Origin of the sequence: Xenorhabdus cabanillasii (assembly GCF_003386665.1) — a bacterium.
In the GTDB taxonomy this organism is placed as follows: Bacteria; Pseudomonadota; Gammaproteobacteria; order Enterobacterales; family Enterobacteriaceae; genus Xenorhabdus; species Xenorhabdus cabanillasii.
Map to the genome: position 1 here is coordinate 3,688,664 of NZ_QTUB01000001.1, position 57,671 is coordinate 3,746,334.

Annotated in this window: 42 protein-coding genes and 3 pseudogenes (1 of these 45 cut by a window edge); 21 read left to right on the forward strand and 24 right to left on the reverse strand. The window is 41.9% G+C overall.

What is annotated here, in order from left to right:
- Positions 1 to 15: 15 nt before the first annotated feature.
- Positions 16 to 642 (forward strand): beta/gamma crystallin domain-containing protein, encoded by a 627-nt coding sequence (locus BDD26_RS16450; RefSeq protein WP_115827146.1) that lies wholly within the window; start codon positions 16 to 18, stop codon positions 640 to 642.
- A gap of 165 nt (positions 643 to 807) precedes the next feature.
- On the opposite strand, the gene BDD26_RS16455 is transcribed toward BDD26_RS16450, so the two are convergent.
- The 3 genes and pseudogenes from BDD26_RS16455 to BDD26_RS20575 all read right to left on the reverse strand — a co-directional run.
- Positions 808 to 1,374: a HutD/Ves family protein gene (locus tag BDD26_RS16455; RefSeq protein WP_232217387.1), complete on the reverse strand. Its 567-nt coding sequence runs from the start codon at positions 1,372 to 1,374 to the stop codon at positions 808 to 810.
- Positions 1,375 to 1,499: 125 nt separating this feature from the next.
- The gene (locus BDD26_RS16460) at positions 1,500 to 2,921 is read right to left on the reverse strand and encodes an aminotransferase-like domain-containing protein (protein ID WP_115827147.1); all 1,422 of its coding nucleotides are present in this window, start codon (positions 2,919 to 2,921) and stop codon (positions 1,500 to 1,502) included.
- Positions 2,922 to 3,287: 366 nt separating this feature from the next.
- Positions 3,288 to 3,470 (reverse strand): annotated as a pseudogene (locus tag BDD26_RS20575) (Asp/Glu racemase); the annotation flags it as partial.
- Between the two features lie 319 nt (positions 3,471 to 3,789).
- On the opposite strand from BDD26_RS20575, the pseudogene BDD26_RS16470 reads away from it, so the two are divergent.
- Positions 3,790 to 4,883, forward strand: a pseudogene (locus BDD26_RS16470) (IS701 family transposase).
- Positions 4,884 to 4,886: 3 nt separating this feature from the next.
- On the opposite strand, the gene BDD26_RS16475 reads toward BDD26_RS16470, so the two are convergent.
- The 4 genes from BDD26_RS16475 to BDD26_RS16490 form a co-directional block, all read right to left on the reverse strand.
- Positions 4,887 to 5,580, reverse strand: a protein-coding gene (locus tag BDD26_RS16475) for an IS6 family transposase (protein ID WP_115827148.1) whose coding sequence is annotated in 2 segments (ribosomal slippage) — positions 4,887 to 5,427 and positions 5,426 to 5,580 — 696 coding nt in all. Because the reading frame shifts where the segments join, the coding sequence is not laid out codon by codon here.
- 369 nt (positions 5,581 to 5,949) lie between these two features.
- A complete protein-coding gene (gene ccdB, locus BDD26_RS16480; protein ID WP_115827149.1) occupies positions 5,950 to 6,255 on the reverse strand; it encodes a type II toxin-antitoxin system toxin CcdB in 306 nt (101 codons plus the stop codon).
- 1 nt (position 6,256) lies between these two features.
- Complete coding sequence (gene ccdA / locus BDD26_RS16485; protein ID WP_038260209.1) at positions 6,257 to 6,475, reverse strand: type II toxin-antitoxin system antitoxin CcdA; 219 nt, start codon at positions 6,473 to 6,475, stop codon at positions 6,257 to 6,259.
- Between the two features lie 84 nt (positions 6,476 to 6,559).
- Positions 6,560 to 7,240 carry a hypothetical protein gene (locus tag BDD26_RS16490; protein ID WP_115827150.1) on the reverse strand — a complete coding sequence of 227 codons (681 nt, stop codon included), beginning with the start codon at positions 7,238 to 7,240 and terminating at the stop codon, positions 6,560 to 6,562.
- 33 nt (positions 7,241 to 7,273) lie between these two features.
- Here BDD26_RS16490 and BDD26_RS19805 point away from each other — a divergent pair, with 33 nt between their 5' ends.
- Positions 7,274 to 7,534, forward strand: a complete 261-nt coding sequence (locus BDD26_RS19805; protein ID WP_211305522.1) for a hypothetical protein — start codon at positions 7,274 to 7,276, stop codon at positions 7,532 to 7,534.
- Positions 7,447 to 7,758, forward strand: a pseudogene (locus BDD26_RS16495) (transposase); the annotation flags it as partial. The gene BDD26_RS19805 and the pseudogene BDD26_RS16495, both read left to right, overlap by 88 nt.
- A 139-nt stretch (positions 7,759 to 7,897) precedes the next feature.
- Here the strand turns inward: BDD26_RS16495 and BDD26_RS16500 are convergent.
- From BDD26_RS16500 to BDD26_RS16515, 5 genes are all read right to left on the reverse strand, one after another.
- Positions 7,898 to 8,659: a carbon-nitrogen hydrolase family protein gene (locus BDD26_RS16500; protein ID WP_244922757.1), complete on the reverse strand. Its 762-nt coding sequence runs from the start codon at positions 8,657 to 8,659 to the stop codon at positions 7,898 to 7,900.
- 40 nt (positions 8,660 to 8,699) lie between these two features.
- Positions 8,700 to 9,611 (reverse strand): fumarylacetoacetate hydrolase family protein, encoded by a 912-nt coding sequence (locus BDD26_RS16505; protein ID WP_115827151.1) that lies wholly within the window; start codon positions 9,609 to 9,611, stop codon positions 8,700 to 8,702.
- 2 nt (positions 9,612 to 9,613) lie between these two features.
- Positions 9,614 to 10,186, reverse strand: a complete 573-nt coding sequence (locus tag BDD26_RS20885; protein ID WP_425330431.1) for a hypothetical protein — start codon at positions 10,184 to 10,186, stop codon at positions 9,614 to 9,616.
- 101 nt (positions 10,187 to 10,287) lie between these two features.
- A complete protein-coding gene (locus BDD26_RS20890; RefSeq protein WP_038260219.1) occupies positions 10,288 to 10,485 on the reverse strand; it encodes a ferredoxin family protein in 198 nt (65 codons plus the stop codon).
- A gap of 305 nt (positions 10,486 to 10,790) precedes the next feature.
- Positions 10,791 to 11,831, reverse strand: a complete 1,041-nt coding sequence (locus BDD26_RS16515; RefSeq protein WP_115825370.1) for an IS630 family transposase — start codon at positions 11,829 to 11,831, stop codon at positions 10,791 to 10,793.
- Positions 11,832 to 12,616: 785 nt separating this feature from the next.
- On the opposite strand from BDD26_RS16515, the gene BDD26_RS16525 reads away from it, so the two are divergent.
- Positions 12,617 to 27,499, forward strand: coding sequence for a non-ribosomal peptide synthetase (locus BDD26_RS16525; protein ID WP_244922758.1), 14,883 nt, complete (start codon positions 12,617 to 12,619; stop codon positions 27,497 to 27,499).
- A 143-nt stretch (positions 27,500 to 27,642) separates the two neighbouring features.
- Here the strand turns inward: BDD26_RS16525 and BDD26_RS20370 are convergent, their stop codons facing one another.
- The 5 genes from BDD26_RS20370 to BDD26_RS16545 form a co-directional block, all read right to left on the reverse strand.
- The gene (locus BDD26_RS20370) at positions 27,643 to 27,825 is read right to left on the reverse strand and encodes a transporter (protein ID WP_244922759.1); all 183 of its coding nucleotides are present in this window, start codon (positions 27,823 to 27,825) and stop codon (positions 27,643 to 27,645) included.
- A complete protein-coding gene (locus BDD26_RS20375; RefSeq protein WP_244922760.1) occupies positions 27,815 to 27,952 on the reverse strand; it encodes a transporter in 138 nt (45 codons plus the stop codon). The genes BDD26_RS20370 and BDD26_RS20375 overlap by 11 nt, the downstream gene beginning before the upstream one ends.
- A 188-nt stretch (positions 27,953 to 28,140) precedes the next feature.
- Positions 28,141 to 28,392 carry a hypothetical protein gene (locus BDD26_RS16535; protein WP_244922761.1) on the reverse strand — a complete coding sequence of 84 codons (252 nt, stop codon included), beginning with the start codon at positions 28,390 to 28,392 and terminating at the stop codon, positions 28,141 to 28,143.
- Positions 28,393 to 28,428: 36 nt separating this feature from the next.
- The gene (locus BDD26_RS16540) at positions 28,429 to 28,821 is read right to left on the reverse strand and encodes a flavin reductase family protein (protein ID WP_115827154.1); all 393 of its coding nucleotides are present in this window, start codon (positions 28,819 to 28,821) and stop codon (positions 28,429 to 28,431) included.
- A gap of 24 nt (positions 28,822 to 28,845) precedes the next feature.
- Complete coding sequence (locus tag BDD26_RS16545) at positions 28,846 to 29,469, reverse strand: SDR family oxidoreductase (protein WP_115827155.1); 624 nt, start codon at positions 29,467 to 29,469, stop codon at positions 28,846 to 28,848.
- Between the two features lie 123 nt (positions 29,470 to 29,592).
- On the opposite strand from BDD26_RS16545, the gene BDD26_RS16550 reads away from it, so the two are divergent.
- The 4 genes from BDD26_RS16550 to BDD26_RS16565 all read left to right on the forward strand — a co-directional run bounded on the left by BDD26_RS16550 (position 29,593) and on the right by BDD26_RS16565 (position 33,367).
- The gene (locus BDD26_RS16550; RefSeq protein ID WP_115827156.1) at positions 29,593 to 30,930 is read left to right on the forward strand and encodes a cytochrome ubiquinol oxidase subunit I; all 1,338 of its coding nucleotides are present in this window, start codon (positions 29,593 to 29,595) and stop codon (positions 30,928 to 30,930) included.
- Positions 30,920 to 31,927, forward strand: a complete 1,008-nt coding sequence (gene cydB / locus BDD26_RS16555; RefSeq protein WP_115827157.1) for a cytochrome d ubiquinol oxidase subunit II — start codon at positions 30,920 to 30,922, stop codon at positions 31,925 to 31,927. Before BDD26_RS16550 ends, cydB begins: the two co-directional genes overlap by 11 nt.
- The gene (locus BDD26_RS16560; protein ID WP_072022025.1) at positions 31,908 to 32,066 is read left to right on the forward strand and encodes a DUF2474 domain-containing protein; all 159 of its coding nucleotides are present in this window, start codon (positions 31,908 to 31,910) and stop codon (positions 32,064 to 32,066) included. The genes cydB and BDD26_RS16560 overlap by 20 nt, the downstream gene beginning before the upstream one ends.
- A gap of 338 nt (positions 32,067 to 32,404) precedes the next feature.
- The gene (locus tag BDD26_RS16565; RefSeq protein ID WP_051502400.1) at positions 32,405 to 33,367 is read left to right on the forward strand and encodes a hypothetical protein; all 963 of its coding nucleotides are present in this window, start codon (positions 32,405 to 32,407) and stop codon (positions 33,365 to 33,367) included.
- 190 nt (positions 33,368 to 33,557) lie between these two features.
- Here BDD26_RS16565 and phoH read toward each other — a convergent pair whose 3' ends face one another.
- Together phoH and BDD26_RS16575 are read right to left on the reverse strand one after the other, a co-directional pair.
- On the reverse strand, positions 33,558 to 34,355 hold the full coding sequence (gene phoH, locus BDD26_RS16570; RefSeq protein WP_115827158.1) for a phosphate starvation-inducible protein PhoH: 798 nt from the start codon (positions 34,353 to 34,355) through the stop codon (positions 33,558 to 33,560).
- Positions 34,356 to 34,773: 418 nt separating this feature from the next.
- Positions 34,774 to 35,736 carry an endonuclease gene (locus BDD26_RS16575; RefSeq protein ID WP_244922822.1) on the reverse strand — a complete coding sequence of 321 codons (963 nt, stop codon included), beginning with the start codon at positions 35,734 to 35,736 and terminating at the stop codon, positions 34,774 to 34,776.
- Positions 35,737 to 36,977: 1,241 nt separating this feature from the next.
- Here BDD26_RS16575 and BDD26_RS16585 point away from each other — a divergent pair.
- The 7 genes from BDD26_RS16585 to BDD26_RS16615 all read left to right on the forward strand — a co-directional run bounded on the left by BDD26_RS16585 (position 36,978) and on the right by BDD26_RS16615 (position 46,114).
- Positions 36,978 to 37,832 (forward strand): N-acyl homoserine lactonase, encoded by an 855-nt coding sequence (locus BDD26_RS16585; RefSeq protein WP_115827161.1) that lies wholly within the window; start codon positions 36,978 to 36,980, stop codon positions 37,830 to 37,832.
- A gap of 92 nt (positions 37,833 to 37,924) precedes the next feature.
- Positions 37,925 to 40,015 (forward strand): hypothetical protein, encoded by a 2,091-nt coding sequence (locus tag BDD26_RS16590; protein ID WP_115827162.1) that lies wholly within the window; start codon positions 37,925 to 37,927, stop codon positions 40,013 to 40,015.
- A gap of 100 nt (positions 40,016 to 40,115) precedes the next feature.
- Entirely contained in the window at positions 40,116 to 41,852 is a 1,737-nt protein-coding gene (locus BDD26_RS16595; protein WP_115827163.1) for a hypothetical protein, read from the forward strand.
- 107 nt (positions 41,853 to 41,959) lie between these two features.
- Positions 41,960 to 42,532, forward strand: coding sequence for a hypothetical protein (locus BDD26_RS16600; protein ID WP_115827164.1), 573 nt, complete (start codon positions 41,960 to 41,962; stop codon positions 42,530 to 42,532).
- Between the two features lie 99 nt (positions 42,533 to 42,631).
- Positions 42,632 to 43,672 carry an IS630 family transposase gene (locus BDD26_RS16605; RefSeq protein ID WP_115825370.1) on the forward strand — a complete coding sequence of 347 codons (1,041 nt, stop codon included), beginning with the start codon at positions 42,632 to 42,634 and terminating at the stop codon, positions 43,670 to 43,672.
- A 138-nt stretch (positions 43,673 to 43,810) separates the two neighbouring features.
- Entirely contained in the window at positions 43,811 to 44,374 is a 564-nt protein-coding gene (locus BDD26_RS16610; protein WP_115827165.1) for a hypothetical protein, read from the forward strand.
- A 105-nt stretch (positions 44,375 to 44,479) separates the two neighbouring features.
- Positions 44,480 to 46,114 (forward strand): hypothetical protein, encoded by a 1,635-nt coding sequence (locus tag BDD26_RS16615; protein ID WP_115827166.1) that lies wholly within the window; start codon positions 44,480 to 44,482, stop codon positions 46,112 to 46,114.
- 172 nt (positions 46,115 to 46,286) lie between these two features.
- On the opposite strand, the gene BDD26_RS16620 is transcribed toward BDD26_RS16615, so the two are convergent.
- The 5 genes from BDD26_RS16620 to adiA form a co-directional block, all read right to left on the reverse strand.
- Entirely contained in the window at positions 46,287 to 46,676 is a 390-nt protein-coding gene (locus tag BDD26_RS16620; protein WP_115827167.1) for a nuclear transport factor 2 family protein, read from the reverse strand.
- Positions 46,677 to 46,818: 142 nt separating this feature from the next.
- Positions 46,819 to 47,256 (reverse strand): universal stress protein, encoded by a 438-nt coding sequence (locus BDD26_RS16625; RefSeq protein ID WP_038269257.1) that lies wholly within the window; start codon positions 47,254 to 47,256, stop codon positions 46,819 to 46,821.
- Between the two features lie 168 nt (positions 47,257 to 47,424).
- Entirely contained in the window at positions 47,425 to 47,853 is a 429-nt protein-coding gene (locus BDD26_RS16630) for a universal stress protein (protein WP_115827168.1), read from the reverse strand.
- Positions 47,854 to 48,169: 316 nt separating this feature from the next.
- Positions 48,170 to 49,498: an arginine/agmatine antiporter gene (gene adiC / locus BDD26_RS16635; RefSeq protein WP_115827169.1), complete on the reverse strand. Its 1,329-nt coding sequence runs from the start codon at positions 49,496 to 49,498 to the stop codon at positions 48,170 to 48,172.
- A 3-nt stretch (positions 49,499 to 49,501) separates the two neighbouring features.
- Entirely contained in the window at positions 49,502 to 51,784 is a 2,283-nt protein-coding gene (adiA, locus tag BDD26_RS16640) for an arginine decarboxylase (RefSeq protein WP_115827170.1), read from the reverse strand.
- Between the two features lie 684 nt (positions 51,785 to 52,468).
- On the opposite strand from adiA, the gene BDD26_RS16645 reads away from it, so the two are divergent.
- From BDD26_RS16645 to pgsA, 5 genes are all read left to right on the forward strand, one after another.
- The gene (locus tag BDD26_RS16645; RefSeq protein WP_170140421.1) at positions 52,469 to 53,254 is read left to right on the forward strand and encodes a thioesterase II family protein; all 786 of its coding nucleotides are present in this window, start codon (positions 52,469 to 52,471) and stop codon (positions 53,252 to 53,254) included.
- Positions 53,255 to 53,950: 696 nt separating this feature from the next.
- Positions 53,951 to 54,355, forward strand: coding sequence for a GFA family protein (locus BDD26_RS16655; RefSeq protein ID WP_115827172.1), 405 nt, complete (start codon positions 53,951 to 53,953; stop codon positions 54,353 to 54,355).
- A gap of 308 nt (positions 54,356 to 54,663) precedes the next feature.
- Positions 54,664 to 55,323, forward strand: a complete 660-nt coding sequence (gene uvrY / locus BDD26_RS16660; RefSeq protein WP_038269262.1) for a UvrY/SirA/GacA family response regulator transcription factor — start codon at positions 54,664 to 54,666, stop codon at positions 55,321 to 55,323.
- 23 nt (positions 55,324 to 55,346) lie between these two features.
- Positions 55,347 to 57,179: an excinuclease ABC subunit UvrC gene (uvrC, locus tag BDD26_RS16665; protein ID WP_115827173.1), complete on the forward strand. Its 1,833-nt coding sequence runs from the start codon at positions 55,347 to 55,349 to the stop codon at positions 57,177 to 57,179.
- 56 nt (positions 57,180 to 57,235) lie between these two features.
- On the forward strand, positions 57,236 to 57,671 hold the 5' portion of the coding sequence (pgsA, locus tag BDD26_RS16670) for a CDP-diacylglycerol--glycerol-3-phosphate 3-phosphatidyltransferase (RefSeq protein ID WP_115827174.1). It continues 113 nt past the right edge of the window; 436 of the gene's 549 nt are visible here — the first part of the coding sequence; the start codon lies at positions 57,236 to 57,238; the stop codon falls past the right edge of the window.

Genomic DNA, 57,671 nt, shown 5'->3' on the forward strand with positions numbered 1-57,671 from the left:
AGGAGAATATCTATTATGTCTAAATCTCAACTCGCCAATGGTGCTATATTTTATACCCAAAAGGATTACACTGGTAGTTCTTATCAATATCCAGAAAGCAGTACAGAAGTAAATTTAATAGGCACTCCACTGAATGATAAATTTCTTTCTGTCAAAGTTGGCCTGGAGTCAATAGTTTTTGCCTGGCGGCATGGCAGTGATAGTCAAGCCGGACAAATTTATCGCGAATGGGATACAAGCCAGGCTGATATTAGTGATATTCAAGGTTTGTCAAAGTTTATTGTATCTCCGTCAAACCGTGATTTGCTGGCAATAAAATTGCTTAACGAGTCAGGAATAGATCAGGTATTTAGGGCAAATATCCAGACTTATACCATTCCTGATGCGGTGAACTGTTATTCAGATGGCGACTATGAAGTCGTTGGTCTGATACCAAAAGACGGGCAACTATATGTTACCTCCGTAGCCATATTTAATTATCAGAATATCGTGGTAACTCAAGGTGCTGTTTATTTTAAATATAATGGCACTGACCTTGATATTGTTACTTACGATGACACAAAACCATCCTATATGCGGTTTGAAAAAGCCAGCAGTTATCATTTTAATTTCTATTTGGAAGAATTTCCTCGCAATGAGTAAAGGGAAAAAAAATTTGTATATACCCTATGGATTTCAAGAGGCAACTTGAAAGACGACGGGTATAGTGGGTAATTTTAATATAGCCCCTGAAAAGGGGCTTATTGATAATGACTCCGGTTCGAATTAATATCGCCAAACAGGCTATAATAAAAAATTCATTAATACTTACTCATTCGGATGTAAATCCACCCACAACAACTGGCTGTCTGCCACTAATGGTTTAATCGCCCCTTCCCGTATATCTTCCGGCAACCACCATGCGCCTTGCCCAAAAGCAAGCTGGACAGAATTTGTGCCGGACATTTCCCAACGCCCTTTCAGAACATACAGCACTCCGCTGTGAGATGTCGGTAAGCGACGTTCAGCAGTCACCACAGAAATTTCAGAAACCCAGGAGGAACGGCGAGTCAGGATATTGAAGCACTGAACAGATCCATCCAACAGTTCAGCATGCCCCCGAATATCACCGGAAAAATGGAAGGGGATCATTTTTTTCACCAGCTCATGTTCCAGAAAACCCGGACTGGTTAAACGAATGCCTTTTCCCTTCAATAATACGATGGAGCGATCAACATCGGGGAATTGCCCCAGTGCCCCATTTTGATGAATAGATGTGAAGCAGACACGCCAAGCGAAATCATCAGCAACCGGCCAGCAAACAATATCCCTTACTTCCCCGATCCCTCCAGCCCATTGTTCTCTTGATAACGTTGCATAATCGAAACATTTCATTCTCATGCTCCCCTTTCACGACTCTTACTGTTCTACTTACACCTGAAGAGGCAATAAATGTCCAATTATAAACTTCGCAAATAATTTTTCCTGCCGCAACCGAGAAACAATTAAAATGTGATTAATTACCCGTATTCCTTTAATAACGTACGACACAAACTTCCCAATGTTTTCATGGCTGCCACCTGAGTTTCATTCCATGCAAATGAAGTATTCAACCGGAAAGCGTGATCAAACTGAGAACTGGTGGAAAACATGCTACCGGGCGCAATGCTGATACCTTTAGCCAGCGCCAGTTGATATAACCGACTAGCATTGAAAGGCGGTTCGAATTCCAGCCAGATAAAATAACCACCACGGGTGCTGTTAACCTTGACCGACTGAGGGAAATATTCGCTGACCGCCCGCAGCATCTGAATTTGCCTTTGTTCCAATTGACGCCGCAACCGCCGTATATGGTTATCATACCCTCCCTGAGTCAGGTATTCCGCAATCGCCAACTGTGTGGGGATACTGGCTGAAACGGTACTCATCATCTGCAATTGCTGGACCTTTATCGCATGTTTTCCCGCAGCTACCCATCCGACGCGATATCCGGGAGCGAGACATTTTGAAAAGGATGCGCAGTGCATGAAATTATTTTCCTTGTCCCATGCTTTGATTGGCATCGGCGGCTCCTGATCAAAATAGAGTTCACCATAAACATCATCTTCAATCAGGATAATGCCGCTTCGGTTCAGAATTTCAACTAACCGCTGTTTATTTTCTGCCGGCATACTGACACACAACGGATTCTGAAATCGGGACATCAGCCAGCAAGCTTTTATTTGATATTTACTGACAACTTCCTCCAGTACATCCAAATCAATACCTGTTTTCGGATCTGTTTTTATAGCAATAGCTTTCAAGCGTAAACGCTCTATAGCCTGTAATGCACCATAAAAAGCCGGTGACTCAATCACTACCCAATCTCCGGGGCAAGTCGCTGACTGTAAGCTGAAACTCAACGATTCCATTGCGCCTGCTGTGATCACAATTTCATCAGGAGAAACATGGATGCCTTGTGCGGCATAACGGCGGGATATGTTACGCCTCAATCGTTCATTTCCCGGAGGTAAATTTGCCAATGAACTGTGAGGAACAAAGCGACGAGCGACTGACGCCAATGTTTTGGCTAACTTAGGCTCTACCAACAAGGAAGGATCAGGAAATGCGGAACCAAAAGGAACGATTTGTGGATCTTTACACGCTTGTAAGACATCAAAAATTGAGGCACTAATCTCCACATTTTCACTCAGATTCAGTTTCTTTCCTCCTTTTGCCGCTGCAAACGGTTTTATCCGCGGGGCAACATAATAGCCTGATTGCGGACGAGCCACGATCCAGCCCTGACTTTCCAGTAATTGATAGGCTTGCAGCACCGTCATCAAACTTAATCCCGACGATTTCACCGATTCCCGCAGTGATGGCAGCCTGTCCCCCACTTGCCAAATGTCATCCTCTATCTGTTGGCGGATCGTTACTGCCAGTTGTTCGTAGCGCGTCATATGCAGGCCTTTGGTTAAACTGCTATACCCGTCATCTTCCCAATTGCAGTTTTGTTGGCTGCATTCTGAAAACTATAGGGTATATAGCCAGAGTATTAATAATCTTTCACTATTATACCCGAATCCCTACATTTTATTTGCCTGCACCTTCTCACTTTGCTGGCCAGTTTAAGACACTGGTATCCATAACTGCGGTCCAGGCAGGGTTAGTAAGTAGTTATCAACAAACACTTTTGCATCTGGCATATATTGAACAATCTTTTTTCAGGAGATGATTTTTCAGTGAAATGATTTTCAAGATAACAGTGAGCCAAATCCCGGAGCGAATGTACCTAGCCCAAGCTGTTTCAGTATCACATAAGTTGTTGCCACAGATGCAGAGATGACAGGCACTCCCACAATATCCACTGAAGCATCCGACAATTCCAATGCACAGCGATCACTATCTGCATCCATTGCCACCAGTTCATCTTTTCTGACCGTTTTCATTCTCATACGGCTGGAATGAAAGGTAAAACGTTCAGGGGTAATCTTTTCGCGCGTGCGCAGGGTAAACTGGATCGCATTCATGGCACGGCGATTCACTTTCAAATCGAAAATATCAAAACGGCTGTAATACCCTGTTATGTCGTGCATCTGGCGGGGTTGAATACAACGGTTCAGATCAATTTCCGCATAGACAATTCCTTCTTTATCAATCAGAGGATGACCAATCACACGCCCATCTGGCCCGATAATTCCCGTAAACGCACTATTAGTACTACAGTCGTACGTACGCCCCATTGTGGCATGATAGCTCCTGACATTTTTTCCTGAAAATACGGGGAGGTGTTCAATGCACTTACCTATCAACACTTGAGAGCAGGAACTGCTCTCACTGCATACCCGTTTGGCTCCCTTGTTTCACCACCCTGGCCCACAACAACGCAGCCTCGCTTATCTCCGGGGACTGCTCAGTGACGTTGAACGTAAAAATGGCTGGCAACTGGCGGAATGGATAGGCGAACGCTCGCCTGATGGGGTTCAGCATCTGCTGGAGCGTGCTCGCTGGGATGTCGATGTGGCCCGCGATATTTTGCGTGACTACGTGATGGAACATTTGAGCGATGAACATGGGGTGCTCATTGTGGATGAAACCGGCTTTATTAAAAAAGGCCCCCATTCTGCCGGGGTGCAACGTCAATACAGTGGCACTGCCGGACGCGTCGAAAACAGTCAGATAGGCGTCTTTCTCTGTTATGCCGGTCAGGGCGGCCATGCCTTTATTGACCGGGCGTTATACCTGCCCAAACAATGGGCGGATGACCGGCCCCGCTGTGAAACCGCCGGCATTCCTGACTCAGTCCCCTTTGCCACCAAACCGCAACTAGCCCGGCAGATGCCGTTTATGGTCAGGATCGTCGCCTGCGCGGCTGGCTGGAGTCCCGATATCAACCGGTTGTGCTGGCGATCCCCAAAAATGAACCGTTGTGGTGGCAAGGGCCGACCCCTGTCAGAGCGGACAACATTGTGGACAGCCTGACGCCTCAGCAATGGGAATCACATTCTGCGGGGCGGGGAGCGAAAGGCGAACGTCAGTATGATTGGGTTTTAATGCCGCTCTGGCGTTTACAATGCAGTGAGAAAGAACGGGAATATGGCCATTATCTGCTGGTCCGGCGCAGCCGGGATGAAAAACAGGAACGGGCTTACTATGTCGTGTATGCACACCGAGAACAGGCTGATCTGAAAACCCTGGTTCAGGTGGCAGGTTGTCGCTGGGAAATTGAATGTGGTTTTGAGGAAACAAAAGGAGAATGTGGTCTGGATCATTATGAAGTGCGGCAATGGTACAGCTGGTATCGGCATATTACCTTATCGCTACTGGCTCATGCAGTTCTGGCGGTCTTGCGGATACGGGAGAAAAAAAAACGGTTCTGTCGCGTTAAGAATAATAGTTCGAAGGAAAGCCGGATTGATTAACTTTTATGCAGTTAGTTGATAAAAGAAGGCGGCGGGTGATAAGGTTTTCTCTCTAGGGTGAATATATTGTCCTTTACGCAACATGTTAACCAACTCAATCCCTGCCAATACAGTCTGAGCCCGCCTGAAATTTTTGAATCCCAGCATGGGGTGAGTTCGTCGTTTAACACCACGATGATCTTGTTCAATCAGATTGTTGAGGTATTTGTTTTGTCGGATAACCATGGCGTCATCCTTTGATTTTCCCTGATTTAATTTGTCTACTGCTGCTTTATTGGCACCGCTTTTATCTATCGTGACCACGTCAGGCTTTCCATGCTGGCGAATGGCTTTTTTAAAGAAACGCAGAGCCGCGGGTTTATCCCGATAAGCAGTCAGCAAAAAATCAATCGTATTGCCGTCAGAATCGACTGCTCGGTAGAGGTATTTCCACTGACCTTTAACTTTGATATACGTTTCATCCATTCGCCACCGACGCCTAACCGCAGGCTTGTTGTGGCGGTAACGTTTAACAATTAACGGAACTAAACGGTGAACCCAGCGAGAGAGTGGAATGATCTACGGCAATCCCCCGCTCTGCCATTATTTCTTTCAGATTACGCAAACTCAGTGCATAAGCCAGATACCAGCGGACACACTGAGCGATGATATCAACCGGATAATGGAGGCGTTTGAAGGCTTTTCGGATCAAAGACATTATTTGGAACTCGCGTAAAAAACGGGAAGTTTACCTGATGTTCCATTAATGCGACAGAACCGTTTGGAGCGCTACCTCGAAGGTCGCTCTTATGTCAAAAATCACTGATCGCGCTCCTCGTAAAAAGTGGGTATTCCATTCCGACGCCACCTATCCTATTTTTAAAACTCTACTTTTCAAAGAACTTTTAATAAGTAGAATAAGCATTGAAGATTTTATGACCATTTACCGTAATTATGATAATTACGGTAAATAAGATAATTTTACAAGTTCGGATGAATAGGTGTAATGCCGCGCTGGAACGTACTTACGAGGGATAGGCATAACAGCGGGAGTTGGTCGAGTAGCCCACCAAGGGGGATTTCACCCTCATATCCCCCAGAACATGAAGTTAATGGCGTTCTTAATCGCGTCGGCGGCGCTGCTAACGTCGGCAATAGCCTCTCCAGTAACGTTTACAGACACGCTTGATAGTTCGGTCGTCATCACCCGATAATCCTCATCGTTGACCCTAACCAGAGGAAACAGTGAGCTATTCACTTTTTCAGAAAGGTGGCGGGATTCAATCAGGGGGATGACCATACGCCGCCCTAGTGTATCGATGATGTCGCTTTGTACATCGACAAACATTTTATAATGGCTTGCCCGCTTGTATTCATAAACAATGAATTGCATGTCACCAGTTCCTGTTTTCCTCAGCGAACGAACCATGTTGCGCTATAAAATTTGCAACTTCTGTCATTCCTTCGTGGTTATCTGCTTTCCACTTTTCGGCCTTTATCCTGCGGGCTTCTTTTCCTATGACATCATTTACTAGGCCAGAAATATTTATCCCGGAAGAACTAAGCACTTGATAGTGTTCTCTGTCTACAGTTACGCTAATTCTATGCTTCATGGGTACACCTCCTTTATATATATCGAGTATATACTATAAGTAATCAATTGACAATTGGACGCAAAATTCTGTTCGCGAAATGGCTCAATTGTTATGACGTATCTCTTCTGCTGACTCTGCAATTTTGTTCTCCACCGGCGTGGCTTTACCAAACGGCGCTTTCGCTATCTCTTCCAATTCATCACCAAAACTGCTGAGCCAGGAACCCGGCTGGCGTCCAGTCATCATATTGAATAACCAGTCACGGCTACTCACCACTTCCGATCGCAGGTAGTACAGTGGGTGATGTTGGCCAAATTCCGGGTCAGCATGATAATCATCCTGATACGTATAGGATAACATTGGCAAGTTTTCACACTTCGTTTTCAGGAACAGAATAAAACGCTTGAGATTACCCAGCCCACCACTTCTCATACCATTCTTGAGCATGAAACCAGTGCTCTCATACGCAACTGAATAGCAATTTCTAATAGAACGCACAACTATCAATGTGCCGTCACAACTGCCACCGGAAACACGGATAAAGTGAAAACGGGCATCGGAGGAGTCAGCTACTTCATTGGTATCAGGCAGAAAAAAAGACTGGTAATTTCTGCTGCCGAGGCTACGTACATGAAATGGCGAAAACTCGCCAGTGTATAGCCAGCTTGAGTTGCAGTTAAATGTCTCACCGATGCGGTTTGCCATACTGAACGTAAGACTTTCTCTTCCGTCCAGGCAGCCTAGTACTACAGCCGTACGCGCCATTGTGGCATGATAGCCCATGACATTTTTTCCTGAAAATACGGGAGGTGCCCCATGCACTCACCGACCAACGCCTGGGAACAGGAACTTATTTCACTGCATACCCGTCTGGCTCCCCTGTTTCACCATCCCGGCCCACAGCAACGCAGCCTCGCCTACCTCAAAGGATTGCTCAGTGACGTTGAACGTAAAAATGGCTGGCAACTGGCGGAATGGATAGGCGAGCGCACCACCTGCTGGTTCGGCGCAGCCGGGATGAAAAACAGAAGCGGGCTTATTTTGTGGTGTATGCGCGCAGAGAACAGGCGGATCTGAAAACCCTGGCTCAGGTGGCAGGCCGACGCTGGGAAATTGAATGTAGTTTTGAGGAAACGAAGGGAGAATGCGGCCTGGATCATTACGAAGTGCGGCAATGGCACAGTTGGTATCGGCACATCACCTTATCGCTACTGGCTCATGCGGTTCTGGCAGTCTTGCGGATAGGGGAGAAAAAAAACGCCGGCGGGACTGATCGCCCTCAGTGTGGCGGAACTCCGTAATTTGCTGTCAAAATTGATGGAAAAAACGGGAGAGACAATCGAACAGATTTTACATTGGTCATATTGGCGACGACGACACCAATACTGCGCACAACAATGTCATTATCGGAGCCGGGATAACCTTATGATTACAGAGCGATTACGGCTGTAGTATTAGGACATGCCAGCAATTGTTCAGCTTCAGGCTGGCTGTCATAGCCTGTGTGATTTCCGGGGAAATAGTGGAACAGGAAACGAGGGTAAAAACTTTACCTTCAAAGCAATGCGCAGCCGCACGTAAACGGATCGCCTCAGCCATATCATAATCTGCTGGTGCAACAGGCAGGGAGATAAAACTGGCAACATGTATCAGCTCTCCCTGAGATAACAAAGCAAAACGTGCCAACGGGTTGGTATTCTCGCCACAAGCCAGTACGCCCAGCGGGCCAATACTCGTACCATGTACTTTTAATGAAGAAGCATCACCATTCGCCCATGTCAGCTTTTCGGCCCATGTCGGGACCAGTTTACGATGGCGTCCCAAAATACGCCCGTCATCAGAAATAGTCACCAATGTGTTATAAAGCGTTGCAATACCTGTGGGACTGCGTTCATTCACACCAATCAAAACATTGATATGATGACGAGCAGCAGCCTGAGCGATTTTATGGATCTCAGCCCCCGGCACTTCAATAGCAGATTTGCACAGTTTTTCAAACCACGGGCTACCCTGAACGGGCGTCATCACCCAGTTCCAATAGGGATACCCCGCAATAAATACTTCAGGAAAAGCCTCCAGACTGGCGCCATTATTTGCCGCCTCATGGATAAGCTGGCAAACGAGATCCACTGTCGCTTCCGTGTCCAGAAAGATCGGTGCAGCCTGTACCGTAGCTGCCTTGAATTTAGGAAGATTCAGCATATCAGGCTCCTGTTCTCTTTATACCCGCCTATAAGAAGATTTACACCGCAATAACGGGATGGCGCAAATCACCTATTTTCTCAAGATGTGCTTCAATGACATCCCCCGGCCATAGCCATTCCTGCGGATCACGCCCCGCCCCGACACCGGATGGCGTTCCTGTAGCGATGATATCTCCCGGCTCCAGTGTAATACCTTTACTGATATCTGCGATCAAAGCATTAACCTTGAATAACATATGATGAGTATTGGAATCCTGTTTAGTCACTCCATTAACTTTCAGGCTCAACGCAAGATTATGCGGGTCGGGGATGTCATCAGCGGTGACAATGCAAGGGCCGAAAGGTGCATAGGTATCCTGACCTTTAGAGTAGATCCACTGCCCGGCACGGTGACAGTCACGGGCGCTCATGTCGATAATCAAACTATAACCAAAAACATATTTCAGCGCGTCAGACTCCGGTACACTCTTCGCACGCTGCCCGATAATCACGGCTAACTCCACTTCCCAATCCAATTGCCGGGTGATTTCACGATTGTGTTCAATCGCATCCCCCGGACCAATGATTGCGGTTGGTGGCTTAGAAAAAATAACCGGTTCTTTTGGCAGCTCTTTTGCCGTATCGGGAGACAGACTGGATTCCTCAACATGTTCAACATAATTCAGCCCAATGCCGAAAATGTTTTTGCGCGGGCGGGGAATGGGAGCCAGAATTTTTACATTCTCCAGTGGCCGGGCCACACCGATTGGCCATAGACCTTCAAACGAATTTAATAATATGGTTGTACTGTTTACGGCCAATGGTCCCAATTCGATAAAGTCCAGCATGTTATCCGGTAAGACACTTCCGGCATGAGCAGCCAATTTTGCCAAATCCACCACATGATTATTTACAATCGCCCCCAATCGTGCAGCAGCAGTTATTTCGGTACGATAAGTGATTAAACGCATCTTTATCCTCCTACTCGTTGATGTCCGTCGTTATCGGCCAGCACTTCTTCATAATACAACTGTAATGCCCGTATCACCGACAGGTCATTGAAACAGAATAAACAGGCATCTTCCGTTTGTGATGTATTGACATGTTCATGCAGCGCCCATGAAGGAACACAGAAAATATCCCGCTCCTGCCAGTCAAACCGCTGACCATCAATAACAGAATAGCCCTGTCCTTTCGCTACCTGATAAATGAAGTTACGTGCCGCATTCTGGATTTTCAACACTTCCACACTGCGTACTTTCTGGTAATGTGACAAGCCCGCAGACAAATCTCCCTGATGTGTTATCACTGGTGTATGGCTGGCTTTCGACAACTCAAACCCCATTTTTACTGCCTGCACAATTGAAGGCAGGTCGGGACACGGATCAAGCAACCAGATCTGGGATTTCATCGCAAATGCATGGCTGCGCTCCTGCATGATAGAAGAACCTTCACCATAATCTTCGCCGACAATAATCAGCGCACCGCCTAAAACGCCACCGGATGCCAGGTTTGCTAATGCATCTGAGGCAACATTTGTGCCCACAGTCGCCTTAAATGTGACAACACCGCGTAATGGATAATTAACAGAAGCAGCAAGTGTGGCAGCGGCCGTTGCTTCACTGGCGCTGTTTTCAAAACGAATATCTATTCAGAAAGGATCGCCTGCGCATCAGCCAGAACATCCATCAGATGGGCAATGGGCGCTCCCTGATACCCTGCAATATAAGCAACGCCTGATTCCAACAACGCTTTTGTCACAGCGAGTATACCTTCCCCACGGAAAAGTTCTCCCTGACCCAGACGTAATTTTTCCACCTCTTTAACAAATGATCGTTCTGCCATGATCAATCACCTCGCATTTCTGTTTTGCTACAGCTTGTTAAAAGAAGACCTTGAAAGAAAACAGGTATGGGTATTATGTAATGAGAGTATAAATCAACGTCAATACATGCTCTGTCATGTAATTATGATTTATGCAGTGTCTGGATAGAACAGGCAGAGAGCGGATAAAAAACCCGTCAAAACAGATAAGAATGAGAGTGTTTAAAACTTAATACTATATTAATAATATGTAAGGTTTCTCATCAATATATTCACAATCATATATCTTCCATTTAGGCAAAATGTGGATACTGCTAAATAAGTTTTCATAATAGTGATACACCCATTTTTCTCATTCCCGGTTGTTGCCCTGATGAAAATGCGTTAATAAACGCTTCAACGCATTTCAAGAGTTGCCACATATACTGACAACAATGATTCCGTGTGACGGTTTCATGCAATGATTGCCATAGGCGTTCAATCTTATTTATCCATGGCGAATAGACCGGTAAAAACAACAAATTAAATTTAGGATTTTGTTTTAGCCATGCCCTGACTTTCCGGCTTTTATGAATGCCATAGTTATCTAAAATCAACGTGATGTTTTTTGCATGGCGATATTGGCCATTCAGTTCCTTTAACATGTTGATAAATAAATCAGAATTTTTCTTTATACCGCTGACATAAGTCACTTGGCCTGTTTGGGCGTCAAGGCAGCCCGCGAGGTAGTGTTTTTGATTTTTTCCCGGCGTCATGACCCGTTTTTGTTGCCCTTTCAGACACCAGTCCGCCCCGATTTTTGGGTTAAGGTCAATATCGACTTCATCTTCGTAAAAAACAGGATGTGGTTCTGACACGTTGGATAAAGCTTCAGTGATTTTTGCCATTTTTTCGTCATACTCAGGATCAGGCTTTTTTACGGTAGGTGCTGCCCTTCGCCAGACAATACCGACCTGACAGAAATAACGATAGAACGTACTTTGCGAAAGCGACAAACAGAATAATTCATTGATTATTCGAGTAATCAGCTCAATGCTCCAACGTGAACGCAGACAGCCAAAATCCTGTGGGGAGTGCTGTAATAAGAACGACAGCAAACTAAAAAGTGGTGCTAAATTCCAGATAGCAGGTCTTCCTGACGGTAAACTTTTTAATCCTTCCAGCCCATATAATGTAAACCAATTTATCCAACGATTAACCGAAGAACGTGAACAATGAAGGGTTCTGGAGATGGCAGAAACGGTCTTGCCTTCATGTAACATTAAGAGTGCCATGAGTCGGCGTGCATAATCTTTATCCCGGGTTTTATGAATAAATTTTTTCATCTGACGTCGTTCACTTCGGGGTATGGGTGCTATGATTGGCATTACTCAGTCCATTTTGGGATTTTTTTGATTTGGCGATTAATCAGATCGCAAAAACCGGGCTGAGTTCCCTTCAAGTGATCTACTATTTTGAAAGCTTATTTAGTAGAAAACGGTATAGCTTTAATAAATGTTTAAAGAGATATCTAATAATTCATTATATTAAATCGGAGAATAATAATACTACCGAAGTTTTAAACTTTGTTCATCTACCAACAAAAATAATATTAAAAATATTACTAATAACTTACTAACAAAATAACTTAATAAAATTATTTATCAAGATAAAAAATGCCAATATAGCAATCAAATCATCAGCAAATGATTATAAAGATCTTTAAATATACCGCATTACATCTACAAGCCATAAAAAAATTGCCATAATAAACAAAAAATAATATAGACATCGACTCAAATGAGAATCACTATTGCATTGCAAAGGATTTTATAACCATGAGGTGACAAGGATGTATACTTGAAATTATCAAAAATAAAAACTTAATCATTAGCCGATAAATATTAACTATTTTTAATTAAGGAGAGTGTTGAAAGATTGCGAGATTATCTGTAATAACACTATGATAGATGATGCCAATACCTATTAAATGAAAATAACAATTTAATATTGAAAGATATAAAATATAGCACCCTTAATTATATCAATGCTAAAACATAAATTAATTAAGGTCAGGCAAATAATTAAATCTACTCATTTACACCATAAATTACAAATAACTTGTAAACGGAATACATTCGTATAATTTATTATGAGAATATCTGAGAATTCATTGCGTCCGAACTTATATCCTCTCCATCCTTCTCAGGAAGATGTGTTTTACGAACAAGCGCTTTATGAGAATAATCCGATACACAACCTCAATTGGTATACTGTGATAGAAGAAGAGGTTGATATAGCTCTGTTACAAAAAGTGTGGAACGTATTACATCAACATATTGATATGTTGCGCTTGCGTATATCGGTTAATGCAGACAATGAAGCGATACAATATCTTGAAGAACAGAGTAAACCGGAAACAATTATATTTCATAATGTTGCCATGCAGGCTGAACCTGAGAAATCAGCAATACTCTGGATGAAACAACACCTTGAAATACCAATGGATTATTTGAAGGAAACGCCATATCAGATTTTCTTGATCCGTCTGGCTGATGAAAATTATTATTTCTTCACTAAAATTCACCATATTATGATTGATGGTGTCGGATTATACCGGCTTCATAAATATGTCCATAAATTATACAAATGCTTTAAGGATGGCACATCAATAGCATGGCTGTCAGATATTCCACAATATTTAACAACAATAACCAAGGCAAGAGAATATTTAAGTACTATTCATTATGAAGAAGATAAAAAATATTGGCTTAATTTTCTAAAAGAAAATGAAATACACCAATTAATACCTTACTATAAAAATACAGGGCCTGGTAATAGTACGTTAATATTGCCCCTTCAAACTAAAAAAGATTTACTTGTTTTTTGCAATGAACATAAAACTAACTTACTGGCTGTCTTTTCTGGTCTTATCACTATTATGATGATAGAACTTACCGGGCAACAAGAGTTGGTATTTAACACGATCACACATGGAAGAAGGGAAAAATCAGAAAAATATATTGTTGGCATGCAGACAAGTACGTATCCCGTGTATTGCCACATCTCAAGCACATCCAGTGTGATTGAACAGATTAAGCGAATGGAATTAGCACTGAAAGACAGTTATCGTCACAGTAAATTTCCTCACTCACATCTTACCCGGCTTGCGAGCCAGCATAGGTTTTCTTTACCTAACATATCTATATTTTATGAACGTTTTTATGAATCAGCTGCTGAAATTACCGAAAATCAATATCACCATCTGGATGAGATATTTAATATTTATCCTATCGTCTTTCGATTGAAAGATTATGGATATGATCAGGAATTAAAAATAACGATCGATTATCGACAGGAATATTTTAGTGAACTGGATATCAGCCGGATACTTGAACGATTACAAAACCTATTCGTTGCCTTAATCAACAATCCTGCATTGTTAGTCAGTGAGTTACCTATTTTATTAGAGCAGGAACGCCAAACATTACTGCATACCTGGAACCAGCCCGATATACCGTATCCGCAAACCTGTACTCTCCAGCAGCAATTTGAGGCGCAGGCCGCAGCCAGACCGGACAGCGTGGCGCTGGTGTTTGAAGGGGAAACACTGACTTACCGCCAGTTAAATGAACGGGCGAACCAGTTGGCCGCGGTGATCCGGGCACACTATCAGCAGCAGCACAATGTCCCTATGCCTGCTGATACGCTGGTGGCTTTGTATCTGGATCGCAGTCTGGAAATGGTGATCAGCATACTGGCGGTGCTGAAAGCCGGCGGGGCTTATGTGCCGATATCTCCGCAATATCCGCCTGAGCGGATCCGGTTTATTTTGCAAGATACGGCATCATCTTGTGTAGTGACCCAACAGCAGTATCTGGCAACACTGGGGAAATATACCCAGACACGGGTTAAGCCGCCGGCATTGATAGCTGCGGATGATCAGGCCGTGACAGAAAACCCGCCGCCAGAAAATCCGGCTTCTGTGAATACAGCTGCGGATCTGGCTTACGTCATCTATACATCGGGCACGACCGGGCAACCGAAAGGCGTGTTGCAGACCCATCATAATGTTGTCCGTTTATTCGCGGCCACTCAGGGAGATTATCAGTTTGACCAGAATGATACCTGGGTGCTTTACCATGCTTACACCTTTGATTTCAGTGTCTGGGAATTATGGGGCGCATTGCTCTATGGCGGGCGTCTGATTATCCCGACAACAGAATACACGAAGGATTTCGGCAGATTCAGCCGCCTCTGCTCTGATCAGAAAGTTACCGTATTAAATCAGACGCCGGGGGCATTTTACGCCTTTATTGAGGCGTCATTGAATATGGATGCTGCATTTCCCCACCTTCGCTACGTGATTTTCGGCGGCGATAAACTGAACCCGGTTCAATTAAAACCCTGGTGGAACCGTTACGGCGATCAATCCCCGGCCCTGATTAATATGTATGGGATCACGGAAACAACCGTACATGTTACCTACAGGAAATTAACCCGGGACGACGCGATAACAGCATCCAATATTGGCCGGCCGTTAAATGACCTGTCTGCCTATGTATTGAATCATACCGGGCAGCCTGTACCGATTGGTGCGCCCGGAGAGTTATACATCGGTGGGGCCGGGCTGGCGCGCGGGTATTTAAACCGGCCTGAACTGACCGCCGGGCGGTTTGTGGCAAATCCGTTTGCCACGGATAAGGACAGAGCGCGCGGTTACACCCGCCTGTATAAAACCGGCGATTTGGTACGCTGGTTATCGGATGGCAATCTGGAATATCTGGGGCGCAACGATTTTCAGGTAAAAATTCGTGGTTATCGTATTGAACCGGGGGAGATTGAAAGCGCACTGGCTTTGCACCCACAGATCAGGCAGGCGGTGGTGATTGATTGTGAACATGAGGGTAATAAAGCCCTGGTGGCCTATTTGGTTGCGGAAAATACGGCTGTGGAAGGCGAACTTTCAGACGATAAGCTGATCAGCTACTTATCTGACCGCTTGCCGGAATATATGCTGCCGGCCAGTTTTACCCGTCTTGAGTCTGTACCACTGACCCTGAACGGTAAAGTGGATCGCCGGGCATTACCAGAGCCGGTCTGGGTAAATAGAGACAATTATGTGGCGCCGCGCAATGCACTGGAAACCCGGCTCTGTGCCATCTGGCAGGAAATATTAGGGCTGGAACGGGTTGGCATTGAGGATAACTTCTTCCGTATCGGGGGCAACTCCCTGACAGCGATTAAGCTGGCTGCGGCCATTCGCCGGACGTTGGCAATAGATGTTTCTCTGGCACAGGTGTTTGAGTTGAAAACGGTTGCCGGATTGGCAGCCCAGATGGGGCAGCAGGTCTCTATTGTCATTCCTCATATTGAGCTTGCCCGTTATCCCTTGTCCTTTGCTCAGGAGCGGATGCTGTTTATTGAGCAGTTTGAACAGGGCACTGATGCCTATCATATCCCTTATCTGGTTCAGCTGGATGATGATGCCTGCCTGCCATTGTTGGAAACCGCCATTAACCGGCTAGCTGAACGCCACTCAGTAATGAAGATGGTATACCACACTCATGATGACGGTCAGATTTATCAGCAAATATTGCATGAAAATCTGGTTATCAAATCCCAATCCTGTGAAGATGTTAATACGCTTCTGGACACAGTTCGCGCTGAGATAGCCACTCCGTTTGATCTGACCACAGAACCCAGTCTGCGCCTGTGTCACTATCCGGTTTCTGACAGCCACTATTTACTACTGTTGTGGCACCATATCGCCATTGATGGCTGGTCAATTGATATCTTTATGGCTGAACTGGCGGAAATTTACCAGTCCTTGCGGGAAAACCGCGACAGCCAGCTTGCTGCGCTGGATATCACCTATGGGGATTATGCCGCATGGCAACGCGACTATTTACAGGGTGACCGGCGTGAACGCCAACTCGCTTACTGGCAACAGGCTTTAGCCAGCCATGAATCACTGGCCTTGCCAACCGATTACCCCAGACCGGCTCAGGTGAATTATCAGGGACGGGATTTCAGTTTTGGGCTGAATACCCGGCTTTCTGAACAGTTAAGGCGTCTGGCAAAAACACAGGAAACCACCCTGTATACCGTGCTGCTCAGTGCCTTTTATGTCACGCTGGCAAAATTATCCGGGCAAAACGATATCATACTGGGGACGCCAACCGATAACCGCCACCACGCCCAGATTCAGCCCCTGATTGGGATGTTTGTCAACTCACTGGTCTTAAGGGCGCAGCTGCAACAAACTGTCAGCGTGGAAGCCCTGATTGAGCAAACCCATAAACAGGTTGCCGAAGCCAAAGCCCATCAGGATATGCCGTTTGAACAGCTCCTTGATGCCCTGAATATTGTACGTGATACCGCCCGCCACCCGATTTTTCAGATCATGTTTGGTTTGCAGAGCTTTGGAGAAAATCCGTCAGACAACCGCCTGCCATTCAGGCCGGTGACTCTGGATGAGCCGTTATACAGCCCCGCCAAGTTTGACCTCAGCCTGTTTATGTCCGACGGGCAAACCGAGATTACCGGTTGCCTGAATTACGCAGTCAGCCTGTTTAATGAAACCACCATCGTCAGGCTGGCAGAGAGCTATCAACGGGTACTGGAAGCCTTTGTGGCAAACCAGAAACAACCACTGTCCGCGCTGGATATTCTGTCCGCACAGGAGCGCCATACCCTGCTGCATACCTGGAACCAGACCGATGCGCCTTATCCGCAGGACAAAACCCTGCAACAACTGTTCGAAGCTCAGGTGGAAAGGACACCGGATAATATTGCACTGGTGTTTAAAGGAGATACACTGACCTACCGCCAGCTTAACGAACGGGCAAACCAGCTGGCCTGTGTGATCCGCGAACGCTATCAGCAACAGAATAATAAAACCATGCCGGCTGACACACCGATAGCCCTGTATCTGGATCGCAGCCCGGAAATGGTGATCACTATGCTGGCGGTGCTGAAAGCCGGCGGCGCTTATGTGCCGATTTCCCCCGCCTACCCCGCTGAGCGAGTACAGTTTATTCTGGCTGACACAGCAACACCCTGTGTACTGACTCAACAGCGGCATCTGGCTACACTGGCAGAATACAGCCAGGCACTCACGGCACAACCGGTACTCATCGCGGCGGATGACCGGACAATCACCGCCGGCCAGTCTGTGGAAAATCCGGTGCGGATAAACCGGTCAACCGATCTGGCCTATATCATTTACACGTCAGGCACCACGGGTCAGCCCAAAGGGGTCATGATTGAGCACAAAAATGTGGCTTATATAGTGGCAACGCAGGCCGAATTTTTCGATGCGACAAAGAGAACAAAAGTCTTAATGTTTGCTGCTTATGTATTTGATGCTTCTGTTTTCGAATTATTCCCTGGCTTATTTAATGGCCTGACTATTTACCTTTGCAGCGAAACAGAACGTAACGCTCCTGCAATTGCCAGACTCATTCAACGGGAAGGTATTGAGATTGCCTTATTACCCCCGGCCCTCTTGAAGTTGTTAATCGGTACGGAATTACCCTCCCTGCAATTATTGGTGACGGCGGGAGAGTCCCCCTCCCTGGATTTTCTGGCATATTTCAGCCAATACAGCTGCGTACTCAATGCTTATGGCCCGACAGAAACTACCGTTGTGGTAACCGGGAATGTGTATCAACATGGGGATATTGCAACCAATATCGGCAAAGCGAATCATAACGTCCGCCTTTACGTCCTTGATAGTTATGGCAATCTGTCTCCCGTCGGCGCACCGGGAGAACTGTATATCGGCGGCGCCGGGCTGGCGCGGGGATATTTAAACCGGACTGAATTAACCGCAGAACGGTTTGTGGCAAACCCGTTTGCCACGGATAAGGACAAAGAGCGCGGTTACACCCGCCTGTATAAAACCGGCGATTTGGTACGCTGGTTATCGGACGGCAAGCTGGAATATCTGGGGCGCAATGATTTTCAGGTCAAAATTCGCGGTTACCGTATAGAATTAAGTGAAATCGAAAGTGTGCTTACTTTCCATTCACAGGTCAAACAGGCGGTGGTAATTGACCGTGAATATAACGGAAATAAAGTACTGGCTGCGTATCTGGTCACGGAAGGAACACTGTCCGATGACAGCCTGATAGGCTATCTCTCCTCCCGCCTGCCGGAATATATGGTGCCGGCCAGCTTTACCTTTATTGACTCGATTCCTCTGACCCTGAACGGCAAAGTGGATCGCCGGGCATTACCAGAGCCGGTCTGGGGGAATAAAAACGGTTATGTGGCGCCCCGTAATGTACTGGAAACCCAGTTATGCACTCTTTGGCAGGAGGTCTTGGGGCTGGAACGGGTTGGCATTGAGGATAACTTTTTCCGTATCGGGGGGAATTCCCTGACAGCAGTTAAGCTGACCGCCGCCATTCGCCGGGTTTTGGCAACCGAAGTATCACTGGCACAACTGTTTGAACTGAAAACTATTGCTGGCCTGACAACCCAGATGGAACAGCAGACCTATACGGTTATCCCCCATCTGTCACGGGAACACTACCCGTTATCGTTTGCTCAGGAGCGGATGCTGTTTATCGAGCAGTTTGAACAGGGCTCTGATGCCTATCATATCCCTTATCTGGTTCAGCTGGATAATGATGCCTGTCTGCCTCTGTTGGAAACCGCCATTAACCGGCTGGCTGAACGCCACTCAGTAATGAAGATGGTATACCGCACTGATGATGACGGTCAGATTTATCAGCAAATATTGCATGAAAATCTGGTTATCAAATCCCAATCCTGTGAAGATGTTAATACGCTTCTGGACACAGTTCGTGCTGAGATAGCCACTCCGTTTGATCTGACCACAGAACCCAGTCTGCGTCTGTGTCACTATCCGGTTTCTGACAGCCACTATTTATTACTGTTATGGCACCATATCGCCATTGATGGCTGGTCAATTGATATCTTTATGGCTGAGCTGGCGGAAATTTACCAGTCCTTGCGGGAAAACCGCGACAGCCAGCTTGCTGCGCTGGATATCACCTATGGGGATTATGCCGTATGGCAACGCGACTATTTACAGGGTGACATTCGTGAACGCCAGCTTACCTACTGGCGACAGGCTTTAGCCAGCCATGAATCACTGGCCTTGCCAACCGATTACCCCAGACCGGCTCAGGTGAATTATCAGGGGCGTAATTTCAGTTTTGAGCTGAATACCCGGCTTTCTGAACAGTTAAGGCGTCTGGCAAAAACACAGGAAACCACCCTGTATACCGTGCTGCTCAGTGCCTTTTATGTCACGCTGGCAAAATTATCCGGGCAAAACGATATCGTACTGGGAACGCCAACCGATAACCGGCACCATGCCCAGACTCAGCCCCTGATTGGGATGTTTGTCAACTCACTGGTCTTAAGGGCGCAGCTGCAACAAACTGTCAGCGTGGAAGCCCTGATTGAGCAGACCCATAAACAGGTTGCCGAAGCCAAAGCCCATCAGGATATGCCGTTTGAACAACTGGTTGAAGCGCTGGGAATTGAGCGTGATACTGCCCGCCACCCGATTTTTCAGATCATGTTTAGTTTACAGGGCGCTGGAGAAAATCCGTCAGACAACCGCCTGCCATTCAGGCCGGTGACACTGGACGATTCTTTCCTGTACAGCCCCGCCAAGTTTGATCTCAGCCTGTTTATGTCCGACGGGCAAACCAGCATTACCGCTTATCTGAATTACGCAGTCAGCCTGTTTAATGAAGCCACCATCGTCAGGCTGGCAGAGAGCTATCAACGGGTACTGGAAGCCTTTGTGGCAGACCAGAAACAACCACTGTCCACGCTGGATATTCTGTCTGCACAGGAGCGCCATACCCTGCTGCATACCTGGAACCAGACCGATGCGCCTTATCCGCAGGACAAAACCCTGCAACAACTGTTTGAAGCTCAAGTGGAAAGGACACCGGATAACGTAGCACTGGTGTTTGAAGGCGCAACACTGACCTACCGCCAGCTTAACGAACGGGCAAACCAGCTGGCCTGCGTGATCCGCGAACGCTATCAGCAACAGAATAATAAAACCATGCCGGCTGACACACCGATAGCCCTGTATCTTGATCGCAGCCCGGAAATGGTGATCACTATTCTGGCGGTGCTGAAAGCCGGCGGCGCTTATGTGCCGATTTCCCCCGCCTACCCCGCTGAGCGAGTACAGTTTATTCTGGCTGACACAGCAACGCCCTGTGTGCTGACCCAACAGCGGCATCTGACTACACTGGCAGAATACAGCCAGATACTCACGGCACAACCGGTACTCATCGCGGCAGATGACCGGACAATCACCGCCGGCCAGCCAGTGGAAAATCCGGTGCGGCTAAACCGGCCAACCGATCTGGCCTATATCATTTACACGTCAGGCACCACGGGCCAGCCCAAAGGGGTCATGATTGAGCACAAAAATGTGGCTCATATGGTGACAACGCAGGCCGAATTTTTCGATGCGACAAAGAGAACAAAAACCTTAATGTTTGCTGCTTATGTATTTGATGGTTCTGTTTTCGAATTATTCCCTGGCTTATTTAATGGCCTGACCATTTACCTTTGCAGCGAAACAGAACGCAATGCCCCTGCAATTGCCAGACTCATTCAACGGGAAAATATTGAGATTGCCGCCTTACCCCCGGCCCTCTTGAAATTGTTAATCGGTACGGAATTACCCTCCCTGCAATTATTGGTGACGGCGGGAGAGTCCCCTTCCCTGGATTTTCTGGCATATTTCAGCCAATACAGCCGCGTACTCAATGCTTACGGCCCGACAGAAGTTACCGTTGTGGTAACCGGGAATGTGTATCAACATGGGGATATTGCAACCAATATCGGCAAAGCGATTCATAACGTCCGCCTTTACGTCCTTGATAATTACGGCAATCTGTCTCCCGTCGGCGCACCGGGAGAACTGTATATCGGCGGCGCCGGACTGGCGCGGGGATATTTAAACCGGCCAGAACTCACTGCCGGGCGTTTTGTGGCAAACCCGTTTGCCACGGATAAAGACAAAGAATACGGTTACACCCGCCTGTATAAAACCGGCGATCTGGTACGCTGGCGGCCGGACGGCAAGCTGGAATATCTGGGGCGCAATGATTTTCAGGTCAAAATCCGTGGTTACCGCATTGAGCCGGGAGAAATCGAAAGCGCCCTGGCTTCCCATCCACAGGTCAAACAGGCGGTGGTGATTGACCGTGAGCATAACGGAAATAAAGTACTGGCCGCTTATCTGGTCACAGATGCCATGTTATCAAATGAAATTCTGGTTGAGCACTTATCTGAGCGGTTGCCGGAATATATGGTGCCGGCCAGTTTTACCTTTATTGATTCGATTCCTCTGACCCTGAACGGCAAAGTGGATCGCCGGGCATTACCAGAGCCGGTCTGGGAGAATAGAGACAGTTATGTAGCGCCCCGCAATGCACTGGAAACCCGGCTCTGTACTCTTTGGCAAGAGGTCTTGGGGCTGGAACGGGTTGGCATTGAGGATAATTTCTTCCGTATCGGCGGCGATTCGATTGTCAGTATCCAGCTGGTCTCCAAACTGCGGCAGGCAGGCTTTTCACTGCAAGTTAAATCAATTTTTGAAGCACCGACCGTGGCCCGGTTAGCCCTGCTGCTGACACAGTCATCATTCACAGAAAATGTGGTGGCCGAACAGGGATTATTAAGCGGGGAATTTGATTTATTGCCTGTCCAGCAAGCTTTCTTCGACTGGGATTTATCGAATCCACACCATTGGAACCAGGCATTTATGATTCGGGTTCCCGGTAATATTAAGTCGGCACAGATTGGACAGGCCCTGATAATGCTGGCTGAACGGCATGATATGTTACGTGCTCGCTTTATCGATACCGGAAACGGCTACCGTCAGTGTTATTCCAGATTTCAGGGCTATTCCGGGATTCAGGACTGTTCCGGGGAAATGCCACCTTCACATCCCCTTTTACAGCACTGCGATATCCGGGGATTAAATAAGGAAGAGCAACATCAACAATTGACCCAATGGCAAAATGGGTTCGATTACAACAACGGACCATTGTGGCAGGCTGGGCACCTTACCGGGTATGCAGATGGCAGTGCCCGGTTATTCTTCGCATTCCACCATCTGATTATTGATACTGTGTCCTGGCGAATTATTGCTGAAGATATGCGCTTGTTATTACAGGGCATGACATTACCACCGAAAACCAGCAGTTATCGGCAATGGGTAATCGCTGTCCATCGTTATGCACAGCAGCATCAGGATGAAGTACCCTACTGGCAACAGGTGATAGCAGGAAACGACATCAAACCCGCGCAGGATGACCTCACTCGTCACTTGTTAAGCATTTCTGCTGAGATGACGGACATACTTCTGCATGAAGCCAACACCGGTTACCATACAGAAATTAACGACTTACTGCTAAGTGCACTGACACTGGCCCTGCAAGAGACTTTCTCCCAAGCCGTAAACCACATCCTTCTGGAAGGACATGGACGGGAATCTATTGATAACACATTGGATATTTCTGAAACCGTGGGCTGGTTCACTACAATGTATCCCGTTCGCCTGGCAATGCAGACAGATATTGCTGAAACCATTATTTACACCAAAGAGATGCTTCGTACTGTACCGAACAAAGGCATTGGTTACAGCACGTTACATCAAGCAGGACACCTGACTGGCGATTTACCGGCTATCAGTTTCAACTATCTCGGCCAGTTAGAAGTAACCAGCCATCAAGACTGGTGCATAACCAACGATGATTGTGGGACTGTGACAGCCAGTGAAAATGGCAGTCATTTACTACTGGGCATCAATGGTGCCGTTCAGATGGGAAAACTGCAATTTAGTGTGGATTCCCGCTTGCCACAGGCTCAGACAGCGATATTTATCACAGCATTTGAGCAAGCACTCAACAGCGTCATTGCGACTGGTCAAAAGCAGGCTCAATCAGGAGGAGTAAAAACGCCCAGTGATTATGGTATTGAAGGACTTTCAGTCAAGCTCTTGTGCAATCTTCAACAGCGGTATCAGATTGAAGCACTGTACCCTGCCACCAGCTTGCAGCAGGGATTTATTTATCATCATCTGGCTCATCCACAAGATGATGCCTATCGTGTACAAATGCTGTTGGATTATCACACCAACGTCGATTTTGCTATCTACCAACAAGCCTGGTCACTGGCTTCGCTGCGTTTCCCTATTCTCAGAACTGCATTTGATTGGGAAGAAAAAATATTACAGATCATAACAATGGATACCAGTATTGGGCCAGCGAACTTCAAGATTAAAGATATCAGTCAGTTATCAGAAGAGAACCGAAACAAGGCGATTGACGAAATTCAACAACACGATCGAACCCGGCCTTTTAATTTAAGTCAGCCCGGCTTAATCCGTTTCACTCTCATCAAGCAAGATGAACAGTTAATAACAGTATTGATCACACAACATCATTGTATTGCCGATGGCTGGAGTAATCCGATTCTATTACAAACTGTGCATGAGTATTACAACCAACTGATAAACGGGCAAACACCCCAGATTGTGGTGGAACAGGCTTATCTGGCAACTCAGCAATATCATCTGGATCATAAAGCTGAGTCAGACACCTATTGGTCGGAACGTAAAACACAATTTCAAGGAGCCAATAATTTTTCTGCTCTGTTAAGTCATCACGTTGATTTAACGCAGATAAAAACTGTGGAAAAACCCGCTGAACAGCTACTCACTGTACAGGGAAATGCTTATGAGCAACTGAAGAACATGTCCAGAACACAAGGTGTTACTCTGAATGTGATACTGCAATTTGCCTGGCATAAATTACTGCACAGCTACACGGGTGATGAACAGACTATTGTGGGCACTACCGTATCCGGCCGCGATGTACCAGTGGATAAGATTGAATCCAGTGTTGGCCTGTATATCAATACATTACCGCTGATGGTGCAATGGGATCAGACAAACAGTGTGGCTGCCGTCTTACAGGACATACAGAAAGATATCGCCGCACTCAATAGCCACAGTGCTGTTTCACTTGCCAGTTTACAATCCGACGGAGAACGATTGTTCCATAGCCTGCTGATCTTTGAAAATTATCCAGTTCCAGTGGCGAGCGAAAACAAGGAAGGTATAGAGCACACCCTGACGTTCCGTCAGTCCGTCGAAAAAGTGGAGTATCCGATCTCGTTGATGGCCTATGAGCAGGGCAACAGTTTAATAATGAAATTAAGTTATGGTGAAAACTGGCTGACAGAAAAACAAGCCCGGCGTTTGCTTTGTCAGCTCGAACGTATTCTGCACGCGGTAGCCTGCAACCCGAATCAGTCACATACGTCAATAACATTCCTCAGTGAAGAAGAACGCCATACCCTGCTGCATACCTGGAACCAGACCGATGCGCTTTTTCCGCAGGATAAAACCCTGCAACAACTGTTTGAAGCTCAGGTGGAAAGGACACCGGATAATATCGCACTGGTGTTTGAAGGAGATACATTGACCTACCGCCAGCTTAACGAGCGGGCAAACCAGCTGGCTCATCATCTGATTGCATTAGGAGTTAGCCCGGACGACAGAGTGGCGATTTACGCCGAGCGCAGTCTCTATTTGGTGGTGGGACTGTTGGCTATCCTCAAGGCCGGCGGTGCTTATGTGCCGCTTGATCCGGCACAGCCAAGCGAGCGGTTGGTCTATATGATTAAAGACTCCGCACCCGTCGCATTACTGACCCAAACAGCGTTGTTTGATGCCCTGACCGGCACCATGTCTGCGGTATCCTTACTGGCCGATTCCTTATCAGCAAATTCATTACCGATCATCACACTGGACAATCAGGTATCGTTAATAACAGCCCTGCCGGATCACAATCCGAATATCTCAGAACTGACTGCCGATCATCTGGCTTATGTTATCTATACTTCTGGTTCAACGGGTCAGCCCAAGGGCGTAATGAGCAATCATCAAACCCTGTGTAATCGGTTATTGTGGTTCGTTCGTGATATTGCGATATCGCCACTGGTGGCCGCACTGAAAACCAGTATCAGCTTTGTCGATTCAATCACCGAAACACTGGGTACGTTGCTGGCTGGCGGTAAACTGGTAGTGTTCAACAACCATGACGTGAAAGATCCCATCCGTTTCAGTCAAGGTTTGCGCCGTTTCGGTGTCAATTATCTGGTGGTTGTACCTTCACTGCTCAAGCTCTTGTTACAAAATCGCGATGATAGTGATTGTCTGAAACCAATTCGCCTATTAATTTGCAGCGGCGAACGACTCGCGCCTGAGCTGGCACGACAGGTTGTGACACATTACCCTCAGCTTCGGTTGCTCAATTTTTATGGTTCTTCCGAAATCAACGGCGATGCCACATGGTATGAATACCGTGCTGCTGAGGGTATACCGGAAGTCTCCGTGATCGGCAAACCGATCGCCAATATCCAAAGCTATATCCTTGACGGCTCTGGTCAACCTGTTCCCATCGGGGTTACGGGTGAAATCTATATTGCTGGCCGAGGCGTCGCCCGCGGCTATCTGAACCGCCCGGAATTGACTGTCGAACGTTTTCTTATCGATCCATTCTCCCCGCAACCTAATGCACGTATGTTCAAAACGGGTGATCTCGGTCGCTGGCTGCCCGATGGTAATATTGAGTATCTCGGTCGCAATGACTTTCAGGTCAAAATCCGCGGCTACCGCATTGAACTGGGGGAAGTTGAAAACATCCTCACTTCTCACCCACAGGTAGAACAGGCAGTGGTAATCGACCATAATCACAAAGGAAATAAAGTGCTGGCCGCGTATCTGGTGGCAGATGGCGCACTGTCTGATGACACTCTGATCAGGTATCTCTCTTCCCGCCTGCCCGAATACATGCTGCCTGCCAGCTTTACTCGTGTTGAGTCCGTTCCACTGACCCTGAATGGTAAGCTAAACCGCCACGCCCTGCCTGAACCAATCTGGGGGGATCGTAACAACTATGCCGCGCCCCGCAATGCACTGGAAACCCAGTTATGTACCATTTGGCAGGAGGTCTTGGGGCTGGATCAGGTTGGTATTGACGATAACTTCTTCCGTATCGGTGGTAATTCCTTAATGGCAATTAAGTTGACCACAGCGATACGCCATGAAACAGGAGTTGATATCCCTTTGAATGTTTTATTTAACTGCAAATGTATTTCTTTGTTATCTCAATGGCTGAAAACAGATAATGCAAAATTCAGTTTACTTAATTCCTTAACACCCAAATCAATTGCAACCAATAAATTGTTTATGGTTCATCCCGCTAATGCCGGTAGTGAAGTCTATGAATCTCTGGCAAATACCTTATCTGATGTGTATAAGTGCATAGGCATCGATAATTATAATCTTTGCACAGATAACCAAATAAATTCACTACACCAATTAGCTCAAATCTATATGGAGTTAATTCTGACAGAAACGTCTATTGATCAACCTATTCACATCCTGGGATGGTCATTAGGTGGACAATTAGCGATGGAAATTGCATTTAAATTAGAACAGCTTGGTGCAAAAAAAATTCAGCTGTTCTTATTAGATGCTATCATTAATAACGATGAGCTAGGAGAGCTCAGAAACAAATTAGATATGTCAAATAAATATCGGGAGATTACTGAAAAATTGCAGGAAATGGGAGCAAGCGATACTTATATCAATAAGGTATTGGAAGCAGTACCATTTGAATTTGGCATAGCTAACTGCAATTTAAGCGGAAAACTATCCCACACAAACATCACGTTATTTAAAGCTGGTCAAATGAATCCATTTAATAAAGAAGGAACTGGATTCACGATGAATCAATTGATAATAGAAACACCAGATAATAATATTTCCCAATGGACAACCAATCCATTAGTCATTAAATTGATTCATGATCGTTATCACGAAAATATTATCGAAGCTGTTTCCATTATCAGCACAGAAATAGTCAATACATTCAAAATTAAGGATAATATGACTATACCCTATGACTGCAAAATGCAGCGCAGCCAACAAAGCTGCAATTTGAAAGATGATGGGTATATAAATTAACTTAATTATTATTAACGAGGCTGGCACTGCTGGCCTCGTCAGGAAGGATAGAGTCTCAACGCCACTCATATTATTGAGCAGCGTTTTTATTTCTCTCCATATTATTTTACCTTCCTATTTAATCCGGCAAAAATAATCCCGAATTAAAACGCAACCGCAACTTTTAAGAAAACCTGTGAACCAACCGGACGATTAGCTACAGCAAGATCTTCCTGCCACTTCAGAGCCACCAGCCAACCTTTATCATTAGCGTAACGAACAGAAGGGCCAAGACCAAATGCACTCGCTTTGCCCTGTGCTGAGTTTGGCCAGCTGTCATTTATCATCTGCTGGAAAATAACTTATCGCCCAAACAGGTTGAATCATCCAGTAATTTTTCCCCAGGCTGGAGGGATTATTACGATTATAAGGCGCTGTTGGTACGTTAATATTCACTCCTACAACATAGCCCAAATCAGGAGCAGGATGGTAACCCAGAGCGGGGCCAAAAGTGAGATCGCCTGACCCTTTTAAAGCCAGGAACAGGGATCAAAGCACCATCATTTCCCCTAATCCGGTTATAGTGAATATTGCCACCATAAAACAAGATATGAACACCCGGTGGAGGTAACGCACCTGACAGAAAGTTATCCATAATTTGATTAGCGCCGCGCAAGCTGACGGGCAACAAGGTAGCCGGAAGTCCCGGCTAACCCAGGGTCAGGATGTGTTGAAGCCCCAATATGAAATACATTACTGACAAAAGTTTGATGTGCTCGTGTACCTTGCGAAGAGGCAAAAGGACGCAGCCAGAAAAATTGATCCGGTGAGCAAATTCCTGAATAGGGATCTTTCCCAACCAAATTGCAATTCAATGCCTGTAAATCTGCCGGAGAATGCAGCGCAACCAACAAAACTGTTATTTGAAAGACGATGGATGACGGGGACTGTTATATTTCCCGCATATCATGCAACGCAGTAAACATACCACTATGAAAAACCAATGGTTTTCCTTCAATGCTGGCAATACGCTTTACCTGCCCAATCATCAACAGGTGATCACCAAGATGGGTTTGCTGATGATTAGCACAAACCAGTGCCGCTATTGCACCATCAATTGACGGCATCCCTTCCTGCGTTTCCTGCATGGGAATACCCTGAAACTTATTTTCAACTCTCGGATTGGCAAAACACAGAACCAGCTCCTGATGATCACAGCCAAGGACACTGATTGTGAAATATTCACAGTTACGGAATACAGACAGATTGGGAGAGTGATTAACCAGGCTCCAGAGTATCAAGGGCGGTTCCAGTGAAAGTGAAGCAAATGAGTTGATGGTCAACCCGAGTTAGATCTGGAATCTCTGCTATTCCGCCAAACGAGAAATAGCCGGTTTGGCTTGCTCAGGCCCCATTGCTGAATAACCGCCATCAACGGTGTAGTCAGCTCCGGTCACAAAACTCGCTAAATCAGAAAGAAGAAATGCAACTACCTGAGCGATCTCTTCAGGATCTCCAACACGGCCAAGCAAGTGATAATCTGCGGCAATTTCATCCGTTTTCTGGCGATTGCCCTGAGTCAATTCATCCATGACCCGTGACCAAGTCCAACCCGGCGAGACAGAGTTCACACGAATGTGATCAGCGGCATAGTCCATTGCCATGCTGCGGGTAACTTGCAATAAGGTGGCTTTTGAAGCGGGATATAACCAACGGCCTGTCTGGGCAACAGAAGATGAAATACTGGTGAAACTGACAATCGCCCCACCTCCGGCAATCATAAAATAAGGGTGTACAAGCTGAGCGGCCCTGACAGCACTGACCACATTGATATTGAGTGCGGTCAGCCACGTTTCGCGACCAGAGACTACACCATCATCCAGATAAGTTGCAGAGAGATTAACGAGGCAGTTAAGACGACCATAATAAGCAGCAACCTCATGCACTCCCTGAGCAAGTTGTTTATCATATGTTATACATTTGATCTCAATTAAACTGTTATATCAAATAAATAAAAAATTGTTACTGTTATATCCAAAATCCGTGTGCTCTACTTGTCCTCACTCTTTCACTTCTTTTACCCAATAGGGTTCAGTCAAAAATAAGAGGTCACTATGTTCGGGTTAAGTGCCCTTGAACTCGCAAGGATACAGTTTGCATTTACAGTTTCTTTTCACATTATCTTTCCTGCCATTACGATAGGTTTAGCCAGTTTTCTTGCTCTGTTGGAAGGTTTATGGCTGAAAACGCGCAATACAGACTATAAAACGCTATACCACTTCTGGGCGAAAATTTTTGCAATTAATTTCGGTATGGGAGTGGTTTCTGGTTTAGTCATGGCCTATCAATTTGGCACTAACTGGAGCTTCTTCTCTGATTTTGCAGGAACTATCACAGGCCCTTTACTGGTCTATGAAGTCTTGACCGCATTTTTCCTTGAGGCAGGGTTTCTTGGCGTTATGCTGTTCGGCTGGCATCGGGTAGGTGAAAAACTCCATTTTTTCGCCACCTGTATGGTCGCTCTCGGAACGATTATCTCCACTTTTTGGATCCTGGCATCCAATAGCTGGATGCAGACGCCACAAGGTTACGAGATTGTCAATAATCAAGTCGTTCCTGTAGATTGGCTGGCAGTTATCTTTAATCCCTCTTTTCCTTATCGCTTGCTGCATATGGGAACGGCGGCATTTCTTGCCTCAGCATTCTTTATTGCTGCCTCTGCGGCCTGGCATTTACTGAAAGGCAATAATTCATCAGCCATGCAGAAAATGCTGTCCATGGCGATGTGGCTGATCCTGATTATTGCTCCGTTACAAGCCATGATTGGTGACTTACATGGCCTGAATACACTGAAGCACCAGCCTGCCAAAATTGCTGCGATGGAAGGCCATTGGGAAAATCATCCCGGGGAAGCTACTCCGTTAATTTTATTCGGTATCCCTGATCAGACAGCAGAAGAGACACGTTATGCAGTCAAAATTCCCTACCTTGCCAGTCTGATCCTGACACACAGTATTGATAAACAAGTTCCGGCATTAAAAGAATTCGCACCAGAAGATCGCCCCAATGCTTTCATGGTGTTCTGGTCATTCCGGATCATGGTCGGGTTAGGGCTATTAATGATTACGGCAGGCATTTGGGGATTGTGGTTACGTTATAAAAAACGCTTGTACCAGAACCGGGCTTTCCTCCGTTTTATGCTCCTGATGGCGCCTTCTGGCCTGATTGCTATCTTGGCCGGATGGTTCACCACTGAAATTGGCCGCCAGCCGTGGGTTGTCTATGGTTTGATGCGCACAAAAGATGCTGTTTCGGCCCATGGTGAGATCCATATGAGTATCAGCTTGCTGATTTTCTTTGTCGTCTACAGCGCCGTATTCGGTGTCGGTTATGCCTACATGATGAAACTTATCCGCAAAGGTCCCAATAAGGAGTTAACAAATGGGTATTGATCTTCCTCTGCTTTGGTTCCTTATCATCACCTTCAGCACTATGATGTATATCGTGATGGATGGCTTTGATCTTGGTATCGGTATTTTGTATCCCATGATTAAGCAACAATCAGACCGTGATTTGATGATGAATTCGGTAGCACCTGTTTGGGATGGTAACGAAACCTGGCTGGTTCTCGGTGGTGCCGGGTTATTTGGCGCTTTCCCTCTGGCATATGCTGTTATTTTGGATGCGCTGGCAATCCCATTGACGATTATGTTATTAGGGCTGATATTCCGTGGCGTGGCTTTCGAATTCCGTTTCAAGGCAACGCCAGCGCATCAACCCATTTGGGATAAGGCATTTATTGCTGGTTCAATTATTGCCACTTTTACACAAGGCATTGTTGTCGGAGCAGTTATTAACGGTTTCCCCATCGAAAATCGCACCTATACTGGTGGTACTTTCGATTGGTTTTCACCATTTCCGCTATTTTGTGGTTTTGGTTTGCTTATTGCTTATGGGCTGTTGGGATGTGGCTGGTTGGTGATGAAAACCGAAGGACGTTTGCAACAACAAATGTATGGCCTTCTACGCCCGTTAACCCTGTTGATGCTGACGGTCATCATTATTATCAGTTTTTGGACACCTGCTTCTCAACCCGCTATTGCCGGGCGCTGGTTCAGTTTTCCTAACCTGCTTTTCTTTATGCCTGTACCATTACTGGTCTTGTTCTCAGGCTGGAAACTACTGATTGCCAAACAGAATGGCAGCCATTACACACCATTTTTGGCTGCACTGTTATTAATCTTCATGGGCTTCAGTGGATTGGGGATCAGCATCTGGCCAAATATTATCCCTCCGTTTATTAGTTATGAAGAAGCCGCCTCCCCTTCTCAATCACTGGGCTTTATGCTCGTTGGCGCGCTATTTATTATCCCGATAATCTTGGTTTACACCTGTTGGAGTTATTATGTCTTCCGAGGAAAAATTACCCATGAACAAGGCTACCACTAAAACAGAGCACACCCATCCTCCATTATGGAAAAGATTGGGCTGGATGATAATAATTTGGCTTTGTAGTGTATTAGCACTTTATACTGTTTCCACTTTATTTCGTTTTTTAATGACAACAGCGGGTATGAAAATCAAGTAATTATTAGATTTTCTACCAATTTGATATTTTCATATTTATTCATTTCTTCGTTATACCCATTGTTTTTTTAATTTTTTATCATTTGAACTCATTTTCCCCAGCCACAATGGATTCTGTGTCTGGGGATTTATTGAAACTCTCTTCCAGAAAAACAATTTACTTCCAAACTTAAAGACAGATTTAGAAAACAATCAACAGCAACATATCTATTTTAGATATTCATCCAGATTATTTTAATATTAACAAGCATATATTTATACACTATAAATATATTCTCAACCATATTGCATTTTTTAGTAAAAATAATATTTATACTAAATTTATATACGGAGTTTGATATGATCAAAATAACATTACTTACTTTTTCAGGGCGGGAAAATTATCAATGGTTTTTTGACGGAACTGATATCAAACTGTTATTAGATTTCATGCGAGATAAGAAAAAGGGAATAAACTTTGGGATAAATGAGAGAAAGCTCGGATTTTCTGGTTTTTTTGTCGAAATTGAAGACTCTGCACAAGGGTCAGCACTTCAATATGGACTCATTAATTCATTTTATGTCTGTGATGGTATGGCAGAAGATCTACAAGACAGTAAAGAGCTTGGCTTGGTTTTACTCGAAAAATTCACCCAGGATGATCCACTCAAAGAACATATAAAACAGGAAATACAAGATCTACAGCCAGATAACTCTGATACTTCCCTGAGCACTGAACAAGATGAACAGGAATACAAAGAGACTGAATTTAATCGGATACACGAACCAAGTTGGTATATGTCAGTAAAATTTACCAACCCATTAACCGGACAAGTTTATGATGTAGATGCGGCCAGGTATAACCAGGGTTTCTGGAATGATCCCACCCGCATTGCTCTGAATAATTGTTATGCTTACGCATGTAACTATGCAAGTAACGATTACCCTCAGCCCGGCAGTTACGGTGGTAAACCAATCACATTCCCTTATACAAAACGTTATCTTCAGGCTGTTATAGATGGGGCTATAGCAGATGGGTTAGCTAAACTTGATGAGTTTACAGATGCACAATATCATCCCAATTATGTTGTTGCTCTCTATACTATGCCAGATAATTCATACAATTGGGATTACCACTGGTATCGGTTGGTTTTCGATCAGTACCGAACTCAGATGTGGGCACATAAACTTGGCAGAGAAAGGGTCAGAAAAACAGATAATCAGAGAAGAATTATAAGAGATCCTAACAAAGCCGATCGAGGAAAATATACTGTATTCGGAGGGTACTTTGTCGTGAATAATCGGGTGAAGATAAAAGCTTAAAATAATATATACCCAATGGCTAGCCTTTCATTAATCCCCGGCAGCATAAAGCATAAATAATTATGTGACCGGGGTGAGCGAACACAGCCAGCAAAATAAATTACAACAAGTCTCAACAACAAATGAAACCGTTTTGCTCTTTGAAATTACTCTTCCTGAAATCTCTCTTCTGAGCAATTTTTTTTCAATACTAAACCGCAGTGCTATAAGCCAACAACGCTTTTTGGCACAATCTGGAACGCACACAGTCTTCCTGAGAAAAATGAATTACACTGATCGCTTCATCATCGGAGAACCTTTCTAGTGCATCCAGCAACCCTGATGCGATATTGCCCGGTAAATCACACTGACTCACATCCCCATTAACAATTACAGTAATATTTTCCCCTAAGCGGGTTAAAAACATTTTCATTTGATTGATAGTTACATTTTGTGCTTCATCAAGGATCACAAACGCATTTTCAAATGTCCTGCCCCGCATATAAGCAAAAGGCGCTATTTCGACCTTTCCTATTTCAGGACGAAGACAATACTGTAAAAACGATGCTCCCATACGCTTTAATAAAACCTCATAAACCGGACGAAAATAAGGTGCAAACTTTTCTGTCATATCACCCGGCAGATAACCCAAATCTTCTTCTGCCTGCAATACCGGACGTGTCACAATGATTTTATCAACCTCTTTATTGATAAGTGCATCAGCCGCCATCACCGTACTGATAAAAGTTTTACCGCAACCTGCTTCACCATTAGCAATAATCAATTGCTTATTATTAATAGCCCGTATATAGCGGTATTGTACTTCATTGCGTGGACGAATTTCAGATGTATCCCTGTTTTCACGCGCCATCCCAATGGCCTCTACGCTGCCAATTTGGACTAATGAGGTAACATTATTATCATTGCGATAACGAGATTGACGCATATCTTTTTTTAACATTCTTCTGACTTCACGACGAGATTTCATCACTGCTTTTTGTCTGCTCATAGTCGCACCCCTTATCGTTGGCTTCACACTTGTCGTGTTCTATCACCGATGGTTCTACCACTTATAGAATAACTGCGTTATATAGAATAGATTGGGAACCTCCTTTTCAGCTCATTAAGGGCCATAAAAAAAACCGGTTCTAAAACGACCACCTTTTTATCGGTAGTTCGGTCTCAATCACCGGTTCACTTCCTAACTGAATTGTCATTATTTCTGTGTCTGCCATCAGCATTCCTCGCATTGCCCGCTCTTTTTATAATAACCAGACCAAATCTAGCAGGCTATGATGTCAGTATAATGACAATTTTTTATTTATGACAAGATCACAATTTAAATTTTACTGAAACATTTTTTAACTTTTCCTTGATAAAATAATAAACTAATGAAAGCCATAAAATAGCAATCCAATATATTTTAGTTATTTTTTACAATTACCTGCCAAATAATACCCGGCTTTCTGAGCTTCAGATTCCGAACGAAAATAAATAGCATTTTTATCAGCTACTGTCTTATACCCAGAGCAATGTGCAAAATGATAAATCTGGCTGTTTTTATTGCCTTTAATTATTTCACTTTGAGTGACTTTCGTCGTTGATTTTTTAACTGAAACCGGCTCAGTAACTGATTGGTATGAATTTAAATTTTGACTATTATTTTGTCTACTAAGCCTTTGACCAGAATTTTTCTGCCCTAATTGCCATTTTTTACTCCCTGTAACAAATGGGTTATGGTGCCCCATAATACGGGCGATTCGATTATCCCGTTCCTGCTCCCAGGCTTCTACCGGATATTGACGATCCCATGCCATCATTAATCGCTGTTGCTGGCGTGACATCGTTAAATTATAGCGATCATGCATATAAAAATAGACTCTGGCGACCATCCCTTTCACTTTGTCGCGCGGTTCAAAAAGGCGCGATTTAAAATCCACTTTACTGCTACAGGCACCATACATATTAGGCAAATTTCTGGAAGCCATTCCATAACTCAAATTACTGCGATCTCCATTAACTTCACCAATGGAAGGTGCCAGATTGTGCATATCCGATTCTATCGCACGAAATATCGGATCATTATCAACACAGTTTTTTCTTCCGCCATTCTGCCAACATTGTCTCTGATGACCAAATACCCACGCGGGTACAATATGCTCCCATTCGATACGCTCAGCACGGTTTTGTTGCCCTCTGACACGATAATTACAAGAGGCCAGATCAACACGCCCACCACTTTTACCTACCCATTGCCAATTACAGCCACAATACAAAGTACCAACACCTGATTTTTCTTGCCCATTATAAACATATTTTCGGGATTCTGATTTAGCCTGCTCAAAGTTGGCCGGCACACTCCATGCGCTAAAAGATGCAATGAATGCCAAAAATAAAAAATAATTTGTCCAAAGGCGAAATTTATTGTTCAAAATAATACCTATTTTCTTGTTGTATCATACCAAGCTGGTATCCTGCCTGATCAGACAAATAAATGATACATATTATTTATCGAATTTCTCTTAAATGGTTACTGTAGGATCAGTTTGCTATTTTAGTTTGTTAAAATCAATATCACTTAATGCATGAAATAAGTTAATTTATTGCACTGTTAAAGACTCAAATACTCTGTTTATTAAGCCATTGAATTCTATTTATTTGAGTAAAATTAAATCAACATTAAGATATTTAATAAAATAAATGACGATCAACACTAAATTTGAACAGCTTGAACACGAGCTACTGGAAGTTGTAAAGAAATATTCAGAAAATGAAGAAGTTACTATCAACACTATTCATATTTCAGAAAATCATTTACAAATTCAGGTTATCATAGCAGGTAAAAATCAGTTAGATATTACTTTAAATTCGTTTTCTGACTAATTATAGCCCTGTCCTACGTTTAAAAAACAAACACACAGAACCATTTATTTTTCTAATGGTTCTGTGTGTTTAATTATTCATTCATTAAGGATAATTAGTACACAAAATAAATTTCACATAGTCAGATGGTAAAAGAATCCTCTCAATCAGGGAGCATTACCTGGCTGGAGAAGAAAGCAAAATCAACAAAGTTATATTTTTCAAGTATCAATCTTTAATAAATCGTAGCATGTGTTTTGAAATGTCATTTATATCTAAAACATTAAACATGATTTATAGTTTAAAACATTCCTTTAAATAAAGAAATATATTAAACTGATAAAAATAGGTTATTAGCTGATAAAAAAAAGTGATTTGAAATAATCAAATAAAAAATGCACCTTATATAAACCACAATTTTCCCAGAAATTAACTCTATTAATTAGAAAATATAAATCCATATTTAAAACAAAATCAGGAGGTGATAAAAATCAATAATATCAATAAATATACGTCCACTATAAATGGAGCTAAGTCAATTTATAATATACTCAATGGATTCCAAGGGGCGTTTCGGTAGCAAAGGAATATATTCCTTAGAACATAGATAACTATGTGACTGGAATAGGTCAGTATAGTCTACGAAGAGACAACTTGAAAGGCGAAGGGCGTAGTCACATTTTATTATCTAAGCCACAAGTTCTATGATGATTTAAAATCATCATTGGCTACCTTACTAACATTGAAAAATTACAGATAGGGTAATAATATGAAAAAAATAATTTTACTTACCAAAATTTTTCTACTTAGCATTTTTATCCCTGTTGTTAATGCTGACTCAAATTATAATCCTGATGGTTACGAGGTTGCGAGAAAAATAACTCAAAGGTATTTTGATAATCAAAAATATTGTGGAGATGATGATCTTCCTGCGTTTTTATGTTCTGGTGTTTTATTAAGAGGAACCGTTGCTTCGGATAAATATCACTCATGGAATCCCAATCCCCATTCTCAGGAAAGTGGTGGTGTTTCATTCTCCTATTTGAGACATGATGTTAAATTCAGTGAATTAGCTTTTAATTACAATAATGGTTATATATTTTCTCCATATATTGAAAATCTTGCTGATAAAATTCATCCCGAAACTCTTTGTTATTTTCCTGTCGATGCGTCTACGGCTTATAGAAATGACAAAGGATGTGGTTATAGTTCAGGATACCCAAATGGTATTCCATGCCAACAACAGGGAATTACCACAGCAGAGCAGTGGGTTAATAATTATGTATATGTTATTCAATATAATAATCCCGCTCAATGTGGATTTGATGTGACCGGAGCAGGAAGCGCTGACGCATTCATGCAGGGAATTAAAGTCCGTTCATTGATCCAGCTATCAGAAAATAACGAAATAATTTTAGCCACTTGGCCCCAAGATATCCCTGACAAACTTCCCATTGAAGCCTTTTTCTATCGTGCAGGGGGATTAAGTGGCGCGCAGCATGATCAAAGAGATTTTCATAATATTACAGGCGTGATAATACCGATTATACAGATGACACTTCCTTACAATAATCAGGATGCTAGCTTTATCTATAATCCAGAAGATCAGGCGGTTAATCCTTAACATTAACAAAATTAAATCACTTCCTTATTATCCGTAGTCCTAAGAATATAACCAAAGTGTTTTTCACTATTTAAATAATCAAGAGGTATACAATGAAAAACTTATATGATGTAATACTTTCCCCGCCGACTTTTCCACAAGCAGATACAACGGGAACTATTAACGTACATGATATTATCAACTCAGGAAGCAATTTTATCACAATGAAGGTATTACAATACGCTGATAATGAGGTTGGAGATAAAATAATTGGCTACCTTTACTTAAATGATGGAAGTGGTTCTGTTATAAAATCACTTCCATATTATATTACACCAAATGTGTTGGATGTCCCATCATACAAGTTACTATTTCCTATAGATGAAATATCCACATATGGGAAATCTCAGGTGCATTATGAAATAACCAGTAATGGCAATATGCGTAAGTCACCCAATGTAAACATAAATCTTGTATATTTGGATGAAAAAAAATTCACTATTACTCCGTCAATACCTGATCATGCAGATGTTCTTGCTGGCCAAGTTTGTTTAATAAATGTATCGATTCATGCAAAGAATGAGCTTGATTTAATTAATTTAATTTATAACAATATTGAAATTAAAATTGATTCGGGATTCTCTCGGAAACAAATCTTAAAACCATTTCTTCCATATGATAATAATCCATTACTTGGAGTTCTGGAAGTTATGTTAACGGTTAAAGAACTTCCTGATGTACATGTAGGTGATAAAATTACTTATACAGTACAAATTCTTGATAAGAACAATCTAACAGGGGAACCTATACAACAACAAACATTCACTTATAATGTGAGAAATATAGATAAAAAGGCAGTTATCGTGTTAAATGCGGATAATGAATTTATTAGTCCACCAACAGTGAATAATCCAGTAGGTACTGGTAATAGCTACGTTACTTATTATTCTAGTCCAATACTGTCTGATGATAAAAAGCCTCTCAAAAATACACAAATATTGATATATTCAAAAGTGAAAGAAAAATTATATCCTATTAATAGAGCACTAGTTCTTATAGGCACAGAACCTCAAAAATCTGGAGTGCAATCTAAATCTATTTATACTGATAGAATTAATGATGTTGAATTTTTTACCGTTAATACTGATGAACATGGTATAGTTAGATTTCGTGTTTATCCCAGACAAGAAAAAACGGGCAGGGTTGATTTTTTAACGAATATACTTTCAGTTACTAATGAAACGTATGCAGGATCAATATACATATATAATTCTGATGTTAATACTCTATTCGGACCAAATCCTCCTGATGTATGGAATGTGTATCCAGGTGGTGTGATCGCAAGAAATCCTGGAGAGAAAGTATTTAAAGTAAATATTGATAGGTATGATAACTATCAACATACAGATAGTATTATTTTCTTTATTAATGCTAGTGATGATCCAAAAGATGCAATCAAATTAAATCCAATACAGCGGATAAATAATGATATAGATTTTGGTTCATATCCTTTCCATTTTAGTTATGACCAAATACCTTTAAATAAAGTGTTATCATTTTATTATTTAATTGCACCTATAGAGAATGCATCTCTAACTTCCAATCCAACGGATCTATTTTATGTCGGTACTACTGGAGGAGATGAGGATGGAAATGATGATAGAGATGATGGTATTTATAATAGAGTCAGTGTATATTCCAGTTATTCTCCTCTTCCTTTTGATCCAGCAACAGGAGACAAGGTTGGTAATATAACTTATAATACAATAAGTCAGCAGAGACCCAAAGATGATGTAGGGATAACTGTTACAACTCCGACAGGTTTATATGTCGTCATTAAAGGTACAGATAATACTACTCGTGACAGTAAAGGTCTTCCCCCATTAGGTTCACAGGGAACCTTATACATGGAATTTCAGGATCCCAATGATAATCCGTCCAAAAAATATCAATTTCAGATACCGTCTGAAAATGATCCCGGACATAAAGATTATGCGCTTATCGAGATCCCATATTGTGATTTAACTCGGGTTCGTGCATGGCATTCTGGTGCAGAATCAAAAATTCATTTTAAATATACTATCAATGTTTCAGGTAAAGATATCCCAAGTAAAACATGGATAGCTACATGTATTACAGTTCTTCCAGGATTAGATATCAATGATTATGATGGTTGTCCCAAGTCAACTAACTATAGTAACTAAAATAACAAGTGATGATATGAGTTAATTCTTATTAAAGATGGTGATTTTTTAAGTTTAAAAATCACCATAACATACAATTAAAAAAATTTAAGGAAAAAATATGATAGATAGCAAATGTAATTTTGGAGAGCTTTGCGTTTCAGTACCGAATGGTGCAGATGTTATTATCGGCCAAAGTATTTATCTAACAGTATCTCTCCAAGCTGAAGAAGAAATTATTAACAGCATAGGTGATATTGAAATAATACCATCAATAGATTTTTTTACTGTAAAGAAAATAAAAAACTGGGCTATAGATGAAGGTAATGTTTCCGGCAGTAAAATATTTATATTAACTATTAATAAAGATTTGAAAGCAGAAACATTAGTAACATATAATGTCCATGCACGATCAATCTCAAACCCTGAACAAGATGTTCCAGGAATTTTGCCTCTAATAGTAAACTACACAACAAAACAATTTAATATAAATCCCATTATATTAAATTCTTCACCTAATGAATATATTCAACCACCACAAGATGATAATCCTGTCGGGACGGGTAAAATATATGTTACGTATCATGGTAAAATTACTGATTTTTATAATCGACCACTAAAAAATACTCAAGTCATAGTATTATCTACAACATCTGGGAAATTATACCCTTACGATAAAGCATTAGTGCGTATAGGTACAGAACCAGTAAATGGGAGTGAGTCTCAAATTATCCCTGTTAATAATCAAAATGATAGAGAGTTTTTTACTGTCAACTCAGATAACAATGGTAATATTAAATTTCGTATCTATCCAAAAGCAAACGCTAATGGACGTGTTGATTTTAATACAAGAATATTAAGTATAGGAGGAGAAAACTACTCAGCATCTATATATATCTTTAATGCTGAAAATGATGCACTATTTGGCCTACCAGTTCCAGAAATTTTAGGATTACAAGACGGAGATAAGCTTGAAAAAATACCAGGAGAAAATGAATTTTATGTAAAAATTAATCCATATGATAATTACATTGTAACAGATAGCCTGATATTCTTTATTCAAAATGAAATAACGAATGAAATAAAACAACTGGAACCTATATCACGACTTGACAATATATCAAGTTTGGATGCATATCGGTTTCATTTTAAATATAATGTATTACCCTTAAAACAACCCGTGAATATTTATTATATTGTTGCACCTAAAAATGGAAATGCACGATATTCAGATAAATCAACAGTAGTTTATATAGGCGAACAAGGAGATCACCCAATTAGGGATCAAGACAGAATCTACGATAAAGTCAAAGTATACTCCAGTGCGGTGGAACTTCCTATTAAAGTATACGGCGAATCATATGATATATATAACATAATATACAATATTCCTGAAGGACGTAGCATTAATCTGGATACAATAAGCCATAAAAGAAAATATGGTCAAAGTGCTAAAGGTGTTGTCGGGCTGTATGTTGTAATAATAGGAACTAATGAAAAAGACAGTAAAAAATTACCACCGCTTGGCAGTCAAGGGAAACTGACTGTTCGTGTGGAAACAGAAACGTCCAGAAATACACATAATAGTTATTCATTCCAATTGCCATCTACACCTGATCCAGGGAGATCAACAGGCTACTGTGTAGTTAACATCCCATATTGTGATGTTAACCGGGCTGGCCCTTCATTTACTCAAGGTGCGGGAGTCGTTGTTTTTGAGTACTATATTGAAGAAAATGATGGTTCCAGAAAGTATAGTAAGAAATGGCGTACCAAAATTGATACTGTATTACCAAATCAGTCAGATGATGATCCTGATGGTTGTGATCCTTTACCTGATAACTCATCTTATTTCTGAATTAATAATCGTGAAATACGCTTAATATTAGGCGTATTTCTGCAATAACAAATAAACCATTTCGTTAAAACATCATGAAAGAGTGAAACAAAAATTAAGGAAATAATATGCAAAACAACATATTAATTGATGAAAACTCTATATCAATATACTTTGAAACAGATGTTTTCCAAATATTGGATTATGATAGTTTACCACCTGATGGTGAATGTATTAAAGCAATCGCCCTGATCAGAGATAAAGAGGGAAAACCATTACCAAATATTCCTGTTACTATTCTTGAAAAGGAGTATGCTTATTTTGACCAGGTTAATATTTATCATGCTGATAAATCAACACCAGTCGAAATCAAAAACATCACTGCTGATTTGAGATCTTTTTCTGTTGCTTCAGATGATAATGGAAAATTAGTTTTTTATATTTATCCGAAGAAATCAACACCATTAATATTTCAGGTTGATTCTATGGTAATGAATAAAACAGATCGTATCTCATCAAAAAACAAAGTGTATATTATAGATAATAATAATAAAGATCTGGGTCTTCCTTCTCCTGATATTATCGGAGATGATGGGAAATTATGGGTAGATCCTACATCAAATTTCTTTACTCTTATAGTTAAAGATTATCCCGGAGCCAGAAGAAATGACACAATATTATTTTTTGTTAACAATAAATAAATAAGCTTTCAAAATAGTAGATCACTTGAAGGGAACTCAGCCCGGTTTTTGCGATCTGATTAATCGCCAAATCAAAAAAATCCCAAAATGGACTGAGTAATGCCAATCATAGCACCCATACCCCGAAGTGAACGACGTCAGATGAAAAAATTTATTCATAAAACCCGGGATAAAGATTATGCACGCCGACTCATGGCACTCTTAATGTTACATGAAGGCAAGACCGTTTCTGCCATCTCCAGAACCCTTCATTGTTCACGTTCTTCGGTTAATCGTTGGATAAATTGGTTTACATTATATGGGCTGGAAGGATTAAAAAGTTTACCGTCAGGAAGACCTGCTATCTGGAATTTAGCACCACTTTTTAGTTTGCTGTCGTTCTTATTACAGCACTCCCCACAGGATTTTGGCTGTCTGCGTTCACGTTGGAGCATTGAGCTGATTACTCGAATAATCAATGAATTATTCTGTTTGTCGCTTTCGCAAAGTACGTTCTATCGTTATTTCTGTCAGGTCGGTATTGTCTGGCGAAGGGCAGCACCTACCGTAAAAAAGCCTGATCCTGAGTATGACGAAAAAATGGCAAAAATCACTGAAGCTTTATCCAACGTGTCAGAACCACATCCTGTTTTTTACGAAGATGAAGTCGATATTGACCTTAACCCAAAAATCGGGGCGGACTGGTGTCTGAAAGGGCAACAAAAACGGGTCATGACGCCGGGAAAAAATCAAAAACACTACCTCGCGGGCTGCCTTGACGCCCAAACAGGCCAAGTGACTTATGTCAGCGGTATAAAGAAAAATTCTGATTTATTTATCAACATGTTAAAGGAACTGAATGGCCAATATCGCCATGCAAAAAACATCACGTTGATTTTAGATAACTATGGCATTCATAAAAGCCGGAAAGTCAGGGCATGGCTAAAACAAAATCCTAAATTTAATTTGTTGTTTTTACCGGTCTATTCGCCATGGATAAATAAGATTGAACGCCTATGGCAATCATTGCATGAAACCGTCACACGGAATCATTGTTGTCAGTATATGTGGCAACTCTTGAAATGCGTTGAAGCGTTTATTAACGCATTTTCATCAGGGCAACAACCGGGAATGAGAAAAATGGGTGTATCACTATTATGAAAACTTATTTATATCAAGGAATCATTTTTTGTTGAAGATGTTAATAAATTAGGCAACAGTGCCATAAGATTCCTTTATAATATTCTTAGGAAAAATGAACTATCTCATTTCTCTTATACTGTTGTAGATCAGACAGGAATGGCTCGTTCCTCATATCCACAAAGCATAGTATACCCTGGAGGTGGTTATAACCAACCAATTAGTGGTATAAAAAGAACATATGATCACTGTATAGTTTACAATAGTGCAGGTTATAATAGTGATAACAATATTATCAGAAATTCAATTCATGAAAAAGATATAGCGCATAGATGTAGCAATCCACATCATGAAGGATTATTTATAAAAATAATAGGAACAAGTGATTATAGAGATAAAACAAAAGTTCCGTTTGGTGCTGAGATTATATTAAATTTATATGTTAATAATTATCCAAACACGATTTACCAATCCAAGTCAAAATTAATGCCGACAAAACCAGATAGTTATGGTGATGTTACAGCATCATTATTATTTGGTGTTCCTCTTAAGTATGTTGGTCATATAAATTCTGGTCGTATTCATGTGGATTTTCAGGTCAATTATTATGGAGATATTTCTTATGGAAATATTTGGCAAGCTAATATTTATACTATGCGACCGGGAGGTGAATTATCAGGGGATGCTTGTCCTGATGGAAAAACCTGGTCTGATATCTGGTAATATAATTTTCCTGTAATTATCAAAATTTATTCTATTCTTGATAATTCCCATTACGGCAAACGAAAATATTCACTTATTGAGAAATTAATAATAAAGAGGTGAAATATGTTAGAAAATAATAATGATATAGCCTTAAAAGACCATACGGTAAACTTATCAGTAATGAATGGTTCCGACGTTGTTATTGGTCAGAAATTTTATCTCGATATAGAAATAATTCCCAAAAGTGTGTTTACACAGTCACTAAATATAGATATAAAAGAGAGTAGAGGTTTTGAATCTATAGAAATAATTAATAAAATTGACCCCAGGCCGGGGGCGAGATCATACAATATGAAGCTCTTGTGTTTTGTCAAGAGTGACAGTTCAATAACATCAGGTGATGAAATATTTTTTACGCTCACAGGCATTAATAAATTAATAAAATATTCTGTAAAAGATTTGATTAAAAGTACCATTCAATTAAAGAAAAATAAGATTGTCTGCGTAACGCCGAATAATAATGATTACATAGTTAATGAAAAAGAGAACTATATCAGATATTGTACTACATTATTTGATTCTCATGGTAACTTATTGAAAAATACACCTGTTCATATTTTTTCTGAAATCAAAGATGATATAGAAAGAAAAATTATAATTACGACAGATCCTGATAATATTGAACAAAAACCACAACTGATAAAACCACAACATTATGGTGATAAAATTGAAGCCATTATTAACAGTGATAAAGAAGGAAGAGTGAAACTTCGTGTGTATCCAATTATGGATACCCCCGCAGTTATAAATTTATACAGTAAAGTGGAAAACGTCGCTGAATACCCTGCTGGTACTGTATATATGATTTCTGCTATTCCATCTAATAGTACTGAATTACTTGATCCGCCATTTATCCCTGAACTTTCCGGAGATTTGTTAGATGGTGACGGCCGCAAATTTTTTGACGCTATGATTAATTCTTATCCGAAAGTCTCGATGACAGATAGTGTATTATTTTTCAATAAGAAAAAGGAAAATGGAGCTATTGATCCAAAAGGAATAATACTTCCTGTAAGAAAAATCTCTGATATTGTAGATACTATTGATCAAAACGATTCTGATTATACATTTTTAATGCGAAGAGATGTTTTTCCGACAGAAAAAGATTCGGTGCTTTATTATGTAATAGCCCCCTATTCTGGTAAAAATCTACATTCCGACAGTAGATCAGTTAAATATATAGGAGAGGAATTGACCACACCTGATTTTGATGTCAAAAGAACATATGATATGCCAGTTATTTTTTCAAGTTTCGCTGATATAAAAAGTGATCCTAAACTTGAATACTCTGACAATGAGAAAAAAAGATATAATGAAATAATTACCCAAAGAGATATATCAAATTATCCTGTAAGTGGATGCCAGTTGTATGTGAAAATTATGTGCACTAACGATGAAGATGATCAATCCTATCCACTTTGGGGAAAAGTGATATATTTAAGAATGTATGTTAAGTCAAGAAATAAAAACTTTAATAAGATATTTAAAGTTGTTGCACCTTATACCCCAGATGTATTAAGCGGAAAAACAGCAACCATCATTTTTAAAATTGATTCACCAGATCTTAATGATGTCAGAGGTTACATAAATGGTGGTATCGGTATGATTTATTTTGAGTATTATATAATTAATCCATTTAATCAGGAGAAAGTATATAGTCATTATTGGAAGAGTAAGATACAAACATCTTATTTGTAATCAAAGAGAAAATGGAATTTTATCGAGTTGCAATTTTTTTGCTGAATTTGCAACTCGATTTTTTATTTACTGATCCTGCCATTCTTATTTTAAATAAATACCATCACAATATAATTCCGGCTACAGATACAGTTTTATATGTTGTGGTTAATTGAAATCATGATAAATGATATTATTTCCTAGATCCTAAATCATCATCCTGTTCACCCCCGCTAATCTTTCTGGTTAATTCATAGCAACGTATTATTTTACTTTCATTAATCAAAAATCTGGCAAATACTTCAAATTCAACATGTTCACCATCCTTTTTTATCGCTTTTACTATATGGTGTGTATGGACATTATTTTCTTTTTCAGCAATAGATAAAATATTGATCCTCGTATTTATCAAAGTCTCTTTTAATAAATTTATGTGAGAAATAAAATCATTAAAATTAAGTTCATTACCATTTACTACTTGAACATAATTCTTGGAAAAATATTCCTCAATGGTTGAATTCTTAACATCATTATTTTCAAGTATACGTTTTAAAGAATTTATCACTATATTAGAATAAGACAAAATTTACCCTCCATAAAAAAACAATGGCTACAGCCCCGTTAATTGTGATGGATTTTGAAATTTATTAGAGTAATCACCCAACAGATAAAAATCTCTGTTGGGTGCAATATTTTAATATCCGGTAATACAAGAACAGTTTAGGTTAGCGAACGACTAATACAGAGATATTTGCATATCCCACGATACCCGATGCGTTCGAACCCAGTAAGTGAGTTGAGATATCAGGTCTTCGCGAACCGACGATAATCAGGTCTGCATCAATTTCGCGGGCAGTAGAAAGCACTTTGTCCCGTGGGGAACCAAAGGCAACAGAGTACGATACTCTGCCCTCCGGCAAATTGATTTTTCCTACCACTTTTTTGAGTTCCTCTTCGGAATTTGCAATGGCTTTTTTCGCAAAGGCGTTCAGTAAATCATAATGATAGCTGTAGCTTACAGAAAATCTCGAAATATCAGGAACTGAGTGAAAAAGATGAACTTTTGCATCAGAGATTTTTGCCAAAAATTCCGCATGCTTAAGCGCATTATCAGTCAGGTGATCTTCAGCAATATCTATTGGAACTAAAATCATTTTATACATATTTACTCCCCTGTAATCGAAAATATACCCGTTGTCTCTCAAATTGCGTCCAGCAACATGTTGAAATTATGGGGTATAGGCGCTAACCATTACGTTTTAACCATCAATCAATACAACCACAACAAAAACCGATAATAGTTATCAAACTGCAATTATCAATGCGGATAACTATCTCACAACCAATACAGATGTTTTCGCATATCTGACAACTGCCGCAGAGTTAGAACCTAATAAGTGGGTAGTAATATTTGGCCGTCTTGAGCCAATCACGATCAAATCGGCTTCAATTTCATCTGCTGTAGAAGTGATTTCGTCTCTTGGTGAGCCAAAAGCAATTGAATAACTGATACGATCAGCCGGCAAATCAATAGAAGCAGCCAACTTACCCAAATCTTCTTCAGCCTTAATCGTCGCTTTGTCTTTAATTTCCATGTACCCTAATGCATAAGCATTAATAATCGCGGATGAAATAGGTAATACATGTAAAATATGCAACTTGGCACCTGTTTCTCTGGCAATGTTAAGCGCGCAGTGAACAGCCTTGCTTGTCAGTTCATCTTCAGAGATATCTACTGGTAATAAAATAGTTCTGTACATATGCACGCTCCTATTATTTAACTACCTAAATTAGCGAATTCTCCAAGTATATTAAGATCCAGAATAACTTACTGTGAGTTGTCTAACAACTCAACATCTTAGCGCTTATCCAAACCAATAAACAGGGATTTAACCTGATAAAGCCACAAGCATAACAATTTACTTTAAATTAAAAGCATTGGGAGATGATGGCAGCATATCAAAAAAGTCTGGCACACAAATTTTAATCTGTGATGTATTGAAAAATCGGCTCAACAGCAAAAATCAATATAAAAAAGCGCTGAATATCAGCGCATTATAATAAGATAGAACCGTACTAATCTTTTTTCTCTAACGGGAAAGGAGCAGGATGCTTTGTGTTGTAGTTAAAGGTATACAGGGCTGTTATAGCCATCATTACCACCAGCGTCCAAACCACTTCTTTTGCGCCTGTCCCCAATACGGCCCAAATGCAATAAATAAAGGCAATGAAGGTAACCACAATATAACGCGTTTTTTCCTGCCCAAAGTGACCATGACCAAGCAGCAGCAAAGCCGCACAGGTGTACAAATAAGGTATCAGAGTGAAAATCACTGATACAGATGAAACCAGACTGAATTCTTTCGCCGCATCAGGAGAGATGCTACTGAACTGCACAATCGTCATCAAAATACCCAGGATTAATAACCCATTCACAGGCGTTCCGGCTTTGTTCACTTTGGCAAAGATTTTAGGGAATAATCCATCATCTGCCGCCGCTTTTGCTGTCTGACCGGCAAGCAATGTCCAACCTCCCAATGATCCTAAACATCCGGCTGCTGCACAAAATGCTACTATTGCGCCAGCAGTATCGCCCAGTGCCAGACGTGCGGCATCACCAAACGGCGAAGATGAAACGGCTAATGTCGCGTTGGGGATCATCCCCATAATGACACTGCTGGACAGCACATAACACACAGCAGCAATCAACACACCGCCAATAGTAGCAATCGGTACGTTCCGTTTTGGGTTTTTGACGACTCCCGCTGCAACTGAGGCACTTTCAACACCAATAAAAGACCACAGTGTAATGTTTAAAGTACTTTGAATAGCACTAAAAGTATCTAATCCACTGACATTCCAGGCATTCATGTAGGTTGAGCCGCTGAACCAGAACCAACCAAATACAGCAACTGCCACAATCGGGATTAGAGCGAGTGTTGTAGCCACAGCCTGTACTCTGGTTATGACATGCGGACCGATAATATTCAAAAATACAAATATCCACAGTATTGCTATACAGGTGAATGTAGAAATGGTGGGATCTTTCAGGATAGGGAAGAAATAACTGATATAACCTACCCCAATCACGACCATAGCAATATTACCAATCCAGCAGGCCAGCCAGTAAAGTACGTTGGTCTGATAACCTAAAAATGGCCCGAAGGCTCGTCTGGCATAGGCATAAGAACCACCGGGGCTATCATCCAGTGAAGAAATCTTGGCGTATACCATAGATAACCCGACCGCACCGATAATGGTCACCAGCCATCCCAGGATAGCAATCCCCCCCGTTGCTGCCAGACTCGCCGGCAGCAGGAAAACTCCTGAGCCCATGATATTCCCCGCTACCATCAGCGTAACGGGGATTAAACCCACTTTTTTGGTGTCTGCAATCGTAGCCATAGTTTATTTTCCCTTACGCTTTATACACATGACGTGATAGATACCATCAATAATCTCTGTTCCTTCCGTTTCATGCTCAAAGCCAGGGAATTCACGATCCCATTTTTGCAATGCATGCAGGTAACCAATTTGCGGGCTGTTTTTGTCACCGAAGTTTTCCCCTGACATCAACATGGGGATGCCGGGCGGATAAGGAATAATTGAGTTTGCCGCAATGCGATGGGGAAGTTTATCAAGTGCCACCAATTCCACATTATTGGTCACAATCGCCTGGTAAGCCGCCCGTGGTGTCATATCAATTTCAGGTAACTCAGCATAAGCCTGATTCAGTTTTTCACCCGGGTGATTCTTATGTAAGTAAGCGAACATTTTATCGCCTAGATCTTTTACCCCTAACTTGCCGTACACTTCCTGATGTTCGTTCACCAAATCAGGTAATACTTTACTCAAAGGTGTATTAGCATCGTAGTGATGTTTGAAGGAAAGTAAGGTATTCAGCAAAGTCCCCCATTTCCCTTTGGTAATTCCCATTGAAAACAGGAACATGATTTGAAAATCAGTCGTGCGCGTCGGGACAATACCATGTTGACTTAACCATGCTGTCACTAACGCTGCCGGTACACCCTGTTTTAGTAACTTACCATTATCCCCCATACCCGGTGTCAGGATACTGACTTTGATCGGATCAAGCATACTCCAGTCATTGGGCAAATCCTCAAACCCATGCCAACTATCGCCCGGATTCATCGTCCAGCAGCTTTGTTCTTTGGTCAGTAACTGTCTTGGCGCATCTGCAAAAGCAATTTTCTTACCGGTCGCAGGATCTGTCACTTTCTCCTGATTCCAGGGTTTAAAAAACCAATCCCCCTTTTTACCAAAATCCCGATACAAACGCGCCAATGCCTGACGAAAATCGACTGCTTCCTCAATCACTTCCTGTGTCAAAGAATAACCGCTGTTACCATCCATCATTGAGACAGCAACGTCATTTGAAGCACAGATCGCATACAAAGGTGATGTCGTCGCATGCATCATATAGGCTTGATTAAATCTTGAGAAATCAATAGGATTCCGGCCATCACGTACATGAATGAAAGAGGCTTGCGAAAGTGCATTCAATAGTTTATGAGATGAATGGGTGGCAAAAACGGTCGGCCCTTTATGCTTTTTAGGATCACCCCGCATGGCATAATGATCATGATAGATAGGATTAAAACGGGCATAACCATACCATGCTTCATCAAAATGTATTCTATCGACACTTTTATCCAGCAGGTTTTGCACATGTTTGGCGTTATAGCAAACACCGTCATAAGTACAATTTGTTACAACGGTATAAACAGGTTTTTGCTTCACCCTATCTTTGGTCAGTGGGCTCTGTTTCAGCTTTCGCTGGAGTGTCTTCGTTTCCATTTCCTGTGGATAAATGGGGCCAATAATGCCATATCGGTTACGGCTCGGCAGCATATAGACAGGCCTTGCTCCTGTCAGAATAAGCCCCTGCTCAATGGATTTATGACAATTACGGTCAATGATAACGATGTCATCTTCAGTCATGCAGGCTTGCATTATCGTGCGGTTAGAACCCGATGTACCGACAATAACGGAATAAGAGTGGTCTGCACCAAATACTCTGGCTGCGTTTTTTTCACTCTCGCCAAATGCCCCGCTGTGATCCAACAACGATCCCAGTGAAGATCGCTCAATACCCATATCCGTACGAAAAAGATTCTCTCCGTAATAATCATGATAAATGCGGCCAACAGGTGTTTTATTAAACCCAACACCGCCCTGATGCCCCGGCGCTGCCCAGGAATATTCATAGACTTTTCTGTAATTCATCAAGGCTGACATCAATGGCGGTAATAATTGTTGACGATAACGGTGCATGGCTGCAATAGCTCTGCCGGCAATAAAATCTGAGGAATCCTCAAGTATCCAGGCAAATTCGGCTAACTGCTCCAACATCTCATGATTCAATAAAAATACAGTTTTTTCCCGATCGCTTAACAGAAATACCGGTACATTTTCCTGACGCTCAAATAGTTTATTCAGTAATTTTTGGATCTGCTGAAATAAGTCATCATCCATCAGTGCACAACTTACCATCAAACAATCAAACGGCTCGTTAGCTGCAATCATCGTATAACTGTCATCAAAAGAGTCTGCGATAACAACTTCAATGTCCCGTTCAATTAATTTATCTGCCAAGCGGTGTACTGCATTTTCAATATAGTAGCTATGATGCCTTGTACCCACTTCGTTTTTTGCTATCAATACCTTCATGATGTTTTCCTATCAAAATGACAAATGAACTTAGTGTTACCTGGCGCTTGCCATAGAATGATTGACACAATCAGGAAAATTAAACGGCTATCACCGCTATAGCATTGCATCAAAATTATTTTTTACAGTGCTGTATGACCCGTAACATGAATATCGATAATTTAATAACATTAACTAACTATTCGTGAGCATATAAGTTTCTAGCTTAAAATCACATTAGTTAAATATAGTGGTTATTTTTGATTGTGCAATCCAACGATAGTTATACCTGAGGGAGAATCAGCCATTGAAGTAGCGTAAAGGGCCATCAGCTATATACAAAGTTTAGTGACAAATTGCAGCGATAAAATGGTATGCCTGATTACACAAGGCCGGACACTACAATCACTGACATGGCAGTTAAAAATAGTTAATTTACAGTAAGATACAACACAATGTCATCACCAGAATTATAGTTATTCGGTGATTGATATTACAAAAAGAGCATATCAGTGTGGTTAACTGGGGTGTTGCAACCTATTATTTCATAAAATCTTATTGCCATAATAAAAAACCCCAAAAAGGATTATATTTTAATATTGGATAGTATGCTCCAGGGACGGTAGCATTCTGCTAATGAGAAATCAGAAATAATCAAATCTGCTTATCTTAATTTAGCTAAAAAAATAATAATGGGATCCGATTGTGAACAAAGATTACTCCCCTTGTTTTATTAAACTCAACCATGTTTTTAATCCAAAAATCAGGGTATTTTGTTTTCCTTATGCCGGAGGTGGCAGCTCAACTTTTGTTGCTTTTGCCAGAAAAATCAGCGCAAACGTTGAATTTTTAGTTATTCAACCACCGGGTAAGGGAGCAAGATTCAAGGAAAAACCTTATGATAATATGAAGAGCCTGATTGAAGACTTATATGTTAATATTAAGCCACTATTGAATATACCATATATCTTTTTAGGACACAGTTTAGGCAGCCGGATAGCTTTTGAACTGTTAAGAAAAATCGATGCAGAATCATTACCATTACCCATTGAATTTATTGCCTCAGGTAGCAGAGGGCCACAAGTTTCTGCCATCCGAAAACCAATAAGTGCTCTGGAGGATAAAGAGTTTACTATTGCATTGCAGGAATTTGGGCGCGTTAATCAACAGATTATTGACAATGATGAATTACTCTCGCTGATCTTACCTGCCATAAAGGCTGATTTTAAAATATCAGAAGAGTATTACTATTCTGGTACAGCATCTTTTGCTTGCCCTCTAACGGTATTCGGCGGAACAAATGATGCTCTGGTAGCAGAGCAAGAACTCTATTCCTGGTTTGATTTTTTCGAGCAGGATAAAAAAGTCATCATTTTTGAAGGCAGCCACTTCTTTATTGATGATAATAATGACCCGGTTATTGATGCTGTATCAAATATCCTTGAATCGAAAATATCCAGGCGCTCATATACGCTCCTATCAAGTGCTTAACTCATGCTCTGTAAGAGAACAAATTCCTGGTCACATAATAGTCTATGCTTCTGGGAATGCGTTCTCTTGCCATCGTGATACAACTCGAAATCTATTGGGCATATCATAAGAAGCTCAAGATTATTTTTCAAATCACATGCACACTATCTATATTTTTGTGCTGGCACGAAAATAAATAAGCTATCCTTTTATTTTTCCTTTCAAAACAGAGGATTTAAAAGGTGAAAGAATAAAAAAATAATGTTAAACAGGCTATAATATTTATACTGGCGATTTTACTCAGATAATCATCATTGAATTGGGATTTTTCCTGATTGAAAGCTATGCCATTCCTGATGCGCTTTTAAATCCTGTTTCAATGATTGGAACGCAAAGCCTGCATATTGAGCCAAAAGTACCCTGGGAAAATATTTTGCGGCTGTTTATGGCTTATTTCTACAAGCGATCTTTTTTATTGCTATCGGATTAGTGGTTACACCATTCGTTCATCGTATACTGCATAGCTGGCATATTGATGAGGATGAGGGCGATGAAGACGAAAATAAGAAGAAATAATTCATAATTCTTACTTTATGCTGCGCCGTACCAGCAAATTATTGTGATAAATATGGCAATTACGACAAAGCGAAATAGCTCTTACTCAATCATATTGGTATAAAATTTCAAATAATCATCTCAGATATATAAGGCAGAATAATGAATAAAGGTAATTGCCTGTGTGGTGCAGTAGAAATAAAAACCAACCAAAGTATCGAAAATATCAATGCCTGCCACTGTGAAACATGCCAGAAATGGAATGGAGGCCCGTTTTTATCTGTAGATTGCAAAAACGATTTGCAAGTAACGAGTGGTAATGAAAATGTTTCAACCTATCCATCCTCAGAGTGGGCAGAGCGGGCTTTCTGTAAGAACTGTGGAACTCACCTCTTTTACCACCTGCATCAACCCAGTACTTATATTGTCCCAGTGGCACTATTTGAAAATAGTAACTCAGGAAAATTATCTACGCAGATCTATGTCGACAGCAAACCCGGCTATTACAACTTTGTTGAAAAAACACCAATGTTGACTGAACAAGATATTCTTAACTTATTTAAATAACCATTAGTATGAGGGGAAATTCCCCCTCATTGTATTTTTCAAGACAAATAAGTTTTATAACAAATACATCTCACAAAAGATAATTGCTTTTACATTTATTCTATTGATATGTAACAATTTTCTTTCTGTTTTACACTAATCCCCGTATAATATAGTCTTTATCAAGAACAATTTAATTTGACTTGGGCGTCAAAGTGATTCCATGTCGAATTATATTATAAAAATCATAAAGATAAATTCAGTGCTTCCATTGGATTTTCTTAATTTATCACTATTTTCAGTAGGAATTACGTTGGTGGAGAAGTTGTTTGATTAATGTTTTATTAGTTGATGATCACGAACTAGTTCGCATTGGCGTGAAAGGCATACTTGATGACGTGCGGGGAATTAAAGTTATAGGAGAAGCCAGTAGCGGAGAAGATGCCGTTAAATGGTGCAGGTCAAACAACACGGATGTCGTTATGATGGATATGGGAATGCCGGGAATAGGAGGCCTTGAAGCCGCGAAAAAGATCATCCGTTATTCACCGGATACCCGCGTAATTATGTTGACTATCCATACAGACAGTTACCTGCCGACAAAAGTTATGCAGGCCGGAGTCAGAGGGTATTTAAGTAAAGCAGCAACTCCTCAGGATATGATCAACGCTATCCGAACGGTTTATGCAGGGCAACGTTATATCTCTCCTGATATTGCCCAACAGATGGCACTCGATCAGCTATCCCCGCAAAAAGAGAACCCGCTGGATGAACTGTCTGAGCGAGAACTCCAGATCATGACAATGATAACTCAGGGTAAAAAGGTGAATGAGATATCGACGTTACTCAACCTCAGTCCGAAAACAGTAAATAGCTACCGCTATAGGATGTTTAACAAACTGAATATCAAGGGTGATGTAGAATTAACTCATATAGCAATACGCTGTGGTTTGCTTGATACACCCAATATGATAAATCATAGTGGATGATAAACAGTGATGGGCGGTAAATCGTGGCAGAGCAATTTGATTCAAAGGCATTCTTAAAAACAGTAACCAGTCAGCCAGGTGTTTATCGGATGTATGATACCACTGGTACAGTAATTTATGTCGGTAAGGCCAAAGATCTGAAAAAGCGGCTATCCAGCTATTTTCGTGCACAAGTTGGCAGCCGCAAAACAGAATCACTGGTGAAAAATATCTCTCAAATTGATGTCACCATAACTCATACAGAGACGGAAGCACTCCTACTTGAACACAACTACATCAAACTTTATCAGCCCCGTTACAATGTATTACTGCGGGACGATAAGTCTTACCCGTATATTTTCTTAAGTGGTGACATACACCCTCGTCTGGCCATATACCGTGGAGCCAAACATGCTAAGGGGGAATATTTTGGGCCATTTCCAAACTCCCATGCAGTACGTGACACATTAGCACTTTTGCAAAAATTATTTCCCATTCGCCAATGTGAAGACAGCGTATACCGCAATCGTTCCCGCCCCTGCCTGCAATACCAGATTGGCCGCTGCCTTGCCCCTTGTGTCAAAGGGTTTGTGACAGATGAAGAGTATCAACAACAGGCAGAATACGTCCGCCTGTTTCTGTCCGGCAAAGACCAGCAGGTACTGACCAAGCTGATTAAAAGAATGGAAGATGCAAGCAAGCAGCTTCACTTTGAAGACGCAGCCCGTTACCGTGATCAGATTCAAGCTGTCCGGCAAGTTACTGAACGGCAATTTGTCTCTGGTGGAGAGGATGATTTGGATGCTATCAGTGTTGCTTTTGACGCAGGCATGGCATGTGTACATGTTTTATTCATTCGTCAGGGCAAAATTTTGGGTAGCCGCAGTTACTATCCCAAAATCCCAATCGGTACTAAATTAGATGAAGTAGTACAAACTTTTCTTGGTCAGTTTTATCTTCAGGGCAGCCAGAACAGGACATTACCAACAGAGATCTTATTGGACTTTTCATTACCTGAGAAAGAATTACTGGAAAGCTCCCTTTCTTCCTTATCCGGCAGAAAAGTTCATATTCAACCGCGCCCAAGAGGTGACAGAGCCCGCTACCTTAAACTGGCACGCACCAATGCAGCCACTGCATTAGCCACTAAACTTTCCCAACAATCGACAATTCACCAACGCCTGGCTGCACTTGCTGAATTTGCAGGCATTAAAAAAATTCACAGAATGGAATGCTTCGACATCAGCCATACTATGGGTGAACAAACTGTTGCATCCTGTGTTGTATTTGATAGTAATGGCCCAGTACGTTCTGAATATCGTCGCTATAACATAACGGGAATAACAGCAGGAGATGACTATGCTGCGATGAATCAGGTCTTGCGTCGTCGATACAGCAAAGCGATTGATTCAGCCAAAATCCCTGACATTATTTTTATTGATGGCGGCAAAGGACAGCTAACGCAAGCAATAGAAGTTTTCCGTTCATTAAATGTCGAATGGGATAAAGAACATCCCAAACTGATTGGTGTAGCAAAAGGGAGTGACCGTAAAGCAGGTTTGGAGACTCTATTCTTCACAGCAGAAAGCGAAGGCATTGCTCTTCCTCCTGACTCACCGGCATTACACGTCATTCAACACATTCGTGATGAATCTCATCACCACGCTATAACAGGTCATCGTCAACGCCGGGAAAAAGTGAAGAAGACCAGCACACTGGAATCTATAGAAGGAATTGGGCCAAAACGTCGGCAAATGCTGTTAAAATATATGGGAGGATTACAGCCTTTACGCAACGCAAGTGTAGAAGAGATCGCAAAAGTACCTTCTATCTCTTATTCACTGGCAGAAAAAATCTATAATGCGTTGAAACACTAAGAGTATTGATGCACCATACTGATAAACTTTACATGGCCAGATAGTTACTAAGCATTATGCAATTAAATATTCCAACATGGCTTACCCTATTTCGTATTGCCTTAATCCCGTTCTTTGTTTTGGCGTTTTATCTGCCTTTTCAATGGGCACCGATGTTATGCGCCATCATCTTTATTATCGCTGCTGCAACAGATTGGTTTGATGGTTTTCTTGCCCGCTTATGGAAACAGACAACACGTTTTGGTGCATTTCTTGATCCAGTTGCAGATAAAGTAATGGTTGCTACCGCATTGGTACTGATAACTGAGCATTATCACTCTTGGTGGATAACATTACCGACAGCAACAATGATTGCACGAGAGATCATTATCTCTTCCCTTCGGGAATGGATGGCTGAATTAGGAAAACGCAGCAGTGTAGCAGTTTCCTGGATGGGAAAAGTCAAAACAACAGCGCAGATGGCTGCATTGGTTGCTTTATTATGGCGTCCTA

Bases quoted from the DNA above. Each gene is read 5' to 3' on its own strand.
- BDD26_RS16490 (WP_115827150.1), bottom strand. From the start codon at position 7,240: ATGGGCTATCATGCCACAATGGCGCGTACGGCTGTAGTACTAGGCTGC.
- cydB (WP_115827157.1), top strand. From the start codon at position 30,920: ATGGGTATTGATCTTCCTCTGCTTTGGTTCCTTATCATCACCTTCAGC.
- adiA (WP_115827170.1), bottom strand. From the start codon at position 51,784: ATGAAGGTATTGATAGCAAAAAACGAAGTGGGTACAAGGCATCATAGC.
- BDD26_RS16450 (WP_115827146.1), top strand. From the start codon at position 16: ATGTCTAAATCTCAACTCGCCAATGGTGCTATATTTTATACCCAAAAG.
- ccdB (WP_115827149.1), bottom strand. From the start codon at position 6,255: ATGCAATTCATTGTTTATGAATACAAGCGGGCAAGCCATTATAAAATG.
- ccdA (WP_038260209.1), bottom strand. From the start codon at position 6,475: ATGAAGCATAGAATTAGCGTAACTGTAGACAGAGAACACTATCAAGTG.
- BDD26_RS16605 (WP_115825370.1), top strand. From the start codon at position 42,632: ATGCCAATCATAGCACCCATACCCCGAAGTGAACGACGTCAGATGAAA.
- BDD26_RS16460 (WP_115827147.1), bottom strand. From the start codon at position 2,921: ATGACGCGCTACGAACAACTGGCAGTAACGATCCGCCAACAGATAGAG.
- BDD26_RS16610 (WP_115827165.1), top strand. From the start codon at position 43,811: ATGGCTCGTTCCTCATATCCACAAAGCATAGTATACCCTGGAGGTGGT.
- BDD26_RS16590 (WP_115827162.1), top strand. From the start codon at position 37,925: ATGAAAAACTTATATGATGTAATACTTTCCCCGCCGACTTTTCCACAA.
- BDD26_RS16560 (WP_072022025.1), top strand. From the start codon at position 31,908: ATGAACAAGGCTACCACTAAAACAGAGCACACCCATCCTCCATTATGG.
- BDD26_RS16630 (WP_115827168.1), bottom strand. From the start codon at position 47,853: ATGTACAGAACTATTTTATTACCAGTAGATATCTCTGAAGATGAACTG.
- BDD26_RS16585 (WP_115827161.1), top strand. From the start codon at position 36,978: ATGAAAAAAATAATTTTACTTACCAAAATTTTTCTACTTAGCATTTTT.
- phoH (WP_115827158.1), bottom strand. From the start codon at position 34,355: ATGAGCAGACAAAAAGCAGTGATGAAATCTCGTCGTGAAGTCAGAAGA.
- adiC (WP_115827169.1), bottom strand. From the start codon at position 49,498: ATGGCTACGATTGCAGACACCAAAAAAGTGGGTTTAATCCCCGTTACG.
- BDD26_RS20370 (WP_244922759.1), bottom strand. From the start codon at position 27,825: ATGATAAATGACAGCTGGCCAAACTCAGCACAGGGCAAAGCGAGTGCA.
- BDD26_RS16505 (WP_115827151.1), bottom strand. From the start codon at position 9,611: ATGCGTTTAATCACTTATCGTACCGAAATAACTGCTGCTGCACGATTG.
- BDD26_RS16595 (WP_115827163.1), top strand. From the start codon at position 40,116: ATGATAGATAGCAAATGTAATTTTGGAGAGCTTTGCGTTTCAGTACCG.
- BDD26_RS16455 (WP_232217387.1), bottom strand. From the start codon at position 1,374: ATGAAATGTTTCGATTATGCAACGTTATCAAGAGAACAATGGGCTGGA.
- BDD26_RS16550 (WP_115827156.1), top strand. From the start codon at position 29,593: ATGTTCGGGTTAAGTGCCCTTGAACTCGCAAGGATACAGTTTGCATTT.
- BDD26_RS16625 (WP_038269257.1), bottom strand. From the start codon at position 47,256: ATGTATAAAATGATTTTAGTTCCAATAGATATTGCTGAAGATCACCTG.
- BDD26_RS16600 (WP_115827164.1), top strand. From the start codon at position 41,960: ATGCAAAACAACATATTAATTGATGAAAACTCTATATCAATATACTTT.
- BDD26_RS16655 (WP_115827172.1), top strand. From the start codon at position 53,951: ATGAATAAAGGTAATTGCCTGTGTGGTGCAGTAGAAATAAAAACCAAC.
- BDD26_RS16615 (WP_115827166.1), top strand. From the start codon at position 44,480: ATGTTAGAAAATAATAATGATATAGCCTTAAAAGACCATACGGTAAAC.
- BDD26_RS16500 (WP_244922757.1), bottom strand. From the start codon at position 8,659: ATGCTGAATCTTCCTAAATTCAAGGCAGCTACGGTACAGGCTGCACCG.
- BDD26_RS16515 (WP_115825370.1), bottom strand. From the start codon at position 11,831: ATGCCAATCATAGCACCCATACCCCGAAGTGAACGACGTCAGATGAAA.
- BDD26_RS16565 (WP_051502400.1), top strand. From the start codon at position 32,405: ATGATCAAAATAACATTACTTACTTTTTCAGGGCGGGAAAATTATCAA.
- BDD26_RS20890 (WP_038260219.1), bottom strand. From the start codon at position 10,485: ATGGCAGAACGATCATTTGTTAAAGAGGTGGAAAAATTACGTCTGGGT.
- BDD26_RS19805 (WP_211305522.1), top strand. From the start codon at position 7,274: ATGCACTCACCGACCAACGCCTGGGAACAGGAACTTATTTCACTGCAT.